Annotated in this window: 47 protein-coding genes (1 of these 47 cut by a window edge); 42 read left to right on the forward strand and 5 right to left on the reverse strand. The window is 60.1% G+C overall.

All coding sequences use genetic code 11. The features are described from left to right. Window positions 1–260: 260 nt before the first annotated feature. From RWL87_RS04350 to RWL87_RS04380, 7 genes are all read left to right on the forward strand, one after another. Window positions 261–1,550: a homoserine dehydrogenase gene (locus tag RWL87_RS04350; RefSeq protein ID WP_049337337.1), complete on the forward strand. Its 1,290-nt coding sequence runs from the start codon at window positions 261–263 to the stop codon at window positions 1,548–1,550. 157 nt (window positions 1,551–1,707) lie between these two features. Continuing rightward, window positions 1,708–2,808: a threonine synthase gene (thrC, locus tag RWL87_RS04355; RefSeq protein ID WP_070616551.1), complete on the forward strand. Its 1,101-nt coding sequence runs from the start codon at window positions 1,708–1,710 to the stop codon at window positions 2,806–2,808. Between the two features lie 121 nt (window positions 2,809–2,929). After that, window positions 2,930–3,898, forward strand: coding sequence for a homoserine kinase (gene thrB, locus RWL87_RS04360; protein ID WP_313969037.1), 969 nt, complete (start codon window positions 2,930–2,932; stop codon window positions 3,896–3,898). Window positions 3,899–4,411: 513 nt separating this feature from the next. Further along, window positions 4,412–6,610 carry a transcription termination factor Rho gene (gene rho, locus RWL87_RS04365; RefSeq protein WP_313969038.1) on the forward strand — a complete coding sequence of 733 codons (2,199 nt, stop codon included), beginning with the start codon at window positions 4,412–4,414 and terminating at the stop codon, window positions 6,608–6,610. Between the two features lie 142 nt (window positions 6,611–6,752). Beyond that, entirely contained in the window at window positions 6,753–7,835 is a 1,083-nt protein-coding gene (gene prfA, locus RWL87_RS04370) for a peptide chain release factor 1 (protein WP_049337341.1), read from the forward strand. Window positions 7,836–8,019: 184 nt separating this feature from the next. Further along, complete coding sequence (gene prmC, locus RWL87_RS04375) at window positions 8,020–8,928, forward strand: peptide chain release factor N(5)-glutamine methyltransferase (RefSeq protein WP_313969039.1); 909 nt, start codon at window positions 8,020–8,022, stop codon at window positions 8,926–8,928. Between the two features lie 169 nt (window positions 8,929–9,097). Continuing rightward, window positions 9,098–10,315: an L-threonylcarbamoyladenylate synthase gene (locus RWL87_RS04380; RefSeq protein WP_313969040.1), complete on the forward strand. Its 1,218-nt coding sequence runs from the start codon at window positions 9,098–9,100 to the stop codon at window positions 10,313–10,315. Between the two features lie 161 nt (window positions 10,316–10,476). On the opposite strand, the gene RWL87_RS04385 is transcribed toward RWL87_RS04380, so the two are convergent. Next, window positions 10,477–11,478 carry an NAD(P)-dependent oxidoreductase gene (locus tag RWL87_RS04385; RefSeq protein WP_070634426.1) on the reverse strand — a complete coding sequence of 334 codons (1,002 nt, stop codon included), beginning with the start codon at window positions 11,476–11,478 and terminating at the stop codon, window positions 10,477–10,479. Between the two features lie 429 nt (window positions 11,479–11,907). On the opposite strand from RWL87_RS04385, the gene RWL87_RS04390 reads away from it, so the two are divergent. From RWL87_RS04390 to RWL87_RS04450, 13 genes are all read left to right on the forward strand, one after another. Continuing rightward, window positions 11,908–13,869, forward strand: coding sequence for a glycosyltransferase (locus tag RWL87_RS04390; protein ID WP_313969041.1), 1,962 nt, complete (start codon window positions 11,908–11,910; stop codon window positions 13,867–13,869). Beyond that, window positions 13,869–15,827: a polysaccharide biosynthesis protein gene (locus tag RWL87_RS04395; RefSeq protein WP_313969042.1), complete on the forward strand. Its 1,959-nt coding sequence runs from the start codon at window positions 13,869–13,871 to the stop codon at window positions 15,825–15,827. The genes RWL87_RS04390 and RWL87_RS04395 overlap by 1 nt, the downstream gene beginning before the upstream one ends. Window positions 15,828–16,062: 235 nt before the next feature. Next, window positions 16,063–17,349, forward strand: a complete 1,287-nt coding sequence (locus RWL87_RS04400; RefSeq protein ID WP_313969043.1) for a glycosyltransferase family 4 protein — start codon at window positions 16,063–16,065, stop codon at window positions 17,347–17,349. Then, the gene (locus RWL87_RS04405; protein ID WP_313969044.1) at window positions 17,349–17,921 is read left to right on the forward strand and encodes a hypothetical protein; all 573 of its coding nucleotides are present in this window, start codon (window positions 17,349–17,351) and stop codon (window positions 17,919–17,921) included. The genes RWL87_RS04400 and RWL87_RS04405 overlap by 1 nt, the downstream gene beginning before the upstream one ends. A gap of 28 nt (window positions 17,922–17,949) precedes the next feature. Then, a complete protein-coding gene (locus RWL87_RS04410; protein WP_005506464.1) occupies window positions 17,950–18,210 on the forward strand; it encodes a hypothetical protein in 261 nt (86 codons plus the stop codon). Between the two features lie 112 nt (window positions 18,211–18,322). Further along, complete coding sequence (atpB, locus tag RWL87_RS04415; RefSeq protein WP_005507804.1) at window positions 18,323–19,114, forward strand: F0F1 ATP synthase subunit A; 792 nt, start codon at window positions 18,323–18,325, stop codon at window positions 19,112–19,114. Between the two features lie 143 nt (window positions 19,115–19,257). Then, window positions 19,258–19,461, forward strand: a complete 204-nt coding sequence (gene atpE / locus RWL87_RS04420) for an ATP synthase F0 subunit C (protein ID WP_005506461.1) — start codon at window positions 19,258–19,260, stop codon at window positions 19,459–19,461. Between the two features lie 51 nt (window positions 19,462–19,512). Beyond that, window positions 19,513–20,070: a F0F1 ATP synthase subunit B gene (locus tag RWL87_RS04425; protein ID WP_005506460.1), complete on the forward strand. Its 558-nt coding sequence runs from the start codon at window positions 19,513–19,515 to the stop codon at window positions 20,068–20,070. Continuing rightward, the gene (locus RWL87_RS04430) at window positions 20,070–20,882 is read left to right on the forward strand and encodes a F0F1 ATP synthase subunit delta (RefSeq protein ID WP_311655636.1); all 813 of its coding nucleotides are present in this window, start codon (window positions 20,070–20,072) and stop codon (window positions 20,880–20,882) included. Before RWL87_RS04425 ends, RWL87_RS04430 begins: the two co-directional genes overlap by 1 nt. Before the next feature lie 187 nt (window positions 20,883–21,069). Then, window positions 21,070–22,695, forward strand: coding sequence for a F0F1 ATP synthase subunit alpha (atpA, locus tag RWL87_RS04435; protein ID WP_313969045.1), 1,626 nt, complete (start codon window positions 21,070–21,072; stop codon window positions 22,693–22,695). 75 nt (window positions 22,696–22,770) lie between these two features. Then, a complete protein-coding gene (locus RWL87_RS04440) occupies window positions 22,771–23,712 on the forward strand; it encodes a F0F1 ATP synthase subunit gamma (protein WP_294633564.1) in 942 nt (313 codons plus the stop codon). Window positions 23,713–23,768: 56 nt separating this feature from the next. Continuing rightward, on the forward strand, window positions 23,769–25,232 hold the full coding sequence (atpD, locus tag RWL87_RS04445; protein WP_005507810.1) for a F0F1 ATP synthase subunit beta: 1,464 nt from the start codon (window positions 23,769–23,771) through the stop codon (window positions 25,230–25,232). A gap of 2 nt (window positions 25,233–25,234) precedes the next feature. Continuing rightward, window positions 25,235–25,492: an ATP synthase F0F1 subunit epsilon gene (locus tag RWL87_RS04450; protein ID WP_049354847.1), complete on the forward strand. Its 258-nt coding sequence runs from the start codon at window positions 25,235–25,237 to the stop codon at window positions 25,490–25,492. Window positions 25,493–25,738: 246 nt separating this feature from the next. Here RWL87_RS04450 and nucS read toward each other — a convergent pair whose 3' ends face one another. Next, on the reverse strand, window positions 25,739–26,452 hold the full coding sequence (gene nucS / locus RWL87_RS04455) for an endonuclease NucS (RefSeq protein ID WP_070634422.1): 714 nt from the start codon (window positions 26,450–26,452) through the stop codon (window positions 25,739–25,741). A 248-nt stretch (window positions 26,453–26,700) separates the two neighbouring features. Between nucS and RWL87_RS04460 the strand changes: the two genes are divergently transcribed. Then, entirely contained in the window at window positions 26,701–27,027 is a 327-nt protein-coding gene (locus tag RWL87_RS04460; RefSeq protein ID WP_080562540.1) for an ATP/GTP-binding protein, read from the forward strand. A gap of 87 nt (window positions 27,028–27,114) precedes the next feature. Beyond that, complete coding sequence (locus tag RWL87_RS04465) at window positions 27,115–27,933, forward strand: alpha/beta fold hydrolase (protein ID WP_313969046.1); 819 nt, start codon at window positions 27,115–27,117, stop codon at window positions 27,931–27,933. Between the two features lie 123 nt (window positions 27,934–28,056). On the opposite strand, the gene RWL87_RS04470 is transcribed toward RWL87_RS04465, so the two are convergent. After that, the gene (locus RWL87_RS04470) at window positions 28,057–29,343 is read right to left on the reverse strand and encodes an AI-2E family transporter (protein WP_313969047.1); all 1,287 of its coding nucleotides are present in this window, start codon (window positions 29,341–29,343) and stop codon (window positions 28,057–28,059) included. Between the two features lie 295 nt (window positions 29,344–29,638). On the opposite strand from RWL87_RS04470, the gene RWL87_RS04475 reads away from it, so the two are divergent. The 7 genes from RWL87_RS04475 (at window position 29,639) to RWL87_RS04505 (ending at window position 40,305) form a co-directional block, all read left to right on the forward strand. Further along, the gene (locus tag RWL87_RS04475) at window positions 29,639–30,652 is read left to right on the forward strand and encodes a tetratricopeptide repeat protein (RefSeq protein WP_313969048.1); all 1,014 of its coding nucleotides are present in this window, start codon (window positions 29,639–29,641) and stop codon (window positions 30,650–30,652) included. Between the two features lie 318 nt (window positions 30,653–30,970). Then, complete coding sequence (locus tag RWL87_RS04480) at window positions 30,971–31,987, forward strand: ATP-binding cassette domain-containing protein (protein ID WP_313969049.1); 1,017 nt, start codon at window positions 30,971–30,973, stop codon at window positions 31,985–31,987. After that, complete coding sequence (locus RWL87_RS04485; protein ID WP_313969050.1) at window positions 31,963–33,639, forward strand: transporter; 1,677 nt, start codon at window positions 31,963–31,965, stop codon at window positions 33,637–33,639. Before RWL87_RS04480 ends, RWL87_RS04485 begins: the two co-directional genes overlap by 25 nt. Before the next feature lie 281 nt (window positions 33,640–33,920). Further along, a complete protein-coding gene (locus tag RWL87_RS04490; protein ID WP_005506434.1) occupies window positions 33,921–34,220 on the forward strand; it encodes a DUF3039 domain-containing protein in 300 nt (99 codons plus the stop codon). A 302-nt stretch (window positions 34,221–34,522) separates the two neighbouring features. Further along, window positions 34,523–36,310, forward strand: coding sequence for a DEAD/DEAH box helicase (locus tag RWL87_RS04495; protein ID WP_313969051.1), 1,788 nt, complete (start codon window positions 34,523–34,525; stop codon window positions 36,308–36,310). Window positions 36,311–36,906: 596 nt separating this feature from the next. Continuing rightward, window positions 36,907–38,442, forward strand: coding sequence for a transcriptional initiation protein Tat (locus RWL87_RS04500; protein ID WP_070675098.1), 1,536 nt, complete (start codon window positions 36,907–36,909; stop codon window positions 38,440–38,442). Between the two features lie 492 nt (window positions 38,443–38,934). Then, window positions 38,935–40,305: a hypothetical protein gene (locus RWL87_RS04505; protein WP_313969052.1), complete on the forward strand. Its 1,371-nt coding sequence runs from the start codon at window positions 38,935–38,937 to the stop codon at window positions 40,303–40,305. Window positions 40,306–40,512: 207 nt separating this feature from the next. On the opposite strand, the gene RWL87_RS04510 is transcribed toward RWL87_RS04505, so the two are convergent. Together RWL87_RS04510 and RWL87_RS04515 are read right to left on the reverse strand one after the other, a co-directional pair. Then, window positions 40,513–41,139, reverse strand: a complete 627-nt coding sequence (locus tag RWL87_RS04510) for an isochorismatase family protein (RefSeq protein ID WP_070690107.1) — start codon at window positions 41,137–41,139, stop codon at window positions 40,513–40,515. An 88-nt stretch (window positions 41,140–41,227) separates the two neighbouring features. Continuing rightward, a complete protein-coding gene (locus RWL87_RS04515; RefSeq protein ID WP_070847437.1) occupies window positions 41,228–42,526 on the reverse strand; it encodes a nicotinate phosphoribosyltransferase in 1,299 nt (432 codons plus the stop codon). A 239-nt stretch (window positions 42,527–42,765) separates the two neighbouring features. Between RWL87_RS04515 and clpS the strand changes: the two genes are divergently transcribed. The 13 genes from clpS to RWL87_RS04580 form a co-directional block, all read left to right on the forward strand. Further along, a complete protein-coding gene (clpS, locus tag RWL87_RS04520) occupies window positions 42,766–43,086 on the forward strand; it encodes an ATP-dependent Clp protease adapter ClpS (protein WP_005507825.1) in 321 nt (106 codons plus the stop codon). Next, window positions 43,086–43,712 carry a DUF2017 domain-containing protein gene (locus RWL87_RS04525; RefSeq protein ID WP_303971709.1) on the forward strand — a complete coding sequence of 209 codons (627 nt, stop codon included), beginning with the start codon at window positions 43,086–43,088 and terminating at the stop codon, window positions 43,710–43,712. The genes clpS and RWL87_RS04525 overlap by 1 nt, the downstream gene beginning before the upstream one ends. Window positions 43,713–43,872: 160 nt before the next feature. Beyond that, entirely contained in the window at window positions 43,873–44,928 is a 1,056-nt protein-coding gene (gene murI / locus RWL87_RS04530; RefSeq protein ID WP_313969053.1) for a glutamate racemase, read from the forward strand. Next, window positions 44,919–45,812 carry an MBL fold metallo-hydrolase gene (locus RWL87_RS04535; protein WP_313969054.1) on the forward strand — a complete coding sequence of 298 codons (894 nt, stop codon included), beginning with the start codon at window positions 44,919–44,921 and terminating at the stop codon, window positions 45,810–45,812. Before murI ends, RWL87_RS04535 begins: the two co-directional genes overlap by 10 nt. 142 nt (window positions 45,813–45,954) lie before the next feature. Next, a complete protein-coding gene (rph, locus tag RWL87_RS04540) occupies window positions 45,955–46,686 on the forward strand; it encodes a ribonuclease PH (protein WP_070688874.1) in 732 nt (243 codons plus the stop codon). 38 nt (window positions 46,687–46,724) lie between these two features. After that, on the forward strand, window positions 46,725–47,381 hold the full coding sequence (locus tag RWL87_RS04545; protein ID WP_303974694.1) for a non-canonical purine NTP pyrophosphatase: 657 nt from the start codon (window positions 46,725–46,727) through the stop codon (window positions 47,379–47,381). A gap of 335 nt (window positions 47,382–47,716) precedes the next feature. Next, a complete protein-coding gene (locus RWL87_RS04550; RefSeq protein ID WP_298700745.1) occupies window positions 47,717–48,946 on the forward strand; it encodes a peptidase E in 1,230 nt (409 codons plus the stop codon). Between the two features lie 318 nt (window positions 48,947–49,264). Beyond that, entirely contained in the window at window positions 49,265–51,367 is a 2,103-nt protein-coding gene (locus RWL87_RS04555; RefSeq protein ID WP_313969055.1) for a DNA topoisomerase IV subunit B, read from the forward strand. 481 nt (window positions 51,368–51,848) lie between these two features. Further along, window positions 51,849–53,420 (forward strand): cytochrome ubiquinol oxidase subunit I, encoded by a 1,572-nt coding sequence (locus RWL87_RS04560; RefSeq protein ID WP_298700747.1) that lies wholly within the window; start codon window positions 51,849–51,851, stop codon window positions 53,418–53,420. Window positions 53,421–53,441: 21 nt separating this feature from the next. Next, window positions 53,442–54,512, forward strand: a complete 1,071-nt coding sequence (gene cydB / locus RWL87_RS04565; protein ID WP_313969056.1) for a cytochrome d ubiquinol oxidase subunit II — start codon at window positions 53,442–53,444, stop codon at window positions 54,510–54,512. Window positions 54,513–54,726: 214 nt separating this feature from the next. Then, window positions 54,727–55,656: a multidrug transporter gene (locus tag RWL87_RS04570; RefSeq protein WP_313969057.1), complete on the forward strand. Its 930-nt coding sequence runs from the start codon at window positions 54,727–54,729 to the stop codon at window positions 55,654–55,656. A 93-nt stretch (window positions 55,657–55,749) separates the two neighbouring features. Further along, window positions 55,750–56,877: a hypothetical protein gene (locus RWL87_RS04575; RefSeq protein WP_313969058.1), complete on the forward strand. Its 1,128-nt coding sequence runs from the start codon at window positions 55,750–55,752 to the stop codon at window positions 56,875–56,877. Then, window positions 56,874–57,671, forward strand: partial view of an ATP-binding cassette domain-containing protein gene (locus RWL87_RS04580; protein ID WP_313969059.1) — the 5' portion only. 1,413 nt of this gene lie beyond the right edge of the window; the window shows 798 of its 2,211 coding nt (coding positions 1–798); the start codon lies at window positions 56,874–56,876; its stop codon lies off the right edge, out of view. Before RWL87_RS04575 ends, RWL87_RS04580 begins: the two co-directional genes overlap by 4 nt.

Here is a 57,671-nt window from a genome sequence, read left to right on the forward strand (position 1 = left end):
CTCAGCCGTACACGCCGCGAGGCGGCGGTTGTAGGCGGGGCTTCACGGTTTTGCGTGTTCAAAAGTCTGCAGACAATAAGGTTCACCTCATCACTGTGAGGGATACCTCATCTCAGAGAGTAAAAGTCGCAGCTTGAGGCTGCTGAGCCGTCCCCGGCTCTTGATAAAGTGGTTGTTGAGTGCGTGCTCTGCACCGCATCCACGCCTAGCCCGAAGATATACCGGGGCGAACCCGGAACAGACCGTAGAAAGAGACTATCGTGGCTGAAAAGATCAAAGTAGCACTGCTTGGTGCCGGTAATGTCGGTTCCCAGGCTGCTCGCATCCTGGTCGAGGATAACGCCGTCCTTGAGAAGCGCATTGGCGCCCCCGTGGAGTTGATCGGTATTGCTGTGCGCGATACTAATGCATCCCGCCACTGGAATGCGGACCCCTCGCTGTACACTACCGACGCTGAATCCCTGATCGATGCGGCGGATGTGGTCATCGAGCTGACCGGCGGTATTGAGCCGGCGCGCACCCGCATTCTGCGTGCTCTGAAGGCGGGTAAGTCCGTGGTCTCCGGTAACAAGGCGCTGCTGGCTAAGCACGGTGTGGAGTTGCAGGCTGCCGCTGATGAGTCCGGCGCTCAGCTCTCTTACGAGGCTGCTGTTGCGGGTGCTATCCCGATTCTGCGCCCCCTGCGTGACTCCCTGGCAGGTGACCGTGTGACCCGCGTTCTGGGCATCATGAACGGCACCACCAACTATATCCTTGACCAGATGGACACCACCGGCGCATCCTTCGCGGACGCACTGGCTGAGGCTCAGAAGCTCGGCTACGCGGAGGCTGACCCGACCGCTGACGTTGAGGGCCACGATGCCGCGTCGAAGGCTGCGATTGTTGCTTCGCTGGCGTTCCACTCTGACTTCACCATCGATGATGTGCACACTGAAGGCATTACCTCCATCACCGCTGATGATGTTGCGGCTGCGGATGCTGATGGTTACGTCATCAAGCTGCTGGCTATCTGTGAGCGTGAGGGTGAGAACGGCGCGAACATTCGTGTGAACCCGACCCTGATTCCGCGTCAGCACCCGCTGGCTGGTGTGCACGGTGCGTTCAACGCTGTGTTCGTTGAGGCGGAGAACGCTGGCGAGCTGATGTTCTACGGTCCCGGTGCGGGTGGCGCTCCGACTGCTTCGGCTGTTCTGGGTGACTTTGTGTCTTTGGCTCGTCGCCTGGTGCTGGGCGGTCCCGGTGTTCCGGAGACTTCTCACGCTCAGTTGCACGCAACTAGCCTGGACAACGTGATTTCTCGCTACTCGGTGGGTGTTCTGGTGGAGGACCGTCTGGGCGTTCTGGCGAATATTACCCGTATCCTTGCCGAGCACGGTATTTCGGTGGATTCGCTGCGCCAGTCCACCCCGAAGGAGGGCGCGGCTCAGATTCGTATGGTGACTCACTCGGCGAAGGATTCTGATCTGCGCCGTGCGATTGCTGTGATTGATGCTCTGGACACTGTGCGTGAGGTGAACTCGGTCATCCGCGTGGAGTCCGAGAAGCACTAAGGCTCAAAAGCGTTATCTATGTGCGGCACGCGCCGCTCACTAAACCTGCGATGTCTGCTTGCGGGCGCATCGCTCACTAACTAACCCGCGTACCCGCTACCGCGCCGAACCTATGGGAGGTTCGGCGGGCGGGGCGCCAAGATTGAAGGAGAAGCCAATGGCACACGTGTGGCAGGGCGTTATCAATGAGTACCGTGACCGTCTGCCCTTCGCAGATGATGTGAAGGCTGTGACCCTGGGTGAGGGTGGTACCCCGCTGATTCACGCGCCGGCACTGTCTGCTGAGACCGGTAACACTGTGTACCTGAAGTTTGAGGGTATGAACCCGACCGGTTCGTTCAAGGACCGCGGTATGACCAGCGCGATGACCGCCGCTAAGCGTGACGGTGCGAAGGCTGTTGTGTGTGCTTCGACCGGTAACACTTCTGCGTCGGCTGCTGCGTACGCTCTGCAGGCTGGTATGCGCTGTGCAGTGCTGGTTCCGGACGGCAAGATTTCTATGGGTAAGCTGTCTCAGGCGATTGCTCACGGTGCTGACATCATTCAGATTGACGGCAACTTCGACAACTGCCTGGAGATTGCTCGCAAGCTTAGTGAGAACTACCCGGTGTTCCTGGTGAACTCGGTGAACCCCTACCGTATTGAGGGTCAGAAGACCGGTTCGTTCGAGGTTGTTGACACCCTGGGTGACGCTCCCGATTACCACCTGCTGCCGGTTGGCAACGCGGGTAACATCACTGCGTACTGGAAGGGCTACAAGGAGTACTCGGAGCCTTACACCAACCGTGACGGTAAGGTTCTGGAACCGGTTGCGACCAAGCGTCCGATTATGTGGGGCTTCCAGGCTGCTGGCGCTGCACCGATTGTTGCTGGCCACCCGATTGAGGCTCCTGAGACCATTGCGACCGCTATCCGTATCGGTAACCCCGCGTCGTGGGAGAAGGCTGAAGCTGCTCGTGACGAGTCCGGCGGCGTGATTGAGGCTGTCACCGATGAGGAGATTCTGGAGGCGCACCGCTGGCTGTCTGCCCGCGAGGGTGTCTTCGTGGAGCCGGCTTCGGCTGCTGGCGTTGCGGGTCTGCTGAAGAAGCACCGCGCCGGTGAAGCTCCCGAGGGTAAGACCATCGTCATCACCGTGACCGGTCACGGTCTGAAGGACCCGCAGTGGGCTCTTGAGGCTGTGAACGGCGTGAAGGTTGAGCCGACTAAGGCTCCCTTCGACGTGGTTGCTGTGGCAGATATTCTCGATTTGCACTAGCCTATTCATACTACGTTGTGCACTCCGTCCCGGTTTTCGGGGCGGGGTGCACCTGCATGACAGCCCTTTTTGTATCTTTCACCTATTCACTCATTACGTCACCGATCGCGAGGTTCTTCTCATGTCTTCCCTGCATATTTCTGATATTCCGGTGGGCGCGTCCGTTAAGGTTCGTGTGCCCGCTACGAGCGCTAACCTGGGTCCCGGCTATGACAGCATGGGTTTGGGTCTTGGCTTCTATGATGAGCTGGTTGTTGAGCGTATTGAGTCTGGCCTGGAGTTTGAGCTCAGCGGTGAGGGCAGCGCGGATGTTCCTCGCGATGAGAGCCACCTGGTTTTGCAGGCGATGAAGGCTGGTTTCGCGGCGGCTGGTTTGGCTGAGCTGCCTGCTGTGAAGCTGATTGCTGATAATAAGATTCCGCATTCTCGCGGTATGGGTTCTTCGGCGTCGGCTATTGTGGCGGGTGTGGCTGCGGCGAGCGGCCTGCTGCCGGAAGAGCACCGTCTGAGCCGTGAGCAGATGCTGCAGGTCGCCTCCGATATGGAGGGCCACCCGGATAACGTGGCTCCGGCGATTTACGGCAACCTGTCGGTGTCTTGGGGTGAGCTGGGTCATTGGAAGTCCCTGATTATTCCGGTGCATCCTGATGTTCACCCGGTGGTGGCTGTGCCCGATTATGAGGTGTCGACGAAGCTTGCTCGTTCGCTGATTCCCGCACAGATGCCCCACGTTGAGGCAGTAGCAAACTCGGCTCGTGCGGCGCTGCTGGTGCGCACTCTTTCTGATGCTCCCGAGCACCTGATGGATGCGACCGTGGATTACCTGCATCAGGGTTACCGCGTGACTGCGATGGAGCCGTCGGCTGCGCTGGTGGCGTACCTGCGCGGTCAGGGTTTTGCGGCGGTAATTTCTGGCGCCGGTCCGACCGTTTTGACCTTTGCGCACGGCGATGAGCAGGTGCGACAGGTTCAGGAGGCGATTGCCGAGTTTGAAGCGACCCACCCCTGCAGCGCTATCGCGGATCGCCGCCTGAACTGGCGGGTTCTTCCCCTTGAAATTGATACTGAAGGTGTTATAGTTACTCAGTAGGACGTTATTAGTTCGTCCTATGTTGAGGTTCGCCCGTCGTTCAATGTAGACCGTCGATACTATCCTTCGTAACGTACTTCCGTTTCCCCTTATGCCTCAGGTGCTTTTGGTATCTGGGTGGGAGCCGGTAGGGTTCGGGGGAGTGCCTTTGGAATCCACGTCTTTCTTTGTTTCTGACGCATAGGGGAAGACTTTTCTGGGGGTTCGGTTTCGCGGCGGGGGCCCTTTCAAAGTGACCAATCCATCCTCTTCATCTCGTGCAGATGGTTCTTATAGATGATGGTTTGGGCTTGCCCACATTTGTGATAGAGCGCCTTATCTTCCGTGTGTGCCCGCTGTGTCTGAATCAGCGGGTACGGTAAGAGACGCGAACCGCCTCCAGCGCGGTTCGAGGGAGTCGAAGGTGCAGACTGCTGTTTTCTTTCGGCAGTGTCTAAACCTTTGACCGCGCTATAGCGCCCGCCCGATCTTTATTCTGAAGATTTTCAGGGCTTATAACCAAAGGAATTGTAGTTGGCAAAGAATATTGTTGTCACCGATGAGTACGGTACGGCCGCTGCCGCACCGGAACTTGCAAACTTGAAGGTCGCGCAGCTGCGTGTCCTCGCCCAGCAGCTTGGTATCCGCGGCTACCTGAAGTTGAAGAAGGCTGAGCTGGTTCAGGCTCTTGAGGAGCATCAGCGTGGCGGCGCCGTAGCCGCTTCTACTGCGCCCAAGTCTGAAGCACCTAAGGCTGAATCCCCCAAGTCTGAAGCACCCGCTGAGGCTACCGCTGAATCTGCTGATGCCCCCGCTGCTGAGAAGGCTGAGGAGTCTAAGCCTCGCCGTACCCGCCGCACCCGCGCCCAGAAGGACGCCGAGGCTAAGGCTGAGAAGGCTGCTGAGAAGACCGAGAACGCTGAGGCTACTGAAGCCCCCGCTGAGGCTGCTGAGAAGAGCGAGAAGGCTGAGAAGCGTACCCGTTCTTCCCGCTATGAGACTCCCGCTCAGAAGCGTGCCCGCGCTCGCCGTGCCGCTGAGGGTGAGGACGCATCGGCTGAGAAGTCCGAGAAGACTGAGAATAACGAGAAGCCGGAGAAGCGTACCCGCCGCACCCGCACCCGTAAGGACGAGAAGCCCGCTGAGCTTCCCCCGCTGGATGTGCGCGCTGAGCTGGCTGCTGAGCGTATTGGTGAGCGTTCGGAGCAGGTTGACCTGCCCGGTAACTCGGCTGAGCTGAAGGCTGCTACCGCTGATGGCACCGCTAGCCTGGACAGCCTGAACGCTGCCCTGGACATGACTTTTGGCACCCCCGATGGTGAGAAGAGCTCGAAGCGTACTCGTACCCGTGAGCGTCGCCGCGACCAGGACGGCGAGCGTACTGAGCGCCGTTCCAAGCGTGACCGTCAGGCTGAGCGTGCAGAGCGCAATGCTGAGCGTAGCGAACGTGCCGAGCGTAAGGCTGCTGAGCGTGCAGAACGCGCAGAGCGTGCCGAGCGTACTGAGCGCCGTTCCAAGCGTGACCGTCAGGCCGAGCGTGCTGAGAAGCAGGCTCGCCGCCGCGAGGAGAACGAGCCTCGCCTGAGCGAAGACGATGTGCTGGCACCGATTTCGGGTGTGCTGGACATCCTCGATAACTACGCTTTCGTGCGTACCACCGGCTACCTGCCCGGCACCAATGACGTGTACGTTTCCCTGGCTCAGGTGAAGAAGTACAACCTGCGTAAGGGTGACCACGTGCTCGGTGCGATTCGCGTGCCGCGCGAGGGCGAGTCGAACAACCGCCAGCGTTTCAACGCACTGGTTCAGGTTGAGGCGATTAACGGTCAGAGCGTTGAGGAAGCAGCTAACCGCCGCGTGTTCTCCAAGCTGACTCCGCTGTACCCCAAGGAGCGTCTGCGCCTGGAGACCACCCCGAAGAAGCTGGGTACCCGCGTGGTTGACCTGGTGTCCCCGATCGGTAAGGGCCAGCGTGGTCTGATCGTGTCCCCGCCGAAGGCGGGTAAGACCCTCATGCTGCAGTCCATTGCGAACGCGATTACTGTGAATAACCCGGACGTGTACCTGATGATGGTCCTGGTGGATGAGCGTCCTGAAGAAGTGACCGATATGCAGCGCACCGTCAAGGGTGAGGTTATTGCCTCGACCTTCGACCGCCCCGCTGAGGATCACACCACTGTTGCTGAGCTGGCTATTGAGCGTGCAAAGCGTATGGTGGAGCTCGGCTACGATGTGGTCGTGCTGCTGGACTCCATGACCCGCCTGGGCCGCGCATACAACCTGGCTGCTCCCGCTTCCGGTCGTATCCTGTCCGGTGGTGTGGATTCTGCTGCACTGTACCCGCCGAAGAAGTTCTTCGGTGCTGCCCGCAACATTGAAGAGGGCGGCTCGCTGACCATTCTGGCTACCGCTCTGGTTGAGACCGGCTCGAAGATGGACGAAGTGATCTTCGAAGAGTTCAAGGGCACCGGTAACATGGAGCTGCGCCTGTCCCGTCAGCTGGCGGATAAGCGTATCTTCCCGGCGGTTGATATTAATGCTTCTGGCACTCGCCGCGAGGAGAACCTGCTCTCCCCGGATGAGATCAAGATTATGTGGGGTCTGCGCCGTGCCCTGGCGGGTATGGAGCCCGAGCAGGCTCTGGGCGTTCTGACCAACCAGCTGCGTAAGACTGAAAGCAACGTGGAGTTCCTTCTGACGGTTCAGAAGAACGGTCTGCGTCTGGTCGACTAAGGCTCGTATCTCACGCGCCCCACCTCCTGATTGCAGGTGGGGCGCGTGAGACGTTCGTTTTGTGCATCCCACCGTGAGGGGTGCGAGTTGTCTAGTGCCTGCCCGTGCGGCGTAAAGTGCGGGAGATGGAAGAGAGAACAGAATGTTTGAATCTATTCAGGTTCTGCTGGATGAGCACGCTGACCTGCAGAATCAGCTGGCGGACCCCGCCGTGCAGGCGAACCAGGGTAAGGCACGCCGTGTGGGCCGCCGATACGCGGAGCTGACCGGTATTGTGACTGCCTACAACAAGTACACTTCGCTGAAGGACGACCTTGAGGCTGCTCGCGAGATGGCTGATGAGGATCCGGACTTCGCGGCTGAGATTCCCGGTCTGGAGGAGGAGCTGGAGGTTGCTCAGGAGAAGCTGCGCCGCCTGCTGATTCCGCGTGACCCGGATGATGGCCGTAACGTCATTCTTGAGGTGAAGGCTGGTGCCGGTGGTGACGAGGCGGCTCTGTTCGCTGGTGACCTGCTGCGCATGTACATGCGTTACGCTGAGAACAAGGGTTGGAAGACTGAGATTATTTCGTCGACCAGCACCGATGTTGGCGGTTACAAGGATGCCCAGATTGCTATTAAGGGTTCCTCGAATGAGCCTGCTGAGGGCGTGTGGGCGCACCTGAAGTACGAGGGCGGCGTGCACCGTGTGCAGCGTGTTCCGGCGACTGAGTCTCAGGGTCGTATTCACACCTCCGCGGCTGGTGTTCTGGTGTTCCCCGAGGTGGACGAGCCCGAGGAAATCGAGATTAACCAGAACGACCTGAAGATTGACGTGTACCGTTCTTCGGGCCCCGGTGGTCAGTCGGTGAACACCACCGACTCGGCGGTGCGTATTACCCACCTTCCGACCGGTATTGTGGTGGCGATGCAGAATGAGAAGTCTCAGCTGCAGAACCGTGAAGCTGCGATGCGTGTGCTGCGTGCGCGACTGCTGGCTCACCAGCAGGAGCAGATTGACGCTGAGAACGCGGCACACCGTGCTTCGCAGGTGCGTACCATGGACCGTTCGGAGCGTATCCGTACCTACAACTTCCCGGAGAACCGCATTGCGGATCACCGTACCGGCTACAAGGCGTACAACCTGGACGCTGTGCTGAATGGTGACCTGGAGCCTGTGGTTCAGTCCGCTATTGAGATGGATGAGGCGCACCGCCTCGCTCAGGTGGGCCAGGAACAGAAGTAGTTCCGTGCAGAAGTAACCCTGTACAGAAGTAGTTCTGTGCAGACGTAGGTTCTGTATATAGACTCTTGCCGATTCGCTGAATCGACGTGAGATGTTGGTGAGGGGCTCGCCGCTACGGCGGTGGAGCCCCTTAGCCATATGCTGTGACAGGTTTTGAGCTGTTGAGAGAGCGTAAGGAGAGCTCATGAAGGTGAACGTGCACGACCCGCGCGGGGAAGAACTCGCGCAGGTACTCACGCGCGCCACTGCGGCACTGGCGCAGGTGCCCAGCCCCCGCGTCGACGCCGAGCTACTCGCAGCGCACCTGCTCTACGACGGCTCACGCTCGCGCCTACAGCACGCCGCGCTCATGGGGGAGCGGATCACCCCCGACCAGGTTGCAGAGTACGAGGCGCTGGTCGCCCGCCGCGCCCGCCGCGAACCGCTACAACACATCACCGGCTCCGCTCCCTTCTACCGCCTAGAACTGGCAGTCGGACCGGGCGTGTTCGTACCCCGCCCCGAGACGGAGCTACTCGTCGAAGAAGCCCTCAAAGTGCTGAGCACACGCGCTGATTCGGCGACCGGCGGGCTACGCATCGTCGACCTGTGCACCGGCTCCGGGGCTATCGCCGCGGCAGCCAAGAGCGAACTGCCGAACGCGCAGGTGTTCGCGGTGGAACTCTCCGAAGATGCCATCCCCTACACCCGCAAGAACCTGGAGCCGCTCGGCGTGCACCTGGTTCAGGGGGACGCCCTCACCGCCCTGTCCGAGCTCGCCGGAACCTTCGACGCGGTACTCTCCAACCCTCCGTACATTCCGTCGGCGAACGTGCCCGCCGACCCGGAGGCCGCCCTGCACGACCCGGAGATGGCGCTGTACGGCGGGGGAGCGGACGGCATGCAGATGCCCTCCGCTATCGCGACCCGCGCCTTCGAGCTTCTAGCCCCCGGCGGCCTGTTCGTCATGGAGCACGACGACACCCAGGAAGAAGCCGTTGCCGAACTCTTGGCACGTCTCGGCTTTGAGGGCTGCTACCCGGTGCGTGACCTGAATAATCGCCCGCGGCATAGCGTCGGTTATAAACCGCACCCACTAGAGCCTTTAAACTAGTAGATGCACCACCTCGCCCGTGCCGGGCTGCGTGAAGGCAACGCGTCCGCCTCCGCAGCAGGCTCAGAGCCGGCGAAATATGGTGAACGCTCGGAAGAACGCTTCCACATGGCGCGTTGTGGATGCCGGCGCCTCGCCGCATCCAGAAAAACATGAGAGAATAAGACCCGTGACTGCAAAGCTGTACCCCGTAACGACTGAAACTGAGACCCGCGAGGCCATCGAGGCTGCCCGCGAGGCGCTGAAGGCGCACGACACGATTGTGATGCCCACCGATACCGTCTACGGTATTGCCGCCGATGCTTTCTCGCATCAGGGCGTTGCCAAGCTGCTGGCAGATAAGGGTCGCGACCGCACCATGCCGCCGCCCGTGCTGATCTTTGACCTTGCTGCGCTCGCCGGCGTGGTGGACGATGTTCCGGACGACATTTACGACCTGGGTGGTCGTTTCTGGCCCGGCGCGCTGACTCTTATTCTTCACGCGTACCCGTCGCTGAGCTGGGATTTGGGTGAGACCCGCGGTACCGTTGCCGTGCGTGTTCCCGATGACGAGTTCGCTCTGAAGCTGCTGACCGAGCACGGTCCGCTGGCAGTCTCGAGCGCGAACAAGACTGGCCAGGAAGCCGCACTGGATGCGCAGACCGCCATGGAATCCCTGGGTGAGGATGTCGCCGTGGTGATTGACGGTGGCGCTCGTCCTAAGCCGATTGAGTCTGAGCCGAATGAGGACGGCGTGGTTGTGGTGACTGAGCGTGACCCGGCACCGTCCACGATTCTGGATTGCACCTCCTTCCCCTATGCGGTGGTTCGTGAGGGCGCGATTCCGGTGGAGGAACTGCGTGAGGTTGTTCCGTCGATTCTGACTCGTGCGGAGGCTGACGAGCAGGCGGCTCGTAAGGTTGAGGAAGCCGAGGCTGCTTCTTCCGCGTCGTCTGAGTCGGCTCCTTCTGAGCGTGCTCTGGACGATCAGGCTGATCTGGATGAGGCGTATGAGCAGTGGGACAGCACCCATACCGTGAGCGGTGAGCCTGCTCGTCGCGCTTCTGCACCGGCTGCTGGTTCTGTTGCGGCGTCCCTGCTGGGCGCTACGTCGGCTCTGTCTTCTGCGTTCAGCACTGGCGTGGATCAGGAGCGTGCGCGCGGTTATCGCGATAACACTCCGAAGCCGGTTCGTGCGGATGAGCCGCAGACCCTGCCTGTGCCTGCTGATACTGCTCGTGCTCTGGTCTTTGGCGAGTCGAAGATTGAGGTTGCTGCTAAGAGCGCACCCGCTCAGAGCGAGGCAAAGGCGGCAGAAGCTGAGGCTGAAGACGCTAAGACTGAAGCTACTACGACCGAGGCTGAGGCTAAGACCGAGCAGAAGGACGCCCCGGAGGACCACCTCTAAACCTCTGCGCGTGTAAGAGCTCGGAACATAAAATCTCGGAGCATAAAACGTGTAAGGGAACCCCCGATATATCGTTGAGATATATCGGGGGTTCCCTTTTGCTATGAGTCTTACAGATTGCGTGCCCCTAGGTTGTGCGTCTCTACAGGCACGTGCGCAATCTACTTCTTGTCGAAGCGGCGGTCCTTCTTCTTGCCCAGCGCGGTGTGGGCGTTGCGCAGTACTTCGCGTACGCGCGGGGTGGGCAGAAGGTTGTTGTCGCGCGCCCAGGAGTCATCAATGCCCTGGCCAAACCACATAACCTCGACCTTACGTACGGAGCCTGCGAACTTGTCGTTCATCAGCTCGGAGACGGTGTAGCCTGCCTTGACGGCTGCGCGGCAGAGCCATTCGGGCAGGTGCAGCGGCTTGCGGCGGCCCGCATCCAGAGTTGCGGAGGCGACGGTTGCGCCTTCCCAGGGCTGCAGGACGATGGTAGGCAGTTCGCCGGGGAAGGTGCCGAGCATGACCACGAATTCCGCGAGGGCGTGCACGCTAGAGACGGGCGACTTGCCGGTGCCTGCACCTGCAACGGATGCGAAGGGCGAGGACGCCATCTTGGCGAAGAGTTCGGTGGTGCGGCGTCCGCGGCCCTGCACGCTGGTTGCGCGCAGGATGCACAGTTCGGGTGCGCTGTCGGGGTGCTCTTCGAGGAAGTAGTCCTGCAGGTCGAGCAGTGCTTCTTCGCCGAGTGCCTTGGAGAAGGAATATGCGCTGAAGGGGTTGGTTTCTTCGGACGCATCGAGTACGAGGCGCGGGCCCTGTACGGCTGCGGAGGAGAGGTGGATGACGCGGCGCACGCCGGTGCGCTGTGCAGCAATTGCAATCACGGCGGGTAGCAGGGCGTTTGCGCCGACGAGCGGGGGCAGGTCCTGCATGTTGGGTGCTGCGAGACCCGCTGCGTTGACGACGACCTGTGCGCCCGCGAAGGCTTCTGCGAGGGAGTCGATGATGCCTTCAAGCTGGTCTGCTTCGTCGATGATGCTGTCTACGTCGAGGGCGCGGGTTGCGAGTCGAGGTGCCTCAATGGGGTCGACGCTGATACCTTCTGCGTTCAGTCGCGCGACGATGGAGGAACCAACGAAGCCGCTGGCGCCAATGACTTTCCACTTGGATTCAGACATCTCTTTTACCTCTCATGAGCCCGCCTACGTTGCGGGGAAAAATGGGGTCAGTTCAACTTTCCCATATTTGAACAGTTTATGGGGAATTTGTAGGGTTTTATTCGGTCTCTGGTCGTTTTTTCGTACGGGGTGCACAGTGCAAACACAGGCTATGAAGCTGATAGCTTGATGGATACCCAAAAGTGGGGGTGCGGGTACGTCCGCTATACGGATAAATCAACTGAATTCGGTTGATTATTTGTCATATTGGGCGTCTTTTGGGGTGGTGGTTCACTCTCTAGTGGAGACCGCAGGTAAAATATTTTCTTTGAGTGATATATCCACACGGTTGAATACCGCGGGCGCGAGAAACACCACAAGTGCCCAGTTTGGTATGGGTATATTGCGTACCGGCTGATTCAGGCGCATCGCGCCGCGGAGGGAGAACTTATGGCAGAAAAGTACAGCGACGTGACCGCTTTTGCCCAGCCTTCTTCCGAACAGTCTTCTCACGATTCTTCGAGCGAGTACCCCCGCACGGTTGCCGTGGTGGTGACCTACAACCGTGAGGACCTGCTGCCGAAGACCCTTGCTGGCATCGCCTCGGGTGAGCGCGTGCCTGCGGCGGTGGTGATTGTTGATAACGCCTCCACTGACGGCACTGCCGAGTATCTGCACACCCTGGACTATGAGCTGCCGGTGGATTGCATCCGCCTGGAGAGCAATATGGGCGGTGCTGGCGGTTTCGCGGTGGGTATTGACCGCGCCCTGGAACGCCACAACCCGGACCTGGTGTGGGTCATGGATGATGATACCGAGCCGACCGAGAACACCCTGTCGGAGGCGGTTGCCGCCTGGCTGAACTATTCGCCGGTGCCTTCGCGGCGTCCCGCGGTGGTGGCGTCTCGTGTGGTGTGGACGAACGGCGAGGACCACCCGATGAACACCCCGCGCACCATGTTTGCGGCGGGGGAGCAGCGTCATGCTCGTGCGCAGGCCGTGGGCGCCCGCCCGATTCGTAGCGCCTCGTTCGTGTCGATTCTGATGGATGCGCAGGCGATTCGCCGCAACGGTGGCCTGCCCATTGCTGAGTTCTTCATCTGGAATGACGATTTCGAGTTTTCGACCCGCCTGATTCATCACCGCGACGGCATCGCGGTGCCGTCCTCTGTGGCAAAGCATCACACGAAGACTTTCGGTACGACGAACGCCAACCCCGGCCCGCGTTTCTATAACGATGTACGCAATAAGCTGTGGGTCTTCACCCGCTCGCGTACCTTGAACCCGCTGGAGAAGCTGCTGTATGGTGGCTCGTCGGCGCGCCTGTGGATTTCTACTGTGCTGCGCACTGATGACCGCCGCACCTACCTGGGGTATTTCCTCAACGGTGTGCGTGACGGTTTGCGGGCACCCACCCCGAACCGCCAGGTGCTTGAGGGTGTTTACCCGCTGACTTTCCCCGGCCGCTACGGTGTGCCGGCTACTGCTAACGCCGTTGAGTCTGAGAAGGCGCGCGGTTGCGTGAGCTCTGCACCCGATTTCTCGGTGTTGATGAGCGTGTACGCGAAGGAAAACCCCGCCTACTTGGAGCAGGCGTTGGAGTCGAATCTGCTGAACCAGACGGTGCGTCCTTCCGAGCTGGTTTTGGTGAAGGACGGTCCGCTGACCCCCGAGCTGGATGCCGTGGTGGACCGCTGGGTTCAGCGTGCCGAGGATCTGGACTGCCCGCCGATTCAGGTGGTGGAGCTGGCTCAGAATGTTGGTTTGGCGGAGGCGCTGAATGCCGGTCTGCAGGCGTGCTCCTACGAGCTGGTGGCCCGCGCTGATTCTGATGACCTATCGGAGCCGACTCGTTTTGCCCGTCTGATTCCTGCCCTGGTTGAGGGCGGCTACACGGTACTGGGCTCTGCCATGCTTGAGGTGAACGAAAGCAATACGGCGGTGGAGTCGACCCGCGAGGCGATTGTTGACTCCGAGCGTCTGCTCAGCGCGATGGATTCGCGCAACCCGATTTACCACCCGTCGGTGGCGTTCGTGAAGAGTGCCGTGCAGCAGCTGGGCAGTTACGAGTTCGTGCCCGGCGCTGAGGATTGGTGGCTGTGGATGCGTCTGCGCGATGCCGGCTACCGTCTGGGCAATATCCCCGATGCACTGGTGCGTTATCGCGTGGGTGCGGGCGCGTACACGAAGCGTGGGGGAGTGGACGCCTGGTTGCAGGATCTGGCGATTCAGCGTCGCCTGTACACCGGTCACGGTATTTCTAAGCTTCAGTGGGCTCAGAACATGGCGGTGCGTAGCGTGTACCGTTTTGTGCCTGAGCAGGCGCGCCGTTCGGCGTTTCGTGCGTTGTCGTCGTTGACGGCTCGCGCTTCTTCTCGTTCTTCTGGTACCGCATCTGAAGGAGGCATGTAGTGGCTCAGTTGAAACCTCACGCTCATGTGGTGATGAAGAAGGCGGCTCAGCGTGGCACGCTGGTGACGGAGGGCGACTCCGGCACAATGCTGGTGAACCGCCTGTACGAGCGTAAGCCGTGGTGGCTGATTGCGCAGGCTCTGATTGATTCGAGCGCGTGGCTGCTGGCGGTTTTGTTCGCGTACATGCTCCGCTATAGTGTGCTGCTCAGCAACGGCTCGGTGTTCGATATTATTCACCCGGCGTCGTTGGCGATGACCGCTACTTTGGCTGTGGTGCTGCACCTGGTCATTGGTTTGGCGGGCGTGAAGATTTATAACGGCGTGTACTCTTATGGCTCGTTTGACGAGTCGTGGCGTGCCGGTGCGGCTGCTTTGAGCGCGGGCGCGGCGTTGACCATTTTCTCCTTTGTGGATGAGCTGCTGGGCCTGCCTCATATTCCGCATAGTGTGCCTGCGATTGCGGCGGCGTTTAGCCTGATTATGATGGCGGGCGCTCGCATGGCAAAGCGCGTCTACACTGAGCGCGGCGCGGTGCGTGAGCTGACCGGCGAGCCGGTGATTGTGTACGGTGCCGGTTTTATTGGCGGCATGGTCATGGATTCGATGCTGCATGATGAGGAGGCGAAGCTTCGCCCGGTTGCGGTCTTCGATGATGACCAGTTGAAGGCTGGTACGAAGTTCCACGGCATTTCGGTGATTACGACTTACCGTGAGCTGGAGCAGGCGATTCGTGAGTCGGGTACCCGTAAGATTCTGGTGACGATTTCGGATATGTCGGAGGATTATTTCGAGTCCTTCTGCAACCGCATGCGTAAGCTTAAGGTTGAGGTTCAGCGTATTAGCAGCGCGAATGCTCGCCTGATGGGTGAGCGTCTGATTACCGCGAGCGATAACGACCTGATGCGCGTGATTCGTGGCGAGATTAACTACGATATTGACCGCGATATTCTGCGTTCGTACCTGCACGGTAAGCGCGTGCTGGTGACCGGTGCGGGCGGTTCGATTGGTTCGGAGCTGTGCCGTCAGATTAGCGAGTTTGAGCCTGAGACCCTCATGATGCTTGATCATGATGAGACTCTGCTGATGGAGACGAAGGTTTCGATTACTCACGAGTCGAGCCTGGATGATGACCGCATCATTCTGGCTGATATTCGTGAGGGCGATAACCTGCTGGAGATTTTCCGTGAGCGTCGCCCCGAGGTGGTGTTCCACGCTGCAGCGCTGAAGCATGTGTCTGCGTTGGAGGCGTACCCGCAGGAGGCGTGGAAGACGAACTCCCTGGGCACTTTGAACGTGCTGCGCGCTGCGGAGGCGGTGGGCGTGAAGACCTTTGTGAACGTTTCGACCGATAAGGCTGCCGATCCGAAGACTGCGCTGGGTCAGTCCAAGCGTGTGGCGGAGCGCCTGACTGCGTACTTTGGTGAGAAGACCGGCAACACCTACGTGTCGGTTCGTTTCGGTAACGTGTTTGGCTCGCGCGGTTCGATTAAGCCGCTCTTTACGAAGCAGATTCTGTCGGGCGGTCCGATTACCCTGACGGATAAGCGTGCGACCCGTTATTTCATGCTGATTACCGATGCCTGCCTGCTGGTGATGCTTGCCGGTGCGATTGGTCGCCCGGGCGAGGTCATGGTGCTGGATATGGGTCAGCCGGTCAAGATTCTGGACGTTGCCAAGGCGATGCGCCAGGCGTATGAGCGGTATGACGTGGAGATCAAGGAGATTGGTCTTCGCAAGGGTGAGAAGCTGGATGAGACTCTCTTCGGCGGTACTGAGAAGCTGGTACCGAGCGAGGAGAACCGGTATATTTCCCGGTCGAGTGCCCCGGCACTTGACCCTGATGAGCTCGATTATGAGCGGTGGATTCAGAACTATCGGGAGCATAGCGGCTATGAGCGTCATGGCCTGGAGCGTGCCCCGGATCCGCGTACTCTGGCGGATGCACAGACGTTCTAATCTTTGCGGAAAGACACCGGATGCTGCACTTGCGTGGCGGGTGCGGTATCCGGTGTTTTTCTCTTTGTACGGCACTAGACTCTGTGTGCGGTACTGGATTCTGTGAAGGTTAGCCCCGCGTCGGTGAATAGTTTTATAGAATACGAAGTAAACACACACTACGCACACATCGTCCCTCAGCCGCGATTCTGGAGTTTGCGTCCAGGGGTAGCGGCGCCAATGCCTTGGAGCTGGTATGACCTCCTTTTCTGAGCTGTTGAGTATTTTTGCTCTTGCTTTTGTTTTGGGTGCCCTTTTGCCGTTTGCGGTGCGCCCAATTTTGCACCGCTACGACATGGTGGATGTTCCTAATGAGCGTTCTTCGCATACCGCGCCGACGTACCGCGGTATGGGTTTGGCGACTGCGGCCGCGACCTTTGTGACGTTTGTTGCTGCTACCCTGTTCGGCTGGACGTACCGTTCTGCTGAGTCGTTGCAGCTGGCGGTGACGATTGCTGCGGCGATTCTGTGCGCTCTTGCCCTGGGCTGGCTGGAGGATATTCGCGGTGTGAGCATTGTGCGTCGTGCGGGCCTGCAGCTGGTGATTGGTGTGCTTGTGAGCGTGAGCTTTGCGACGGTGCAGAGCACGAACATTCTGTTGCTGATTCTGGGTGCGATTTTTATTGCCGGCTACATTAATGTGGCGAACTTTATGGACGGCATTAACGGTATTTCTGGTGCTCACGGTCTGGTTGCCGGTTTGGCGTATGCGCTGACCGGTTGGATGGTGAACCTGCCGTGGCTTGCGTTGGCTGGTGTGGCGGTCGCCGGTGCTTTTGCGGCGTTCCTGCCGTGGAATGTGCGCCCGGGTAAGAACGTGTTTTTGGGCGATGCGGGATCTTATGTTTTGGGTGCGGCACTGGGCACGTTGGCTGTTGGTGCGTGGTTTGCGGATGTTCCGTTCCTGCTGGCTTTTGCTCCGCTGATGACCTACCTGGCGGATGCGGGTACGACTCTGTTCCGTCGTTTCATGGCGGGGGAGCAGTGGTACAAGCCGCACCGTACCCACACGTATCAGCGTCTGACGGATGTTGGTTTCAGCCACCTTGGCTCGACCGCGGTGGTGACGGGTACGACCATTCTGGTGTGGGTGCTTTTGGCGTTTGCCTCTGATTTGTTTGCTTCGGGTGCCGTGCTGGCGGCCGTTGGTGTGGTACTGGTGGCTCTTGCCGTGCTGGTGGTGTACCTGCGCATGCCGCAGCTGTTTGGTGGAGAGGCTCCTACTTCCACGATTGACCTGTCGAAGCGTTTTGCTCCGGCACCTAAGGAGAAGAAGACTGTTTCGGAACCTGCTACCGGCTCGTTGACCTCGGCGACTGGCGTTCCGGCGACTCCTGAGAACGTGGAGCCGACCTCGCTGCATCCGGAGCCGATCATGCCGGATTCGGTGAAGGATCGTGCGGGTCGTCCTTCTTCTGCTTCCTCTTCTTCGACGCAGGCTAGTTCGACTCAGTCGACTCAGAATCGTGGGGAGAAACACTAATGGTTTCTGAACACTCTGAACCTCCGGTTGAGGCTCCTGTAGAGCCTCTCTGGAGGCGTGTGGTCGACGTTCTGTGGTATCCGCCGGTGGAACGTAAGAAGCAGCAGAAGCGCCGCCGAGAGCGTGCTCAAGCAGGTTTGAAGGCCTCTTCCTTCGAGAGTCAAGAGCTTTCCTGGAAATTTTTGTTCTACAGGGTATCTGCATACTCTCTGCTGGCTTGGTTGGGCGGTATGATGAGTGCGTACCTGTTTGCGGGTCCTGTGGGCGCGCTAGGAATAACATTGGGCTTTCTGATAATCTATATATGCTTCACTCTGGGCGTATTAGTTATGTTGGTTGCTCCCATTTTCGACTGGGGTGTACCCAAATCGCTGGTGGTGAGCTACCTCGTGAAGATTGCTCTGCTCGGTCTGGTATTGATGTTTGTGCCGTTCCCCGAGAATCTGAGGCACGGTTGGACTCTCGCAGGCGCATGTACCGGCGTGATCCTGTGGATTGTTATTGAAACAGTCAGCATCGCACGACTGAGAATTTTGTACTTCGACACCGACTCGGAAGACCATGGTCGGTAACACGATTGGTGTTTGAAAGGAAAAACGTTTGGCCGAAGAGAAGAAATGGTGGGACGGAGATAAAAAGCTCCGCACTACCGGAGAATTGGTATCTGACGGAGGTCTCTCCGGCGCCGTCATGTCGATTCTCTATCTGATCATCGGTGTAGCAGTGTGGGGAGGCATCGGTTACCTCGGTGACCTGGTCTTCTCCACCACCTGGCTGGTGTGGGTTGGCGTCTTGATTGGCGCCGTCGGAGGTTTGACCCTCGTCTTTACCCACATGACCAGGCAGAATAAAGACCGCTAGGTCATTGAACGCGGACCGCCAGGTCACACATTCATCCATGTAGTTAGCATGTCAGTCGTTTATAGGCAGACATGGGCTCTTGATAGCCACTAGCAGCAAGAAAGGACTTGCTTTGATCGAGAACGGGTTGATCCTCGCGGAAGCCTATGTGCCGCCGACCCCTGAAGACATGCATCTGCCCCCCTTCTTCACCATTGGTGATTTCGCTTTCGGTAAGCAGAACGTACTGATTCTGCTGTCCGTGGTGATTATTGCGGTCTTCTTCCTCACCGCAGCACGCAAGCGTGCCATGGTTCCTGGCAAGACTCAGTTCATCGCTGAATCCGGCTACATGTTTGCTCGTAACTCCCTCGGCAAGGAAACCCTGGGCGTTCAGCACTACAAGCCTTTCGTGCCGATTCTGTTCGCCTCCTTCTTCTTCGTTCTGGTGAACAACCTCTTCGGTTCGATTCCGTTCGTTCAGCTGCCCTCCTTCTCCCACCCCGGTAGCGCCTACGCACTGGCTGGCGTCGCATACCTGACCTGGGTTGGTGTTGGTATCAAGCGCAAGGGTCTGGGCGGCTTCTTCAAGGACATCACCATGCCTTCGGGCCTGCCGGTCTGGATTTACCCCATCTTGATCCCGATCGAGTTCTTCTCGAACCTGCTGATTCGTCCCGCAACTCACGCACTGCGTCTCTTCGCGACCATGTTCGGTGGTCACCTGGCGCTGATGGTTGCATCCAGCATGGTGACCTACATGGTTGAGACTCTGGGCGGCATCGGCTACCTGGCTGCTATTGCTCCCGGTGCTCTGGGTATGTTCCTGTACTTCCTGGAATTCATGATTCAGTGCATCCAGGCTTATGTGTTCGCTCTGCTGCTGGCTGTGTACCTGCAGGGCTCGGTTTCCGAGGGACACTAAACTCTCTAGTTTTTTAGGTTTTCGCGTTCGTCATTGGGCGTGAATAAAGCAACCCACACGTTCACTGTGCGGGCTATTAACTCAAATCAAACTCTGTTCGGTCCGGGTATGTTCCCGGTCGAACACTGTTGAAAGGAAAAATAATGGTTGGTTCCATCACTGCGGTTGGCTACGGTCTGGCAGCTATTGGCGGCGGCATCGGCGTGGGTCTGATCTTCGCGGCATACATGACCAGCGTTGCTCGTCAGCCCGAGTCCCAGAAGACCCTGCAGCCCATGCTGTTCCTGGGCTTCGCACTGGTCGAGGCACTGGCAATTCTGGGCCTGGTTCTCGTCTTCATCAAGTAACCGGCTCTGCCACATCCTAAACGACCCATCCCATAGAACAGGATTCCCTCCATGATTTATCTGGCAAGCGACGGGGGAGCGGAGGCAACTTCGAACCCCCTGATTCCCGACGTCGGGGAAATTGTCATTACCCTCATCGGATTCCTGATCCTCTACTACATCGTTGCTAAGTACGTTGTCCCGGCGTTCGAGAAGATCTACCAGGACCGTAAGGAAGCAATCGAAGGTGGCCTTGCCAAGGCCGAGAAGGCACAGGCAGAGGCTGCAGCGGCTCGCGATGAGTACACCCAGCAGCTCGAAAGCGCTCGACTGGAGGCTCAGAAGATTCGTGAAGAGGCACGCGCAGAGGGCGAGGCAATTATTGCCGATGCTCGCGAGCGTGCAACCGCTGAGGCTCAGCGCATTAGCGATAATGCAGCAAAGGCTATCGAGGCAGAGCGTGCGGCAGCAGCAGTGTCCCTCCGTTCCGAGGTTGGCACTCTTGCTACGACCCTTGCCGGCAAGATTGTGGGCGAAGCCCTCAACGATGATGAGCGATCGGCCCGTGTGGTAGATCGTTTTCTTGCTGACCTTGAAACCGAGAAGCAGAACGCAGGTGCGGCTCGGTAATGGCAGGAGTATCTACTGAATCACTGAGCAAGGTGGAAGAGGTGCTGGAAGCTCACGCTTCCCTGCAGCCCCTGAACCTGGCGAGCGAGCTTTTCGCTGTGGTTGATGTTCTCGACCACAACGGCACCCTGCGCCGTGCTGTCACCGATTCTTCGCGTGATGCAGCAGCACGTCAGGGTATCGCTAACACCGTCTTCGGCGGCAAGATCTCTTCGCAGGCTATGGCTGTGATCACCAATGCGGTGGCTCAGCGCTGGTCTGATGATGCAGATCTGGCGAACGCCCTGGAGCGTGCAGCAGTGCTCGCCGTGACCGCATCGGCTCAGTCTCGCGGTGGCGTGGATGCCCTGGACGAGGTGCTCAACGAACTACTCACCTTTGTGCGTACCGTTGATTCCAACGCTCAGGCGCAGGAAGCGCTGTCCGACCATCAGGCAAGCAAAGAAGCAAAGAAGAAGCTCGCCGTGGCGCTCGGTGGCCCCGCCACCACCGCCGAAGGTGTGCTTCTGCTCGAACGAGTTGGCTCCAACCCCCGCGGCCGTCACGCTGCACGGGTAGCCGATGAGTTCGCAGAAATCATCGTCACGCGACAGAACCGTTACATTGCGCGAGTAACTAGCGCGATTGCGCTGTCGCAGGCACAGCTTGAACGTCTCGGTCGCGCGCTCAACGCCGTGTACGGCCGTGAGCTGAAGCTCGACGTTTCGGTGGACCCCGCCGTTCTGGGCGGTCTGCGTGTTCAGGTGGGCGACGAGGTGATCGACGGTACCGTCGAGACCCGCATGTCCGACCTGACTCGTTCCATCGGCTAGCGGCTCAAGCTAGCGACGCTGAACCGTTCGTCGCAACGGTGATTTAGAAGATACCTCGGGTAGCGGGTGCGTGGCTGATGCCTCCTTCGCAGAAGCGGCGGCATTGCCCGCCCGTTCAACCCGAATTGCAAGTTTCGGTTGGTTCCGTTGACGGAACGCAACCACAATGAGAGAGCAGGGACACAAGATGGCCGAACTGACCATCAATGCCGACGATGTCCGTAATGCGCTGAACGAGTTTGCAGCGTCTTACGAACCCGGCAATGCAGAACGTGTTGAGGTGGGTCGAGTTGTATCGGCCTCCGACGGTATCGCTCGTGTCGAGGGCCTTCCCTCGGTTATGGCGAATGAGCTGCTTCGTTTCGAAGACGGCACCCTCGGCCTCGCACAGAACCTGGATACCCGCAATATTGGTGTGATTGTCCTGGGTGACTTCACCGGTATTGAAGAGGGCCAGGTCGTACACCGCACCGGTGAGGTTCTCTCGGTGCCCGTTGGCGACGCGTACCTCGGTCGCGTTGTTGACCCCCTCGGTAACCCGATCGATGACCTGGGCCCCATCGAGGCCGAAGGTCGCCGCGCACTGGAGCTGCAGGCTCCCGGCGTGACCCAGCGTAAGTCGGTTCACGAGCCGCTGCAGACCGGCCTGAAGGCAATCGACTCGATGATTCCGATTGGTCGCGGTCAGCGTCAGCTGATCATTGGTGACCGCCAGACCGGTAAGACCGCTATCGCGATCGACACCATTCTGAACCAGAAGGACAACTGGGCTTCCGGCGACCCCGAGAAGCAGGTTCGATGCATCTACGTGGCTGTCGGCCAGAAGGCATCCACCATCGCAGCTGTCCGCCACACCCTTGAGACTCGCGGCGCGCTGGAGTACACCACCATCGTGGCATCTCCCGCATCCGACGCAGCAGGCTTCAAGTACCTGGCACCCTACACCGGTTCGGCTATCGGCCAGCACTGGATGTACGGTGGCAAGCACGTCCTCATCATCTTCGACGACCTGTCGAAGCAGGCAGAAGCATACCGCGCTGTGTCCCTGCTGCTGCGCCGCCCGCCGGGACGTGAAGCATACCCCGGTGACGTCTTCTACCTGCACTCCCGCCTGCTGGAGCGTTGCGCTAAGCTCTCCGACGACCTCGGCGCAGGTTCGATGACCGGCTTCCCGATCATTGAGACCAAGGCAAACGACGTTTCCGCCTTCATTCCGACCAACGTCATCTCCATCACTGACGGCCAGATCTTCCTGCAGTCCGACCTGTTCAACGCTAACCAGCGTCCGGCAGTCGACGTCGGTATCTCCGTCTCCCGTGTTGGTGGTGCCGCACAGACCAAGGCTATGAAGAAGGTCTCCGGTACCCTGAAGCTGGAGCTGGCACAGTACCGTGCAATGGAAGCGTTCGCAATGTTCGCATCCGACCTGGACGACGCTACCAAGGCACAGCTGACCCGCGGTTCTCGCCTGACCGAGCTGCTGCGTCAGCCGCAGTACACCCCGTACGCAGTTGAAGAGCAGGTTGTCTCCATTTGGGCTGGTACCTCCGGTCACCTCGACGACATTGAGATTTCCGATGTGCTGCGCTTCGAGGCAGGCTTCATCGAGTACCTGCGTCACAAGACCTCGGTACTGACCGATATCGCTTCCTCCGGCAAGCTTGAGGATGACACCGTTGCAGCTCTGAAGTCCGCAGTTGCTGACTTCAAGCAGGGTTTCAAGTCTGAGGGCAGCAGCCACCTCGTCGACGCAGGTCACGAGGAGCACAAGGCAGCTCGCGATAGCGACATCACTCAGGAAACCATCGGTTAGCGATTAGTCCTCGCCTTCTCCCCGCCTCAGCTATGAGGCTGGGGCGGGGCAGAAAGCAAGGAGAAAGGAAGCTCTATGGGAGCCCAGATTAGGGTTTACCGACAGAAGATTGCTTCGACGTCGTCTATGAAGAAAATCTTCAAGGCGATGGAGATGATCGCGACCTCCCGCATTAACAAGGCTCGTAACGCTGCTCAGGCAGCCGGCCCTTACGCGAACGCTCTGACCCGCGTGGTGACCGCGGTTGCGACTCAGCACGGCATTAAGCACCCGCTGATTCACAAGCCGCACGAGTTCGGAACCTACGAACACCGCCGCTCCGCAATCCTGGTTGTTACCAGTGACCGCGGTCTGGCAGGTTCGTACTCCTCCGCTATCCTGCGTCGTACCGAATCTCTGATTGAGAGGCTGCGCTCTAACGGCCAGGAGGTACAGCTGTACCTTGTTGGCCGTAAGGCAAAGGCTTACTTCGAGTTCCGTGAGCGCCCCTACGCCCGTGCGTGGGAGGGCCACACCGATGCACCTCGCGTCGAAACTGCCGTCGAGATTCGTGACGCGCTGCTCGAAGCCTACGAACTGCCCTTCGAAGAGGGCGGCGTGGACGAACTGCACATCGTGTACACCGAGTTCAAGTCGATGGTTGTTCAGGAACCCAAGATCCTGCGCCTGCTGCCCATCCATGTGGGCGATGCAAAGGAAATGGGCGAGGAAATCGTTCCCGATCAGGAACTGACCAAGGCTGAGTACGAGCAGGCGGCATCCTTCGAGTTCGAGCCCTCCGCTGAGGAAGTGCTCAACGAGCTGCTGCCGCGCTACGTTGCATCCCGTATCTTCTCCTGCCTCCTGCAGGCAGCGGCAAGTGAGCTGGCATCCCGCCAGCGCGCAATGAAGACCGCAGGTGACAACGCTGAGACGCTGATTACCAAGTACACCCGTTTGATGAACAACGCACGTCAGGCGGAAATTACTCAGGAGCTCTCCGAAATCGTGGGCGGCGCAGACGCCCTCGGCTCCTAGTACTTGTACGCCAACGAAGCCATCAACTGTCCAAACTTTCTAAGTAAGTGAGAAACATGACTGCCACCTACAACGAATCGGTCTCCGCACCGACTCAGGGCGCAACGGGTCGTATTGCCCGCGTCATCGGCCCCGTGGTCGACGTCGAGTTCCCCGCCGGTCAGGTCCCCGAGATTTACAACGCTCTGACCACCGAGCTGACCCTCGACGGTCGCACCCGCACCATCACCTTCGAGACCGCACAGCACCTGGGCGACTCGATCGTTCGCGCTATCTCCCTGCAGCAGACTGACGGCCTGGTCCGCGGTCAGGCTGTAGTCGACACCGGCGCACCGATCTCCGTCCCTGTTGGTGACGGCGTGAAGGGCCACATTTTCAACGTTCTCGGTGACGCACTCGACGTGCCGAACTCCGAGATCAAGGCTGACACCTACTGGCCGATCCACCGTGCCGCTCCCGGCTTCGCAGAGCTGGAAGGCTCCACCGAAATGCTGGAGACCGGTATTAAGTCCATCGACCTTCTGACCCCCTACATCAAGGGCGGTAAGATTGGTCTGTTCGGTGGTGCAGGCGTGGGTAAGACCGTGCTGATCCAGGAAATGATTACCCGTGTGGCTCGTAACTTCGGTGGTACCTCCGTGTTCACCGGTGTGGGCGAGCGTACCCGTGAGGGTAACGACCTGTGGGTCGAAATGGAAGAAGCAGGCGTTCTGAAGGACACCGCTCTTGTGTTCGGCCAGATGGATGAGCCCCCGGGAACCCGTCTGCGCGTGGCACTGACCGGTCTGACCATGGCGGAGTACTTCCGCGATGTTCAGAACCAGGACGTGCTGCTGTTCATCGACAACATCTTCCGTTTCACTCAGGCAGGTTCTGAGGTTTCCACCCTGCTGGGCCGCATGCCCTCCGCAGTGGGTTACCAGCCGAACCTGGCGGACGAAATGGGTCTGCTGCAGGAGCGTATCACCTCCACCCGCGGTCACTCCATCACCTCCATGCAGGCAATTTACGTGCCTGCGGATGACTACACCGACCCGGCGCCGGCAACCACCTTCGCGCACCTGGATGCGACCACCGAGCTCTCTCGTGAAATCGCATCGCGCGGTCTGTACCCGGCAATTGACCCGCTGTCCTCCACCTCCCGAATCCTGGACGCACAGTACATCGGTCAGGAGCACTACGACACCGCAATTCGCGTGAAGGCTATTCTGCAGGAAAACAAGGAACTGCAGGACATCATCGCGATTCTGGGTGTGGACGAGCTCTCCGAGGAGCAGAAGATCGTCGTGGCACGTGCACGTCGTATCGAGCAGTTCCTCTCCCAGAACACCTACACTGCAAAGCAGTTCACCGGTGTCGAGGGTTCGACCGTTCCGCTGAAGGACACCATCGAGTCCTTCCAGATGATCTGCAACGGCGATGTCGACCACATCCCCGAGCAGGCGTTCTACAACATTGGTGGTATGGACGACGTTATGCGCCGCTACGAGGAAATCAAGGCACAGACTGGAGCTAAGTAATCATGGCTCTGAAAGTTGAAGTTGTTTCCCGCGAACGCGTCGTGTGGACTGGCGAAGCGAACTACGTTCGTGCACGCTCCGTCAGCGGTGACCTCGGCATCCTGCCGGGTATGATCCCCACCTGCACGCTGCTGGCACAGGACGGCGAGCTGCTCATTGAACCTGTTGAGGGTGAGACCATTAAGACCATCCTCAACGCAGGTTTCTTGACCGTCTCGAACGATCACGTGACCATCGCTGCAAAGCACGCACAGATCTAAAGCCGGTTCTCCGTAAGGGGAATTGACCGCTGTGTACACCTCGCCGGTGTTCCACCCTGAAAGGGGAGGGGCACCGGCGTTTGGTGTATCTGGGGGTAGGCCGTGTGTGCAGAATGAGAGTGTGCGCCGAAAGAGCGCGGGCAGAAAGATAATGCGCACAGAAAAGGGGCGCCTCCCATGGTTGGGAGGCGCCCCTCAAGCTATGTGTAGCCGCTTAGCTAGAGCCGTTTAGAACAGGCCGGTCAGCTAGAACAGGCGGTCAGCCGAATCGTCCACGCCGCGCATCGCGTCGTAGTCCAGGCTCACGCAGCGGATACCACGGTCCTCAGCCAGGGTACGAGCCTGCGGCTTAATCGTCTGCGCCGCAAACACGCCGCGCACCGGTGCTAGCAACGGGTCACGGTTGAGCAGCTCCAGGTAACGGGTCAGCTGCTCCACACCGTCAATATCGCCCACACGTTTGAGCTCAACCGCCACGGAGACGCCGTGCGCATCCTTCGCCATGATGTCTACCGGACCGATAGCGGTCGGGTACTCGCGGCGTACCAGCGAATAGCCCTCACCGAGAGTGTAGATCTGCTCGGCGAGCAGACGCTGCAGGTCAGCCTCCACACCGTCCTTGATGAGGCCGGGATCAACACCCAAATCGGTGGCGTGCTCGTGCTCAATCTTGTAGATGCGAATCATCAGGCGGTCATCGCTCTTAGCCGCCTGAACGGTCCACAGCTGCTGAACATCGGACTCCAGGTCCTCACGGATGCTATGCGGAACGTCCTCACGCTCAGCCACCAGCAGGGAGCAGGGAGGGCTCATCCAGTTCAGAGGCTTGTAGGAACCGCCGTCGGAGTGAATGAGGACGGAGCCGTCATTCTTGACCATCAGCAGGCGGGTAGCGCGGGGCAGGTGGGCGCGGAGGCGGCCCTCATAATCTACGGAGCATTCAGCAATGACAATACGCATCCGTCCACTCTAGCAGGTACGAGTGTTTGGCTCTAGCAGGTGAGGGTATGAGCTAGGGAACCTTGAGCTTGGTACAGGTCGCGGTACGGGGGCACAGTAGGGAAGTACGGCACAGTAGGGAGGTGCGGCACAGAGCGGGGGAGTACCGCCTCAGCATGAGTACCACGCCAGTATGAGGAAGAGCGCAGAGCGAACAGCGGCAGGGTAGGTAGGTAGAGATAGTTGAGCGGCGCGGTAGAATAGGGCTCATGGCACGTAAGAATCATCCCGGCAGGCGAGCATCCGGCACCACCAGTGATAAGTGGCACCGTCAAGCACCCGCAGGGCGTGATATCAGCAGGATCCTCGATCCTGCACCCCGACTGGAACGTGACCGATACGGTGACTGGCTGGTGCAATACATTCCCGCCGTCAACGCCCAAAAAACCTACACCTGCCCCGAATGCTACCGCCCGATTCCGCCCAGAACAGCGCACCTGGTGGTGTGGCAAGAAAGCCACACGATGGGCCGTAGCCGTGCCATTGATGAGCGTAGACACTGGCATCAGCACTGCTGGCGAACCCGCCGCAAATAAGCTGAATACTGCACTTTAGGTGCAGCCCAAGACCCAAGACCCTAGACCCTAGTCCACATTCTCGAATCCAATTCTTGAAGGAACGCAATGAGCAACACCGCCGATATCACCCGCGAGCAGGAATTCGACCCCGCCCGCTACGTTTTCAGCACCGCCGCTGAGCCCACCCCCATTAAGGCACGTACCGTTCTGCCGGCACGCCGCGAGAACTTCACCGTCACCACCGCGGACGGCAAGCGCCTCGTCGGTGAACTCGCCCTGCCCGAAGGCGAAGTCAAGGCAACCCTGGTGACCTTCCACCCGCTGCCCACTCACGGCGGCTACATGGACTCGCACGTGTACAAGAAGGCGTCCTTCCGTCTGCCGGCGCTGTCGAACATTGCGGTACTGCGCTTTAACACTCGCGGCACCTCCTCGATTCGTGGCACCAGCGAAGGCGTCTTTGATGGCGGTTTTGCCGAGAAGAAGGACTTCGACGCAATCCTGAAGTTCGTACGCGAGCGCGCCCTGCCGAACCCCTGGCTGGTCGGCTGGTCCTTCGGCACCGAGCTGGTGCTCAAGTACGCGCCCGAATACGCGAACGAGTTCACCGGCGCTATTCTGCTCTCCCCGCCGTTGCACCGCGTGCACCCGGCTGAGCTGGATGAGTGGAACAAGATCTCGAACCCGCTGTACGCGCTGGTGCCCGAGCACGACGACTACCTGCAGCCTCCGGCGGCGCGTGAGCGTTTCGCGGCTGTGCCCCGCACCCAGGTGATCCCCTTTGAGGGGTGCAAGCACCTGTGGGTGGGCGAGAAGTCCGTGCAGCAGGTCCTGAACACTATTGTCAGCATCGTGACTGGCGCTCCCACCGAACTGCCCACCGAGTACAACGGCCCGGTGGCAGAAGAAATTACTGAGCTCTAAAGGCTCGGTATAAAACGTAAAGGCGGCGGCTTTGGATAGAACGTCCAAAGCCGCCGCCTTCGTATCTATACGAGATAGTTGCCCGCGGGAAGAAAAGCGAGCGCGTAGAGAATCTAGAGGTGACTACAGCTGATCCTGGCGAGGAATGAACACCTCGCGCACCAGAATCAGCATGGAAGCCGCCACCGGAATAGCAATCAGTGCGCCCAGCACGCCCCAGAGCGCGCCACCGGCAGCCACCGAAATAATCGCAACACCGGCAGGGACCGACACAGCGCGAGCCATAATACGCGGAGAAATCAGGTACGCCTCCACCTGCAAGTACAGGAAGTACGCCACCGCAAACCACAGCGCCAGGCTCCAGCCCTGGGTCAGCAGAATCAGTGAGGTCAAAATCAGCGCAATCACGCCACCAACCAGCGGAATGAACGCCAGAATCATGACGACCAAAGCCATCAACTGCGGGAAGCTGAAGCCCACAAACAGCATAATAAAGAACGCCACAAAAGCATTCAGAACAGCAACCAGAGCCTGACCCATCACGTAGTTACCCACCGACTCGGTAATCTTGTCGGTAATGTACTTGACGCGCACACGCTTAGACGCCGGCGCCAGGCGCACACCCCACGCCTTGATAGTGTCCATCGAGGTGAGGAAGTACAGGGACAGGAACAGCACAATAATCACGCCGGTCACGCTCTGCGCCAGGGTAGAACCCGCAGAAACCAGGCTCGACATGAAGCTATTGACCTGTGAAGAGGAGAACGTTGACTCCAAGAACTTAGGGACGTTCTCATTCACCCAGGTGCTGATGTTAAAACGCTGATCAAGCTCGTGGTACCAATCAGAATCAATTGTGTTCTGATAGATACCCGGCGCGTACTGCACAAACTTAGATGCCTGCTCGCTAATAATTGGGCCAATGGTCATGACCAGACCGGTCACAGCGCCAGCAAAACCAGCAAGCACAGCAATCACGCCGATACCGCGCTTAATGCCCCAAGACTCCAGGCGGCGCACAATCGGGTCTAGACCCAGAGCAATGAAAATAGCACCGGTCACCCAACCCACCAGGGCACCCACATTGTTGAAAATGTAGTAGGCGAAGAGCGCCAGACCCACGCCCACGGTCATGAGGAAACCAAACGCGACCGGGTTGTGCATCATGGAGGTCTTGCCATTGCCGACCACCTTCGGTGCGGGAGGCGCATCCTCAGAAGCGGCGGGGACCACCGGAATAGTATCCGTAGGAGGCATGGAAGCGCGGCGGCGGTTAGAACGCACCTGGCTAATGCTTTCGGTCAGCTCGCTGAAGGTCTCCGTTATCTGGTCGGTGAGGGATTCCTTCTTGCGTGGCTCGTCGGACGATGTTGTCTCTTCGTGAGCTGCTGAGGCTTTCTTCTCGCTCATGCTCTTCCTTTCCGGATCATTCCGGGTATTTTTTCTCTACTGTGTCATTCTACCGGCTGGTTTACTTTGTTACGGCGTCCACGGTGAATCCCAAGGACAGGGGAGCGCATGTGGGAGAGATATTTGCGGGGCGGTTTCAGGCAATAGCCCAAACGCTATCCCCGGCATGAGCTCAGAGCGTAGGCGACAGAGAACGTGCGCTCGCAACGGTGCGTTGTGGGGATAATAGAGGAAGGAACGCGTGAAGGATCTAGCCCGCACGCAACAATAGATACAGAACGTAAAGGAGCCCAGGATGAGTATTATTTTTGATCCGGCAGACCGCGGCGCATCCCAGAACGCGGCACAGGGTAATGTCGCGCAGGGTGGTGCAGCACAGAACGGGGCTGTGCAGAACGGGGTAGCGCAGGAGATTCCCGCCTCCGTACGCAACGCCATGGAACTGAACCCCAACGCGGCACAGTCTGCTGGCGAACAGGGTGGCGAGCAGACCCCCTCCGCTCCCACCTGGCGCTACGAGGTCAACACCCCCGAAGAGTTCCAGAAGCTCGTTCAGCTCTCCAGCCAGGGTGCTGTGATTTTTGCGCTCTACGCGCCGCACTCGCCCTCCTCCCTGCAGATGCTCGAAGGCGTGCAGAAGCTCGTCGACTCCGCCGCAGGTAGCATGATTTGCGCCGCCGTGGACGTCACCAAGCTCCCCGAAGCTGCCCAGGCATTCGGTGTGAGCGGCGTGCCCGCGGGCGTTGCCGTTCTGGCGGGCCGCCCGGCACCGATTTACACCGGCCCGGTCAGCGCAGAAGACCTCGGCGATGTGCTCTCCCAGGTTCTGCAGCTCGCGGCACAGTACCAGCTGCCCGGCGGATTCGACCCGGTTGTTCCCGACGACGAAAAGCCCCTGCCGCCTCTGCACGCCGAAGCCGTCGCCGCCCTCGATCGCGGCGACCTGGAGGGTGCCCGCGCCGCATACCGCAAGGCAATCACCGAGAACCCCGGCGATAAGGAAGCGAAGCTCGGCCTGGAACAGGTTGAACTGCTCGCCCGAGTGAAGGACCTGGACCTGGCAACCGAACGTGCGGCGGCCGCGGCAGACCCCATGAATATTGACGCCGCGTTCAACGTAGCCGACCTGGACCTGGTGGGCGGCCACGTGGAGGACGCGTACAACCGTCTGCTGCGCCTGTTCAGCGCGGTAGGCCCCGACGATAAGGCGCGTGTGCGCGAGCGCCTCGTGCAGCTCTTTGACGTGGTGGGTGCATCTGACCCGCGCACCCTCAAGGCGCGTGCGGCACTGACCATGGCGCTGTTCTAAAAACAGCTGTCACCCGGGAAACGTCATGAGCCGGTCTAGCTAGCTCTGGCTAATCTAGGCGGCTGAAACGTTGAATACGGACGGGCTATCGTCTACTCCTGCACTCGGGCTGCGGGGGAGGCGGTAGCCCGTTCTGCGTTCGCGGGTTTGAAGTGGTTTTGAGGCGGGGGAGAGCAGACGACTCAACCTGTCTGATAGCGCGGTTGGATGGCATCTATAGCACCCCGGAATGTCCATATTATGCGTTGTGAGTACGTAATATTGCAGGTTTTATCGCCAAACCTGTTAGACCTCAATGGGGAGTGATAGGGTGAAAATATGAACACTAGTCATTTTCCCCAGGACCCGAACCCGCAAGAACCAGGTTTGCCGCAGAACCCGGTACAAGAGACCAACCCGGTACTAGAGACCACAGTAGAGGCAAACCCCGCCGCGGCAGTACCTCAAGCTATAGTCCCCGAATCTGCAGCTCCGGAAGCTGTAAACCCTGAGCCTGCAGCTCCGGAAGCTGTAGTTCCCGCGTCGGTAGCACCGCAGCTACCCGTCACCCCGCAGGCCGCACCGACCGCTGGCGCTCGCCCCGCCATCGAAATCCGCGGCCTCACCAAGGCATTTGGTCAGAAGGTCGCCGTCGACCGCATCAACCTGGATATCCCCTCCGGATCCTTCTACGGACTGGTCGGCCGCAACGGCGCCGGTAAAACCACCACCATCTCCATGGTCACCGGCATGCTCATGCCCAGCGAAGGCACCGCATACGTGCGAGGCATCGACATGTGGGCCGACCCGCTCAAAGCCAAAGCGCACCTGGGTGTGCTGCCCGACGGCGTGCACCTCTTCGACAAGCTCACCGGTGAACAGCTCATCACCTACTCCGGCTACCTGCACGGGATCGATAAGGAAACCGTTGCCTCCCGCGTTAAGGATCTGCTCGCGGCCATGGACCTGACCGACGCTGCGGGCCGTGCCGTTGCCGACTACTCCGCCGGTATGACCAAGAAGATTGCGCTCGCCGCCGCTCTCGTTCACGCGCCCTCCGTGCTGATCCTGGACGAGCCCTTTGAGGCGGTCGACCCGGTTTCTGCCGCTAATATTCAGGATATTCTGCGTGGCTTCGTTGCCTCCGGCGGAACTGTCATTATCTCCTCGCACGTGATGGACCTTGTCCAGCGCCTGTGCGACCACGTAGCCGTCATGGACTCCGGCCGTATTCTCGCCGCCGGAACCGTCGACGAAGTACGCGCCGGCGTGAGCCTTGAAGAACGATTTGTGCAGCTGGTCGGTGGCCGCACCTCCTCGGAAGGATTGTCATGGTTGGGCACCTCGTCTCACTAAAGTGGCAGTATGTGCTCGCTTCCTTCCGCCGAAGCATCTGGGCGCTCATCGGCCTGATTTTTGCGGCGCTTTATGCGGGCGGTATGCTCTTCGGCCTCGGCTCCGCATACGTTATCGCTAACTCGGAGGTACCCGAATACGGTCAGCTCGGCGCCCTCCTTGTAGGCACCGTTGTGGCGCTCGCCTGGGCTATCGTCCCCATCTTCTTCAGCGGGCTGGACGGCACCCTGGATGAGAGCCGATTCGTGCTCTTCCCCATCAAGCCCTCCACCCTGCAGAAGGGCCAGTTCCTCGGCGGGTTCGTGGGTATCCCCGGCATTGCCAGCATCATTGCCGTGCTGCTGGGTGCGATCGCGTTTATATCGCAACCGCTCGCGCTGGTCGTGTACCTCATCTGCTGCGTGCTCGGCCTTGCGAACCTCATGGTGTGGGCTCGTCTCGCCAACCGCCTGGGCATGGCGCTGAATGATAACCCGCGCATCGCCAACACCCTGATGATCGTTGCCATGCTACTGATGATGAGCGCCGGTTTTATCTTCGGTGGAACGATAACCTACCTGACCAAGCACTGGGAAGAGGTGCTACCCTACCTGCCTTGGCTCAGCGTGACGCCCTTCGGGTCGGCATTTGCGGTGCCCTACTTTATGGCGACCGGCAATATGGGTACCGCCCTTGGTTGCCTGGCTCTGACCCTCGTCTACCTGGCTGGCGGATGGTGGCTGTGGGGTAAGAACCTGGCACGCTCCATGGCGAATGTGGGCGGTAGCGCGCACCACGCCAGCGCTGCCGAAGTCGCCGCAGGTGATTTGGGTCTGTTGGCACGGTTCCCCGCAACTCCTCGCGGTGCCGTAGCGGCACGAACCCTGCACTCATTTCTGAAAGACAACCGTCTGCAGCTGCTGACCGCAAGCACCGCAATGCTTTACCTGATACTGACGGTGGCTATGCCCCTGTTCCTGAGCTCTGTAGGCTCCTTCGAAAGTCGGGCCAGTTTTAACGGCGTCAACGCGGCTGAAGCTAACCAGATCATCAATAGCGGCGTGATGCAGCTCTTCGGATTCTGGATGTACTTCTGCACCGTCTTCACCGGCTACTACATGTGCTACCTCGTCTCCTACGACAACACCGCATTCAGCCTGCACGTGCTCTCCCCGCTACGCGGTATTGACGATCGTCTCGGCCGTCTTTGGGGTTACAGCATCCTGATGGTTCCGATCGTGGTGGTGATGGTGTTCGTCGCCTCAGCGGCAAATGGACACCTGGAGCTTTTCCCCATCGTGCTGATGCACCAGCTGGGCGTGTTCGCTGCGGCTGCAGGTATTGGATGCGTACTGGATACCTTCATTAGTCCTCCCGTGGCGCCTCCCGGGGCTAACCCGTTCAAGAACCCGAAGAACACTGACGGCTTCGCTAAGCAGCTGCTGCTGATGCTCTCTATAGTTTTGGTGATGCTCAGCGCGCTGCCCGGCGGTATCTCTGTTGTCGTGTACATTTTCCGCACGCAGGATGTGCTGACCCTCGTATACGGCGGCTTGATTCAGCTGCTGATTGGTGCCGCACTACTAGTGGGCGGCGTGGCGTGGGGCGGCCACCGCTACGACAAGGTCAGCTCCAAGATGCTGGAACGCGTGGCACGCTTCCAGGCGAACTAACAAGAGTCGAAGCTCCAGCACATCAGGAATAAAAGAGAAGGGTTCCGTGTTAGGTACTAAGCCTGGCGCGGAACCCCTTTTCTGTGCCACCCAAACTTCTAACGGAAAGAAGCTCACCGCAATACCTAAGAGTCTATGGTTGAGCTGTGGCCTGCCTCCATATTGACCGCCCGGGGGCTCAGCACCTCCCAACTGCTACTAAAATAGAGAAGGCGCCAATCACCCAACCGTGCAGCGGCGCCCCTCACCCTATGTATCCCACCTCATCATCAAGGAGAAACATGAGCTCGATCGAAGGCATCGAAGACCCCTTTGGCCCCGGAACCGCAGGCGGCACCGCCCTGCTCGAACGCGAAGAAACCCAGCTTTCTGAGCCCGGCGACCACGAGCGCTTCTCCCACTACGTACGCAAGGAAAAGATCCTCGAATCGGCGCTGACCGGTGAACCCGTGCGCGCCCTCTGCGGCAAAATGTGGGTACCCGGCCGCGACCCGCAGAAGTTCCCCGTCTGCCCCCAGTGCAAGGAAATCTACGAAGGCCTAGCACCCGGCAACGACGGCGACAACGGCTCCGGCGAATAATACGCGCCAGGCGACACGCCTGAATAAATACGAATAAATAACACGCCGCAGCAGCAAGACTCAACGGTCCAACACCGCTCATGAGACTTTGCTGACGAGCACCAAATTCTTGCACCACAGCCCGGCCCAACCCGCGGATGTGGTGCTAGAATTTAACCTCGCTGTGCCCGGACCGCCAGAGCGCTAAGAACACCAGCGCACCAGAAACAGCAGAGCGCCCACCACCTCCACACGGGGGAGAAGCGCCCCTGCGCTGAGTCGGCGGGAGGAATCAGTAGAGGTAGACGAGGAAGAAGGAGAGAATGAGCGCACCCGCAGAGGAACCCACACTATTCGACAGTATGGTGAAGCCGAAGCTCTCCCCGGCATACCCCGACCGCGCCCCCTGGGGTACTTCCGTCAGCCTGCGCGCCTGGCAGGCAGAAGCCATGCAGAAGTACTTCGAAACGAACCCCCGCGACTTCATGGCAGTTGCAACCCCCGGCGCGGGTAAAACCACCTTCGCGCTGACCCTCGCCAAGGAACTGTTTAACCGCGGCACGGTCCGCCAGCTCATTGTTGTGGCGCCGACCGACCACCTGAAGAAGCAGTGGGCAGACGCCGCCGCGAAGGTCGGTATTCCCATTGATCCGAACTTCAAGAACGCGGACGTGACCATCAGCCGCCACTACAAGGGCGTGGCGCTGACCTACGCGCAGGTGGCGAATAAGCCGCAGCTGCACGCCCGCAATACCGAGGCGTCGAAGACCCTCGTAATTTTTGACGAGATTCACCACGCCGGCGACTCCCTCTCCTGGGGCGACGGCCTGCGTGAAGCGTTTGACGATGCGACCCGCCGCGTGGCGCTGACCGGTACCCCGTTCCGTTCGGATACCTCCCCGATTCCGTTCGTCACCTACGAGGTCGACAACGACGGTATTCGCCGCTCCAAGGCTGACTACTCGTACGGCTACGGCCCGGCTCTGAAGGACCACGTGGTGCGACCGGTCATCTTCATGGCGTACTCGGGCCAGATGCGTTGGCGCACCTCCGCCGGTGAGGAAATGGCGGCAAACCTCGGCGAAGGCTTCACCAAGGACATTACCTCCCAGGCGTGGCGAACCGCCCTCGACCCCAATGGTGAGTGGATTCCGACTGTGCTCGCCGCCGCCGATAAGCGCCTGACCGAGGTGCGCCGCACCGTGCCCGACGCTGGCGCTCTCGTCATCGCTACCGACCACGCGGACGCCAAAGCCTACGCCGAACAGATTCAGAAAATCACCGGCGAATATCCCGCCGTGATCCTCTCTGACGACCGTGAAGCCTCCGCGAAAATCGACGAATTCCGTGAAGGCATGCAACGCTGGATGGTTGCGGTGCGCATGGTATCCGAAGGTGTGGACGTTCCCCGCCTCGCCGTGGGTGTGTACGCCACCAGCACCAGCACGCCGCTGTTCTTCGCCCAGGCGATTGGCCGTTTCGTGCGTGCCCGCAAGCGCGGCGAAACCGCCTCCGTGTTCCTGCCGTCGGTGCCGCAGCTGATGATGCTCGCCAACGACATGGAAGTAGAACGCGACCACGCCCTCGACCGCGGCGCACCCCAGGAAATCGACCCCATGGTTGAAGGCCTGGACGACCACCTGCTCGAAGAAGCAAACCGCGAGGAGCGCGCCTCCGAGCAGCTGGCACGCGGCAAGTTTGAGGCGCTCGGCTCCGAGGCGTCCTTCCACGGTGTGCTGTTCGACGGCGCCGAGTTCGCCTCCGGCAACCTTGCCGTGGGTAGTGAGGAGGAGCAGGACTTCCTGGGTATTCCGGGTCTGCTGGATGCCGAACAGGTGGGTACGCTGTTGCGAGCGCATCAGCGTGAGCATGCGGCGCGCCGCCCGGCAACTGCGGCGCCTTCGGTGGTGGATCACCGCCAGTTGAAGGAGCTACGCAATAAGCTGGCGAAGAATGTGGCGGCGTGGTCGATTCGTTCGGGTCAGCCGCACGGCGTGATTCACAATGAGCTGCGTAAGATTTGTGGCGGCCCGGCGGTCGCGCAGGCTTCTGCTGAGCAGATTCAGGCGCGTATCGATAAGCTGTCGGACTGGTTCGTGGGCCGACGCTAGAACGTGGATAGAACGTAAAGAAAAGCCCCGCGAGTTTTTGCGCTCGCGGGGCTTCTTACGTTTGTGGGGCTACTGTAGCTCTTTGAGTGATTTTTACCTGAAGGTTTTTTGAGGTGCTTAAAAGCACATGCGCGGAAAAATAAGGTGACTAGATAGTGGGAATAGGTGGTTCTTGAAAAACTTAATGTTGGTTTTTGCCCCCTAATTTGAGAAAAACATCGTCTGAAGGTTGCTTAAAGGAGATGTGTCAGAGGGATTTAGGGGAGAAATGTGTGTGAATAAAAGTTCAAGTACTGGTTGAATACTGCATGTCAAAGTGGGTTTATGGAAGATTGTGTGCGTTTTTCGCTTGAAAATTTAATACGGGGGGGGGGTATGCTTTCTCCAAGTGTTGGGTTTCCCTGTGCTTTTGAAGCTGACCTTTGTGTTTTTGATCTTCTGGGTGTGCAGGGGCTGACGCTTGTATAGAAACATCATGCATTCACTCTCTTCTGCACGCTATCTTCACTTTTGTGTGTGCGTCTGCCCTGCGTGGATTTATCGGCCGCGTTCTTGGTGGGAGTGAGTGCCCAAGATATCACTCTCGAAGGACATACATGTCTACTAACATTTCTCGCCGCAAGGTTGTTGCCGGCGCAGCGTGGGCTGCTCCGGTTGTCGCAGCATCCGCTGCGGTTCCCGCTTTCGCATCTTCTACTGAGTGTGCGTACGCATCCGCTCCCAAGTTCAACATCTCCGGCCAGCCTTCCGGTGCTAAGAACACTCAGAAGTTCACCGTTCCCGCTAAGGTTGACAAGATTCGCTTCGAGGTTGCCGGTGGTGCAGGTGGCGGTTCCTCGTCTATTGCTGGTGGTTCCGGCGCTCTCGTTGTGGGTGAAATCCCCGTCAAGGAAGGCCAGGTTATCGAGCTGGTTGCAGCTGCCGGTGGTGTAGCTTACCTGGAGCGCGTGGATGGTGCGGAGAACGCTCCTGATACTCCGGAAGAGAAGCGTTACAAGATTTGGGGCACCCGTCCGGCAACCGGTGGCCAGGGCTATGGTAATGGTGGTGACGTGAATGTTTACACCGTCCCCTCGGACGCACAGTCTCGCGTTGATGCTAAGTGGCCCGGCGGCTCCGATATGAAGCGTTACGTCCACGGTGGTTCCGGTGGTGGCTCCTCCGCTCTGGTCATCGATGGCACCGTGGTTGCCCTCGCTGGCGGCGGTGGCGGTGCGGGTATTCGTACTCAGCCGGCTACCAACAATGTTCTGAATGAAACCCGTGAGAAGAAGGATTCTGCAGGTAACGTTATCGGTACTGAGCCTAACCCCTACTTCAACTCCAAGGCGAAGGACACCAGTACTACCAGTCTGAGCGACACCTCGAACACCACCGTTCTGCCTGCAGGTGCAAGCGCATCCGCTGCTGTCGGTGACACTGCAGAGACCTCCGTCTCCTGGTACACCCACCTGAAGGACGCATCCGGTAAGCGTACCCCCACCTCCGCAATGGAAGTTGCTGGCGGTAAGGGTGGTGGCAACGGCACCGGTGGCACTGGTGGTGAGAAGCCTCGCCTGTACGCTCTGGCTAACGTCTTCGGTGTGATGGGCTTCGTGTCCACCAATAACCAGGAAATCTTCAGCTCCTCCACCGCTGGTGACACCGGTGGTAACGGCTTCGATGGTAAGGGTGCTGACGGCGTCTCCGCATATTCCTACCAGCTGGATAACCACCCCGATCTGCCGAAGGAGTCTATCCCCGTTACTAACCAGAAGGCTATCGATGCAGGCGTGGTTAAGGGCGATGAGAAGGGCGGCCTTGAGGTTGATTCTGCAAAGAAGAGCTTTAACGGTTACCAGGGCGTTGTCTCCGCAGGTGGTGGCGCAGGTTACGGTGGCGGTGGCTCCGGTGCTGCTCGTGCACTCTCCTCGATTCTGACCGGTGAAAAGTGGAACGGTAACACTGCTGCTAAGGGCGGTGTTCGCCAGAATGTTGGTGCACTGCTCCAGGCTGGTGCAGGTGGTGCAGGTGGCTCCTACGTTGCTCCCTCTGTTGCTGGAGGCTCTATCTCCTCCGCTAACAACGCTGCGAAGGAATCCGGCGTTCGTAACCCCGGTTACGTAAAGGTCACCCTCTGCGAGCGCTCCTAATAGTGTGCGTATCCGAGTCTCCCTCTTGGGTTGCTCGGTGGGTTAGACACTAACCCTTCCGGTTCTCCCGCTCCTGAAATCTCATCAGGAGTGGGAGAACCGGCCCCTAAGTTTTAGTCCCTCCAGGAGTGCATCCGTGCGTATCTGGCGTGAGGACTGTGTACTTCTCTGGCGAGTGGTCTCTTGGTGTATTTTGGCCACTCATGGAGAACGCCATTGAGTGATGTCTCGTTGAGTCTCAACGATGAAACCAATGGCTTTGAGGAAAAGGTTGGTAGTAATGCGCCAACCTGAAGGCCCGCAGGCACTTCGGTGTCTGCGGGCCTTCGCTATGCCCGGGAAAAGCCGGGTTGGGCGAGGTTATAGCGCGGCGAGTTGAGAATGTTTTTCGGTGTCTATACTCTAGAAAATGAATATTGCACTCAGTGCACAATGGTGTAAATTATTCACTCTACTCAACCCACACCCTCAACCCTCATGAAAGAAAACCTCATGCCTCACAACGCACACCTCACCCGCCGCACCATCCTCACCGGCGCCGCCTGGGCACTGCCCGTCATCGCAGCCTCCGCAGCCGTACCCGCCTACGCCGCCAACGGCGCGCAGACCGGCACCTCCCACACCATCAAGGGGCAGGCAAACGGCCGCAAGACCGTCAAAACCTTCACCGTCCCGGCGGGCGTACGCGAACTCAGCTTCACCCTCACCGGCGGCGCGGGTGGCACCGTCATGGCACGTAGCCAGGGCGGATGCGGCGCCAAGGTCACCGGCACCGTCAGCGTCACCCCCGGCGCAACCGTAGAAATCATCGCCGCGGCAGGCGGCATCGGAGTGCTCGAGCGCGTCACCCGCAACGGCGCAAGCTGGAACGAATCCAAGCCCGCAACCGGCGGCGAAGGCTACGGCAAGGGCGGATCCTCCGCCGCACAGGTCACCGTTCCCGCAGGTCCGAAGGCTATTATCGACGCGGCAAACCCCCGCACCTACGGCAACCCCACCGCTGGCGACGGCGCACCCCACACCCACTTCAAGCGCAGCATTTACGCCGCATCCGGTGGTGGCTCCTCCGCACTGCTGGTCAACGGCACCGTGGTTGCTATCGCAGCAGGTGGCGGCGGCGGACATGTGCGTAACTCCAGCTCCACCGCACCGCTGCCCGGCTCCAGCTACGCCATTAGCCCGGTCTGCGGCCTGGAATGGGTACGCGGCGGCTCCGGCGGCAATGCAGAAGCCTCCATGGGCTATGAAGGTGCCGCCGCAAGCGACGCCTACAGCGTCGAGGCGAACCTGCAGATCATCGCAACCCCCGGCACGGGTGGCTCCGGCGGTCGAGGTGGCATGGGCGCTATTCCCAATAGCCTGCCCACCGGCGACCACGGTCTGGTCGGCTTCGGTTCCCAGAACAAGCAGGTCATCCACAGCACCAGCACCGCGGGCGCAACCGGCGGTAGCGGCTTCAACGCGAACGGTGCGGACGGCGTGGGTGCGTACGCCTACCAGTACGACAAGAACGACCCCGCGAATCTGACCGGCACCGCAACTGCACGAACCACCAGCATCACCATCAGCAAGAACTTCTTCGGCTACCAGACCGTGGTGTCTGCTGGCGGCGGTGCGGGCTACGGTGGTGGCGGCTCCGGCGTGGCGAACGCGGTTTCGGCAATCATCATCTCGCAGCAGTGGTGCAACAACCCGAAGAACCCGCGCCGCGCGGTCGGCTACGTTCAGCAGGGCGGTGCCGGTGGTGCTGGCGGATCCTACTTGGCGCCGAGCGTGCGTAACGGCGCGATCGTTGGCACTAAGGAGGCACCGGCCGGCCCGAACGTGCGCGTGAACGGCATGGCGGAGGTCTGCTTTAAGTAAGCGGCTCAATCTGCTACATAACCGCAGAGGTTTCATGACCTCGGCTGGTTGCATGCACGATAAGTTATGGGCACGATAAGTTATGGGCACGCTAGAGGCGGGGAGCCTGGGATGTACTATCCCAGGCTCCCCGCCTCTGTGTATTTAACGTCTCCGTATATTCAACGCCCACCTGAAATGGCGAGTTACCTACAGAGCTAGTGGAGGTTAGAGAACCTCAACCACCTCAACGCCCTCATTTTCAAGTTCGGCAACCACGTCGTCGAGCTTGTCCTCGTGCACGGGCGCGGTCAAGTCAAGCAGCACGCGGGTCTCGTAGCCTGCATCGACCGCGTCACGAGCGGTTGCAAACACGCAATAATCGGTGGCGATACCAACAACGTCGACGAACTCGATGCCGCGCTCATCCAGCCACTCCGACAGGGGAGTCTGCGGGCCGTCCTCGGACGCATCCGCACCAGGCTCGTGTTCGCCGGTTGCGACCTCATCCTCGGGAGCGAGAAGACCCTCAAAACCCGAGTACGCTGCCTCGAAGCGGCCCTTACGGAAGTACGCCTCAATGTAGTCGGTGTCCAGGTTCTCGTGAATCTGCGCGCCTTCGCTCTTCGCCACGCAGTGCACCGGCCAGGAGTCAACGTAGTCGGGGGTCTCAGAGAAGTGCGAACCCGGCTCAATGTGCCAGTCCTGGGTGGCGACAATCGCGTCGTAGCGGTGGTGGTTGTTCTCCACGTATTCGCTAATCAGCGCGGCAACGTCCGCACCGCGCTCGGTGGCGAGGGCGCCGCCGGCGCAGAAATCGTTCTGCACGTCAACAATAATCAGTGCCTTAGACATGTCTGTCCTTTACAAGTAGGAATGAGTTTTCACTCTGATTCGCCAGGTGAAGATTCGCCAGGTGAAAACAGTATCTCAGAAGGGTGGTTTAGATGAATTCGGTCGGAATGATCGGCTCACCCTCCGAGAGGCGGTGGGCAGCTTCGGGAAGCTCAGCCAGGGATGCTACGTGGCGGGCGGTTGCGCGGCGCACACCTTCCTCGCCGGTGAAGCCGGGGAGCAGCTCGCCGTTGCGGACGAAGTCCACCATGAGCGGGCGGGTGCCCTCGAGCAGGTTCGGGTCCTCGTGGGTGCCCAGAACCTCGGCGGTCGCAATGCCCATGCTGTTGAGGCGGCGGGCCGCACGCTTGGCGCCACCGATGGACGCCTTGCCAGCCGACGCCTTAGCGACCGGCTGCATTTCACCGGCGGAGTTCTCACGCTCAACAACCTTGTACACCATGGAGGAGGTCGGCGCGCCGGAACCGGTGACCAGCTTGGTGCCCACGCCGTAGGAGTCCACGGGTGCTGCTGCCAGGGATGCGATGGCGTACTCGTCCAGGTCGCTGGTGACGGTGATCTTGGTGTGGGTGTTGCCGAGCGAGTCGAGCAGTTCACGCACACGTGCCGCGGTGGCAACCAGGTCGCCGGAGTCCAGGCGCACGCCGCCAAGCTCTTCGCCCGCGAGTTCCACGCCGAGGCGGACCGCCTCGTCCACGTTGTAGGTGTCGACGAGCAGGGTGGTGCGGGCGCCGAGGGAACGCAGCTGCGCCTCGAACGCTTCACGTTCGCTGTCGTGCAGCAGGGTGAACGCGTGGGCGCTGGTGCCGATGGTGTGCAGGCCGTAGCGCAGGCCAGCCTCCAGGTTGGAGGTGCCCGCGAAGCCGGCGATAACGGCGGCGCGTGCGGCGGAGACGGCGGCGCGTTCGTGGGCGCGGCGCGAACCCATTTCGAGGCAGGGGCGGTTGCCTGCGGCTGCGCTCATGCGGGAGGCGGCGCTCGCCACGGCGGAGTCAAAGTTCAGGATGGACAGCAGGTAGGTTTCGAGGACGCACGCTTCGGCGAAGGTGCCTTCGACCTGCAGGACGGGGGAGTGGGGGAAGAATGCTTCGCCTTCTGCGTAGCCGCGGATGTTGCCACTGAAGGTGAAGGATTCGAGGTAGGAGAGGGTCTCTTTGTTGACGATGTTGCGGGAGGAGAGGAAGGAGAGTTCTTCGTCGTTGAAGCGGAAGTTAGCGAGGCCTTCGAGGAATCGGCCGGTGCCTGCGAGGACGCCGTAGCGGCGGCCTGCGGGCAGGCGGCGGGTGAAGACTTCGAAGGTGCACTTACGGTTGGCTGCGCCGGAGGCGAGTGCCGCCTGGAGCATGGTCAGTTCGTAGTGGTCGGTGAGAAGGGAAGTAGTAGCCATGTGTTTATTGTAGTGGGGGATTAGGGTATTTTTCCTCTTGAGTCGGCGTGTCAATCACTACATAAAGTATTCTTGACTCTAAGTACTGTAGTATGACAAATTACCAGCACTCTGTGCGGGAGCAGTACAGGACGAACACCGCAGTAGCGCAGGACGAACACCAGAGCAATACAGAGGCAACACAGGGGCAACACATACCCGCTCGTATAATCAAAGGGAACCGGCCGCAAAGGAAACCAATGAACACTACCGCCGTGACCCTCTCCACCGGAACCCTCGAGGACACCGACCTCGACACCGCCCTGGAGAACATCCTCGCCACAGACACCCCCTGGAAAGTCATCGTCTGGAACGACCCCGTCAACCTCATGACCTACGTGTCCTACGTCTTCCGCAGTCACTTCGGCTACTCCCGCGCCCGCGCAGAAGAGCTCATGCTGCAGGTGCACAACAACGGCAAGGCAATCGTCTTCACCGGCTCGCGCGAAGACGCCGAAAAACACACCCAGGCAATGCACGCCTGGGGTCTGCTGGCAACCTTCGAGAAAGTAGAAAACTAATGGCGCGACCCTTCCGCCGCACCCCCGGAGGCTACACCGCATCCTTCGAACCCGCCGAACGCGACCTGATCCGCGAACTCGCCGAAGACGTACGCGCGCTACTACGCCCGGCAGATACCACCGCCGACGGCGGCACCGTCGACCCGCTGGAGGCGCTGGTCGGCATCACCGAAAACCCCACCATTCCCGCCGATAGCGCTGTGGCACGCCTGCTGCCCGCCGCAAGTAGCGACGACGAGGCCGCCACCGAATACCGCCGCTACACCGAACGCGACCTGCGCGAAACCAAACGCGCGAACCTCGCCATGCTTGCCTTCGACATTGAGTCGAGCGACCTGCGCCTGAACGAGGAGCACGCCCGCGCCTGGGCTGCCGCGCTCGGCGATATTCGACTGGTGCTTGCCGACCGCCTCTACATCGTGGACGAAGACACCGCCGAAGACATTGCGGCGTTCACCGACCCCTCCGAAATCGAAACCCAAGAAGAGTACATGGCAGTGGTGTACAACTTCGTCTCCTGGGTTCAGGACTCGCTCATGCTCGCCATGCTCGACGGCCTGGACGATGAAGAGACCGAAGAGCCCGGCGGGGCATTTGGCGGGGAAAATGGTGGGGCAAACGAGTAGGAATAGAACGAATTTTTCGAATTACCCCTCAAACTACTGTCATATACAACCACATAATGGTGGTTCTCGACTCATCTAACCGCCGAACGAACTAAAAGGGTAATCTTAGCGAGTTAGCATAGAACGTGGTACCCGACCGATAACGAAGTGTAGGTGACACATGAGTGACAGCATCGACGCAACAAATCCCTACCGTGCCCGCACCCCCTGGGGAAGCCCCGCGCCCGTAGGCCCCACCGCCGCAGCGCCCATTGGCGTCTTCGACTCCGGCGTCGGCGGACTCACCGTGGCACGCGCCATCATGGACCAGCTGCCTCACGAACGCATCATCTACGTCGGCGACACCGCGCACGGCCCCTACGGCCCCCTCAAAATCGCTGAGGTGCGCGCCAACGCACTGCGCATCATGGACGAACTCGTCGACTCCGGCGTGAAAATGCTCGTCATCGCCTGTAACACCGCCTCCGCAGCGGTGCTCCGCGACGCCCGCGAACGCTACACCCGCCAGTACGGCATCCCCGTCATCGAGGTGATCCAGCCCGCCGCCCGCCGTGCGCTCGCCGCAACCCGCAACCGCAAAATCGGCGTGATCGCGACCGAGGCGACTGTCACCTCCCGCGCCTACGAGGACACTTTCGCGATCACCCCGAACCTTGAGGTGCACTCGGTGGCGTGCCCGCGCTTCGTGGAGTTCGTGGAGAAGGGTATTACCTCCGGCCCCGAGCTGCTGGAGACCGCCCGCGAGTACCTGCAGCCGCTCAAGGACGCCGGCGTGGACACCCTCGTGCTCGGTTGCACCCACTACCCGTTGCTGACCGGCGTGATTTCCTACATCATGGGTGAGGATGTCACCCTCGTTTCCTCCGCGGATGAGACCGCGAAGGACGTGTACCGCGAACTGCTCAACCACGCCATTGAAAGCCCGGTCCCCGAGGAAAACCCGCACCACGAATTCCTCGCCACCGGCGAATCTGAGACGTTCTCGCAGCTGGCACGCCGATTCCTCGGCCCCGAGGTCACCAACGTTCGCCACACCAGCTCCGTGGCGGAACGCTACCCGACCGGCTCGCTTGCCGCCATCACCCCCGAGATGCTCGCGGCACACCGCAACATTAACCTCGGCGATGACGCGGCAGAATCCGACCAGGCTGCGGAGGCTACCGCAGGCACTGAATTTTCCGGCACCACCCCTAAGGACGACACCTCATGCGTCTAACCGTTATCGGTTGCACGGGTTCCTTTCCCGGCCCCGTCTCACCGGCTAGTTGCTACATGCTCACCGCCACGGACTTCGCGGGTCGAACCTGGCGCATCATTATGGACATGGGCAACGGCTCCCTCGGTATGCTTCAACGCCACATCGACCTGAGCGATATCGACGCGATTCTGATTTCGCACCTGCACCCGGACCACTGCATCGACCTGTCCGGTCTGCACGTGGCGGTCAAGTGGGATCCGCGCGGTTGGCCCAAGGGCCGTATTCCGCTGTACGGTCCCGCCGCGATTAACGAGTACCTTTCGGCGACTCACGGCCTGGACCCTGATCCGGGTATGAGCACCGAGTTTGAGTACCACACCTGGACCGAGGGTGAGCCTGTGCAGATTGGCCCGTTCCGCGTGGAGCCGTTCCGTGTGGTGCACCCCTCGAAGGACCCGTACGCGCTGCGTATTACTTGCAACGACCGCGAGGGTCACACGATTTTCGCGTACTCGGGTGATACCGACCTGTGCGAGGGTCTGGTTAAGGCTGCTCGCGGTGCCGACCTGTTCCTCTGCGAGGCAGCCTACCAGGAGGGCCGCGACGATGCCCTGCGTGGCATTCACCTGACCGGTAAGCGTGCCGGTGAGGCGGCGCAGGAGGCGGGCGTGCGTAACCTGTTGCTGACCCATCTGCCCGTGTGGAACGACCCGGATATTGCCCGTGCCGAGGCACGTAGCGCGTTCTCCGGCCCCGTGGGTGTTGCAGAGATGGCGGCAAGCTACCGCATCTACCCGCGCCCGACGCCAGCTCACCCGGTGACCTCCACCCTGAACGTGGTGGAGGTGCTCGACCCGCCGCTGAACACCGCGATTGCGCTCCCTAAGCCCGAACTAGATTAGGTGAAGCCCGAGCTGGACTAGGCCAAACCCGAGCTGGGCTAAAACAAGCTGGGCTAGTACAAACTGCGCTCAGCCCCGCCCACTTTTCGACATAGAATCAACAGACAGACACAGATCCCGCAGACAGATTCAAGGAGAACCCATGACTGCAACCCGCGACGACGGCCGCGCCCTCAACGAACTGCGCCCCATCACCATTACCCGCGGCTGGTCCCGCAACGCCGAGGGTTCCGCCCTCATCGAGTTCGGAAACACCCGCGTGCTGTGCACCGCATCCTTCACCGAGGGCGTGCCGCGCTGGCTCAAGGGCGAGGGCAAGGGCTGGGTGACCGCCGAGTACGCCATGCTGCCGCGCGCCACCAACACCCGTTCTTCGCGCGAGTCGCTGAAGGGCCGCGTGGGCGGCCGCACCCACGAGATTTCCCGTCTGATTGGCCGCTCCCTGCGCGCGGTCATCAACATGGAGGAGCTGGGCGAGAACACCATCGTGCTCGACTGTGACGTGCTGCAGGCTGACGGCGGTACCCGCACCGCCTCGATTACCGGCGCGTACGTGGCGCTGGCTGATGCTATTTCTTGGGCGAAGGAGCAGAAGATTCTGCCCGCTAAGGCGAACCCGCTGATCGATTCGGTGTCCGCAATTTCGGTGGGCATTATTGACGGCACCCCCATGCTGGACCTGCCCTACACCGAGGACGTGCGCGCCGAGACCGACATGAACGTGGTCGTCACCGGTAGCGGCAAGTTCGTTGAGGTTCAGGGCACCGCCGAGGGCGCGCCTTTCGACCGCGACGAGCTCAACAGCCTGCTCGACCTGGCGCTGGAAGGCACCGCTGAGCTGGCTCAGATTCAGCGTGAAGCACTGGCACACTAACCCGTCCCAGTAACTAGTTCCATCGACAAGGAGAAACTATGGCACACGCAAAGATTGTTCTGGCAAGCCACAATAAGGGCAAGCTCAAGGAACTGCGCGAAATTCTGCGCGGACGCATTGACGGCCTGGACGTTGACACCCAGGTGGTTGACGCCTCCAGCGTGAACGCCCCCGACGTTCCCGAGACCGGCGTGACCTTCGCTGAGAACTCCCTGCTGAAGGCGCGCGCTGTTGCCGAGGCAACCGGCCTGGTCGCTATTGCTGACGATTCCGGCCTGTCGGTGGATGTGCTCAACGGCGCTCCCGGTATTTTCTCGGCGCGCTGGGCGGGTAGCCACGGCGATGACTCCGCGAACCTGAACCTGCTGCTGGCTCAGCTGAGCGATATTCCTGCCGAGCACCGCAGCGCGAAGTTCTGCTGCGCGGCCTCGGTTGCCTCCCCGAACGGTTTTGAGGCGGTCGAGTACGGCGAGCTGCCCGGTGAGCTGCTGACCGCACCGGCGGGGGAGGGTGGCTTTGGTTACGACCCGATTCTGCGCCCCGTGGAGCTGAACGGTGAGAACGCTCTGTACGAGGGGCAGTACGCTGGCAAGTCTTGCGCTGAGATTCCCGCCGAGATTAAGAACTCGATTAGCCACCGTGCGCGTGCTTTTGAGGCGCTGATTCCTCAGATTGCGGCGGCGCTGGCCTCCTAAAACCGCTGTCTAAAACCTCTGTCTAAAACCGTCGCTGAGGCGCCAGAGCATACTCGCTGCGCCGGTCTGATGGGTGAAAACGCGGGGTTGGGGCACGAATTCTTCGTGCATCCCCCTAAAATCCCCCACAGGGATACCAATTAAAGGCACAATAGTGTGAGAAGCTTTACCTCAAGGTTAGTGACACCAAAGAACTCGTCTGCTGAAGGTACCTTCGGCAGGCGAGTTTTGCTATTGAAGAGCATTTCAACAGTGCATCTGTCAACAGGGCACCTACCCGATGCCCGCCCGTCACCGACCCCGGTAGAAAAACCTGCAGCGAAAGAGACACACCGATGCTCATCCTTCTTCTGCTGATGGCACTCGCCCTTGCCGCCGGGTGCTGGGCGTACTCCTACGTGTGGCGTGGTTTGAACCGCCGCGTCATTGCCGCCGTGAAGGTGGTCGACCCGATGATTACGCTCGGCCCGTACGTCATGGCGGCGTGGGTGGCGTTCATGGCTCTGATTGCCACGAATATCTGGGCGACCGGAACCTTGCACACTGTGCTGACCATTATTTTCTGGGTGGTTGCCGCAGGCTGCCTCGGCTGGGCTGGTTTCTGGCTGCTCATGCACTGCCTGGGCGGGCAGACCCCGGGCAAACGCCCGATGTGGTGGCGTGAGGCGGTCGCCGCGAAGTTCGCCTGGCGTAACCTCTCGCGCATGCCCGCCTACCTGGGTGCCCGCACCAGCATCCTTCCGGTGGAGAACCCGCACCTGACCAAGCCGTACTCGGGCTCGTGGACTCGCCCGCTCGGTGCGACCATGCCGGGCTACAGCTCCAACGGTGAGTTTATTGAGGGCTTTGACGAGTTCGGCCGCAAGATGCCGCGCCTCTACCCGGTGGGCCCCGAACCGACCATCTTTGAGATGGCGCGCTGGGGTAAGTCGGTGAGCTCCGATCAGCTGCTGACGACCTTCCTGCCGACTGCGCCGTTTGAGCGTCTGCGTCTGCCCGGCACCATTACGGGCCCCTTCACCTTTGCGGGGGAGGTGCCGCACGGTGCGGTGACGAAGTGGCCTCGCCGCAGCGGCGCGAACCGCGCCTTCGGCTCCTACGCGCGTCTGGGTGAAATCACCGAACGTAAGGTGGAGCTGCTGGTCGACCACCGCATCATTGCGGCGCTGCAGACCACCCGCGAAAGCTACGAACGCCGACACAGCTGGATGCTCGCCTTCACCGACATCGCCGACGGCGACTTCACGATGGATGCCGACGAGAACGGCAACCTGCGCATCACCTTCGGCATGATTACCGAAGGCTACGAGACCCCGTGGGTCTTCACCAGCACCCTGAAAGACAGCACCCACCTGCGCCGCAAGGTACGCCACGCCATGAGGGAACGCCGCGTGCTCAAGCAGAGCAGCGGCGAGCTGATGGACTGGTACTTTGTGCCGAAGCTCAGCGAGTTCCCGCACGGCCCGGTCACGAATGAGCTTCCCGAAGAGTTCTACTTCAAGTCCAATATCATGGTCACGAACCGTCACGAGAGCTCCTCGCGAGCCTCGGGTGATGCGCACTAGGGTGATGCGCGCTAGGGGAGTGCCTCAGCTGTGAGGTGCTCAGACTGGATACCTCAAAAGCCCACCCTAAAAATTCAGATACCCATGCACCGGCTGCTACTCCATAGGGGAGTGGCAGCTGGTGCTTTTCTGCTGTTGCATCCTCTCGGCAGAGCCGAATGACGGTACAGACAGAAGCGGGCAACAAGCCACGATAGAATAGAAACTTAGAGCACCATGAGCGCAAGCCGGGGCGTTTCTTTCTCCCCTCCGCGAGCTTGCCGCGCTAAACACACAGTCATCACTTGCACACAGTCATCACTTGCCGAAAGGATTCCCGTGGCGTCTTCGAACTACACCGCCCGTCACCTCTCCGTGCTGGAAGGTCTGGAAGCTGTACGCAAACGCCCGGGCATGTACATTGGCTCCACCGACTCCCGCGGCCTGATGCACTGCCTCTGGGAGATTATCGACAACTCGGTGGATGAGGCGCTCGCCGGTTTCGGTCAGTCCATCCAGGTGATTCTGTACCGTGACGGTTCGGTTGAGGTGCGCGACGACGGCCGCGGTATCCCGACCGATATTGAGCCGCGCACCGGTCTGTCCGGTGTGGAGGTTGTGTTTACCAAGCTGCACGCCGGCGGCAAGTTCGGCGGCGGCTCCTATAACGCATCCGGTGGTCTGCACGGTGTGGGCGCTTCCGTGGTGAACGCTCTGTCCTCCCGCCTGGACGTGCAGGTGGATCGCGGTTCTAAGACCTACCAGATGTCTTTCCGCCACGGCATTCCCGGCTTCTTCGAGTCCGGTCGCACCCCCAAGCCCGATGATCCGTTCACTCCCGCAACCGAGGGCACTGACGCCCTGCAGATTGTGGGCAAGGCGAAGCGTGGCGTGACCGGCACCCGTGTGCGTTACTGGGCTGACCCGCAGATTTTCACCCCCGACGCTAAGTTCAGCTACGAGGACTTGGCTGCTCGTGCGCGTCAGACCGCGTTCCTTATTCCGGGTCTGCGTATTTGCATCCGCGATGAGCGCCGCCTGCCCGGCACCCCCGGCGAGCTGGAGCCCCACGAGGAAGTTTTCCAGTACGACGGCGGCATTAGCGAGTTCGTCGAGTTCCTGGCGCACGATGAGCGTATTACCGACACCTGGCGTTTTAGCGGTAGCGGCTCTTTCACCGAGACCGTGCCCGTGCTCGGTGAGGACGGCCGCTCGCAGCTGACCGATGTGGAGCGCGATTGCGAAGTGGACGTTGCGCTGCGCTGGGGCATTGGCTACGAGACGACGGTCCGTAGCTTCGTGAACATTATTGCCACCCCCAAGGGCGGCACCCACACGACCGGTTTTGAGCAGGGCCTGCTGCGCGTGATGCGCAAGCACCTTGCCGATAACGCCCGCAAGTACAAGGTGGGTAACGACAAGATTGAGAAGGACGACGTGCTCGCTGGCTTGACCGCCGTGCTAACCGTGCGTCTTGCTGAGCCGCAGTTTGAGGGTCAGACCAAGGAGATTCTGGGTACTCCCGCGGTTCGTCAGATTGTGTCGAAGGTCGTGGGTGATGCGCTGAAGGCTCGCCTGGAGTCGACCGCCCGCGCGGAGAAGGCTCAGGCGACTGCCCTGTGCGAGAAGGTCGTCTCTGAGATGAAGACCCGCGTTTCGGCGCGCATCCATAAGGAAACTCAGCGCCGTAAGACCGCGCTGGAGTCTTCGTCCATGCCCACCAAGCTGGTGGATTGCCGTTCGACCAATGTTGAGCACTCCGAACTGTTCATTGTGGAGGGTGACTCGGCGCTGGGTACCGCGCGTCTGGCGCGTTCTTCTTCGTATCAGGCTCTGCTGCCGATTCGCGGTAAGATCCTGAACACTCAGCGCGCTTCGGTGACCGATGTGCTCGCGAACGCCGAGTGCGCGGCGCTGATTCAGGTCATTGGTGCCGGCTCGGGTCGTACCTTTGATCTGGAGTCCGCCCGCTACGGCAAGGTCATCATGATGACCGATGCGGACGTGGACGGCGCCCACATTCGTACCCTGCTGCTGACCCTGTTCTACCGTTACATGCGTCCGCTGATTGAGTCGGGTCGCGTGTACGCTGCGGTTCCGCCGCTGCATCGCGTGGAGGTGGTGCGCCGCGGCAAGCCGAACGAGATGGTGTACACCTACTCGGAGAAGCAGCTGCACGAGCTTCTGGATTCTTTGCAGGAGCAGGGTGTGTCTTACAAGGAACCCATTCAGCGTTATAAGGGTCTGGGCGAGATGGACGCCGATCAGTTGGCTGAGACCACGATGGATCCGCGTCACCGCATGTTGCGCCGTATTCGCATTGAGGATGCGGAGGCTGCTGAACGTGCTTTCTCCCTGTTGATGGGTTCTGAGGTGGCTCCGCGTAAGGAATTCATCATTGCCGGTGCGCATCAGTTGGATACCGAGAACATCGATATGTAACCTGCGGGGGAGTGTGTGACTGGCGTGTCACAATCCAGGAATTTTGTGTGAGAATAGTCACGTTGATTCTCTGAAATCCGCGTAAATTCAGTATAAATCATGCAAATTTAAGCCTTAAGTACTACTTGAGGCACCTGTCATATTCCGGGAATGTGTCATCAAAAATCTGCATAAACTACATAAAACTGCAAAGTTTTACCGCGGTTCTGAAAGTGCCTCTCAGACCCACACAGCCCCTCCGTGTTCCAACCCTCAAACCACCCCCGCCCCGGGGGATAACGTTCGAGGTACCTTTAGCGAAACGTCAAACAATAAACGTCCATACTATGCACAGCATACTCACAGCTCCTCGGGAAAACCCTGTACCTTAGAAGCATGAGAGACAGTGTGTCAGTAACTCTCGTATGCCCTCCATCGATGGCGGACTACCCGAAATCTGGCACAAACACACATTAAGTACACACATAGTAAGGACCTATCAATGGATCCCCTTGATTTTGGTAGGTGGCAGTTCGGTATTACCACCGTCTACCACTTCTTCATGGTTCCGCTGACTCTGGGTCTGGGCCTTGTTGTGACCTACCTGTACATTCGCTACGTTCGTACCAAGAAGGACGAATACAAGCGCATGACGAAGTTCTGGGGCAAGCTGTACCTCATTAACTTCGCAATGGGTGTGGCCACCGGTCTGGTTCAGGAATTCCAGTTCGGCATGGCGTGGAGTGAATACTCCCGCTTCGTCGGCGACGTCTTCGGCGCTCCGCTGGCAATGGAAGGCCTCTTCGCCTTCTTCGTTGAGTCGACCTTCCTGGGTCTGTGGATCTTCGGTTGGGACCGCCTCAAGCCTGCTGTACACGCATTCTCGTTGTTCATGGCAGTTCTCGGCTCCTGGATTTCTGCATTCTTCATTCTGGTTGCAAACTCCTGGATGCAGCACCCCGTTGGCGCAGAAATGATTGACGGTCGTCCCCGAATGACCGACATCGGCGCTGTGCTGCTGAACCCCCTCGCATGGGTAACCTTCTCGCACGTCATCACTTCGGCTATCCAGGTTGCTGGTGGCTTCCTGGTTGGTATCGCATGGTACAAGCTGTGGCGCCGCCGCAAGGACGGCATCGACAAGGTCGTTGACGGCAAGGTTGTTGTTGGTGAGTCCGACAAGGGCGCACGCGACAAGACTGACTTCCAGGTCTGGTTCAAGTCCCTGCGCTTGGGCGCTGTTGTGGGCCTCGTTGCCTTCGCAGGTATCGGCGCGTCCGGTCACATTCAGGCACAGATGATGATCCACGAGCAGCCCCTGAAGATGGCTGCTGCAGAAGCTGCGTGCCACGACGGCACCTCCTTCTCCGTTCTGACCGTCGGCGAGCTCGGCGCTCAGAGCTGTGACAAGATCACCCCCGTCATCGAGGTTCCCGGCGTGCTGTCCTTCCTGGCACACGACAACTTCGACACCCCGGTGAAGGGCATCCAGACCCTGCTGCCCGAGTACGAAGCTAAGTTCGGTACCAACCTGCCCAACAACCCGCTCTACGGTGAGCGCGCAGGTCAGAAGATCGATTACCTGCCCTCCCTCGAGGTCTCCTACTGGGGCTTCCGCGGCATGATGGGCCTCGGCGGCATCGTTCTGCCCTTCTACATCTACGCACTGTGGGTAACCCGTAAGAAGGGCGTGGGCACCGTCCCCGAGTCCAAGCTGCTCAAGAACGTTGCTGTCTGGTCCATCCTGGCTCCCTTCTTTGGTATCTCCCTCGGCTGGATCTTCACCGAAATGGGCCGCCAGCCCTTCGTTGTGGCTCCGAACCTTCAGGGTGATCCCTCGATTCACCTGTTCACTGCAGCAGCTATCTCCCCGGGTGTTTCCGGTGAAGAAATCCTCTTCTCCCTGCTCACCCTGGGCCTGCTCTACGGTGTGCTGATGGTGGTTGAGGTTTACCTGCTCATCAAGTACGTCAAGGCCGGCGTCGTGGCAGCAATGCCCGAGCTGGTTCAGTCGCACCACGAGGACGAGTCCAACGACAAGTCCAAGCGCGATGTGCTGGAGTTCGCCTACTAGGCGGGTAAGGATTGATTCACCATGAACTTTGATTTCAATATCTTTGCCGGTCAGCCTGGCCTGCCCACCCTCTGGTTTGTAGCCATTGGCGTCTTCCTCATCATGTACATGATTCTCGACGGTTTCGATCTGGGTGTCGGTATGCTGATGGGTTCCAAGTTCAGCAAGAACGAGAAGGAACGTCGTCTGCTGCTGAACATCATCGGCCCCGTCTGGGACGGCAACGAGGTGTGGCTTGTGTCCGGCGGTGCTGCTATCTTCGCAGCATTCCCCATCTGGTACGCAGCCCTCTTCTCGGCTCTGTACATCCCCCTGACCCTCGCGCTGGTCTTCCTGATTCTGCGCGTGGTCGCCATTGAATACCGCGGTAAGAAGAACGACGAGAAGTGGATCCGTAACTGGAACATCGCTCTGTCTGTTTCTTCCTTCTTCATCGCACTGCTCGTCGGTGCTCTGCTGGGTCTGACCTCCATGGGCCTGCCCATCAACGAGAACGGCGACCGCGTCGGCGGCGCCTTCGCATGGGTCTCCCTGCCGGTTCTGCTCGGCGGTCTGGGCTTCGTTGGCTTCTCCCTGGTTCAGGGTCTTGCCTTCATCGCTCTGAAGACCGACGGTGACATCCGCCACCGTGCCCGCAACACCTTGGTACGCTGGGCTCCCGTCCTGCTGTTGCCGATCGTTGCATGGGTTCTGGCACTGGACTTCACCACCGGTAACGGCGTCTCCTGGCTGTGCACCATCCTGGCTGTGGTTGCTGTTCTGTTTGCTTGGATCTCCGCAAAGGGTGGCCGTGAGGGTCGCGCTTTCGCTGGTCTGTCCGTGTTCCTCGCATTCGGCGCGCTGGCAATCTTCACCGCAATGTACCCGAACGTTCTGCCCTCCACCCTGGACCCGGCATACTCGCTCACCATTGCGAACGCATCCAGCTCCGAGTACACCCTGGGCGTTATGACCTTCGTGACCTGCCTTGGTCTGCCGGTCGTGTTCGTCTACCAGGCATGGACCTACTGGGTCTTCCGTAAGCGTCTGCACGTGGATCACATCCCCGAAGCACACGACGCTACCGAACTGGCTGAACTGCCGACCAAGTAGCCTGTAGCTGATTGAAGAATCCCCCGGATTTCTCTTCTGAGAGGTTCGGGGGATTTTTCTATGCCCCCAGAGGATATTCCCGCAGAGGATGCAACTCCCGACAGGCGAGTGGGCGCGCAAAAATTTTTGCTGCACCCCCCCGAAATTCGGGCGTGACAGGGAGCGGAACGTGTAATGTGGTGAGCAACTCACTCTCACGATAAGGAGTTTGACGATGAAGTCCCCCAACTGCCGCATCGGAACTACCCCTCGCACCGGCACGCGCCGCCGCCTGCTCGCCACGGGTGCCCTGCTGGCCATCGGCGTGCTCCCGCTGAGCGCATGCTCGCTCTTCAACCCGCCGCTGGAACGCGACGAAAGCGTCCACGCCATCTTCGACGCGGAGCAGGACATCGTAAAGATGCCCCTGGACGATTACCTCTACTACGAGCGCACCAACTACGAGCACACGGCCTTTCAGATTGCCATGAAGCAGTGCTACGCCGAACACGGACAGAACTACACTATCCAAGCTCCCTATTCTGAAAGCGCACCCCGCGGTGATTTGGGACGAAAGTACGGCCCCTGGAACGTCGAGTACACCCAGAAGTACGGTCTTCAGAAGCGAGACCCCAACGCAGCCGCCCCTATCTCCTTTAACTCGGGGGAGAGCATGAGCCCCGAGGAGAGGCTCAACATCGAATGCTACCCCAAGGCCCGTGAGACCCTGGATGCCGCGGTGCCCGAGGGTAAGAGGCCCGAGAATGAAGGGCAGTCCACATCCAGTCGTATCTCCACCGAGGCAGGTAACGCCGTGTACGGCAGCGCGCTACACCGCGAGCTCGAGGAGAAGTGGAAGCAGTGCGTCTCTGACCGCGGTCTCACCCCGCGCTCGGCAGGCTCCGTCGCCGAGGAAACCCCGCTGGCTGAGCAGCTGAGCAAGAACGACGGATTCAACAAGCCCGCCTCCGAAGAAGAGATTCGCATCGCCACCATCCAGGCCGAATGTAACCAGCAGGTCGGCATGAGCAAGCAGCTCTACGACCTGGAAGCTCAGTACCAGATGCCGCTCATCCGCAAGTACCAGGCGCAGCTTGAGCAGGAACGCAAGGCAGAACGTGAGCGTGACGAGAAGTTCAAGCAGTACGTTCTGGAGCACCAGTAAACCGGGGCGCTAAAAGACAGCGCACCGAACGATAGTGCAATGAAAGACAGCGCAGAAATAGACAGCGCAAAAACAGTTTAGAAAGACACCACCATGACGACTCACTCACAGAACCAGAACAGCGGGCATCGCTTCAGCGAACGCATCGCCCGACCCCGCGTGCTCCTGCTGCTGGCAATCCTCGCCATCGGCTCGCTCATGCTGTCCTTCTACCTGGGTACCCGCTACGCCGCCACGGGCCCCGACCCGGCCGTGCAAGCGAAAACCGTGATCCCGGTCTGGGCGAAGGTTGAAGAACGCACCGTCAGTGAGGGACTCGCTATCGCCGGAACCACCAAGGCTGGAGAGACCGCGCCGATTAGTGCGCGCACCAACGGTGAGCCGGTGCTCGTCTACCAGAACCAGAAGCCCGGTAACGTGCTCAAGGCGGGTGACTTCATCGGCATCATTGGTGCCGACCCCGTCTTCGTGCTGGAGGGGCCGCTGCCGCTGTACCGCGACCTAAACCTGGGCGATAACGGCGACGACGTGCTCGCCTTCCAGAAGGCACTGAACTCTGCCGGGTACTCCACCGAGCAGAGCGGCACCGTCACCGAAGACACCCTCGAAGCCGTCACGCGCCTGCACCGCGCGCACCTGACCGGCGTGCCCAGCGAGGGAGTCACCAGCATTGCCCGCAGTAACTACGCGATTCTGCCCGGCGGTAGCCACACCGTCACCGCCGTTGCCGCGGTCGGCCAGCTCATTAACGACGGCAACCCCATCGCGAGTGTAGAAACCAGCGAACCCTACGTGGAATCCAGCGTTGAGCTCTCCGTTGCCAATAAGCTCAAGGCCGGCGACCGCGTTAGCCTGCGCACCTCCACCGGCAGCGTGGAAGGCACCATCACCAGCATTGGTGAGCTGCAGAACGACCCCTCCAAGGGTGCGGCAAAGAGCGTGCGATTCAGCGCCGACGACCCGAGCAAGCTCACGCCGGGTCAGAGCGCATCCATCACCAGTAAGGGCAATACCTCAACCACCCTCGCCGTGCCGACCACCGCGGTACGCCAGGACTCCCAGGGCACCTACGTGCTTGTTGAGAAGGACGGAAGCTCCACCGCGACCGGCAAGGACGCGCCCGCCACCGAACGAGTCAACGTTGAGGTTCTGCGCACCGCCGGCGGATACGCCGCAATCAACGCTAACCTCAGCGCGGGACAGAAGGTGCTAGTCTCATGAGCCGCCGAAAGATAACCCCCGAGCGAGCCCCCGACGGCATGACAGCCCCGCACGGTAGGGGAGAAGCCGCGGTACTCAATGCCGCCCCTGGCACTGCACCCGCTATCGAAATGCGCGGCATTACCCGCGTCTTCGAGGGCAGCGAACGGCCCGTTCTCGATCACCTCGACCTGGTGGTCGAACGCGGCGAATTCCTCGCCATTATTGGTCCGTCGGGCTCCGGTAAATCCACCCTGCTCAATGCCATTGGTCTGCTCGACACGCCCACCAGCGGAACCTACAGCCTCTTCGGCAAAAACACGGAAGGACTCAGCGACCGAGAACGCGACGAAATGCGCCGAGACCACCTCGGCTTCATCTTCCAATCCTCGAACATGCTGCTGGACGAAACCAGCACCACCAACGCCTCCATGGGCCTGCGCGTGCAGGGCGTACCCTACAGCGAGCGCCTGCAACGCACCGAAGAAACCCTAGAATTTCTGGGGTTGAGCGACCGCGCCAGCATCCGCACCCGCTACCTCTCCGGCGGCGAGAAGCAGCGTTGCGCCATTGCCCGTGCCCTCGCCACGCGCCCGCCGCTGATTCTTGCCGACGAGCCCACCGGCAACCTGGACAGCCACAATAGCGCCAAGGTCATTGAGATTCTGCAGCGCATTAACGCCACCGGCTGTACCGTGCTGGTGATTACCCACGACCCGGAGGTTGCCGCCGCCGCCCGCCGCGTGATCCGCATTGAGGATGGGCGGCTGCACGAGCAGAGCCGCGCCGAGACTGCTGAGGTTGTGCCGGTGGCC

Source organism: uncultured Rothia sp., from assembly GCF_963555405.1.
Lineage (GTDB): Bacteria > Actinomycetota > Actinomycetes > Actinomycetales > Micrococcaceae > Rothia.

What these genes read in the sequence shown, in the direction of transcription:
- thrC (WP_070616551.1), top strand. Translation starts at nt 1,708, where the DNA reads ATGGCACACGTGTGGCAGGGCGTTATCAATGAGTACCGTGACCGTCTG.
- thrB (WP_313969037.1), top strand. Translation starts at nt 2,930, where the DNA reads ATGTCTTCCCTGCATATTTCTGATATTCCGGTGGGCGCGTCCGTTAAG.
- prfA (WP_049337341.1), top strand. Translation starts at nt 6,753, where the DNA reads ATGTTTGAATCTATTCAGGTTCTGCTGGATGAGCACGCTGACCTGCAG.
- prmC (WP_313969039.1), top strand. Translation starts at nt 8,020, where the DNA reads ATGAAGGTGAACGTGCACGACCCGCGCGGGGAAGAACTCGCGCAGGTA.
- RWL87_RS04385 (WP_070634426.1), bottom strand. Translation starts at nt 11,478, where the DNA reads ATGTCTGAATCCAAGTGGAAAGTCATTGGCGCCAGCGGCTTCGTTGGT.
- RWL87_RS04390 (WP_313969041.1), top strand. Translation starts at nt 11,908, where the DNA reads ATGGCAGAAAAGTACAGCGACGTGACCGCTTTTGCCCAGCCTTCTTCC.
- RWL87_RS04400 (WP_313969043.1), top strand. Translation starts at nt 16,063, where the DNA reads ATGACCTCCTTTTCTGAGCTGTTGAGTATTTTTGCTCTTGCTTTTGTT.
- RWL87_RS04405 (WP_313969044.1), top strand. Translation starts at nt 17,349, where the DNA reads ATGGTTTCTGAACACTCTGAACCTCCGGTTGAGGCTCCTGTAGAGCCT.
- atpE (WP_005506461.1), top strand. Translation starts at nt 19,258, where the DNA reads ATGGTTGGTTCCATCACTGCGGTTGGCTACGGTCTGGCAGCTATTGGC.
- RWL87_RS04425 (WP_005506460.1), top strand. Translation starts at nt 19,513, where the DNA reads ATGATTTATCTGGCAAGCGACGGGGGAGCGGAGGCAACTTCGAACCCC.
- RWL87_RS04430 (WP_311655636.1), top strand. Translation starts at nt 20,070, where the DNA reads ATGGCAGGAGTATCTACTGAATCACTGAGCAAGGTGGAAGAGGTGCTG.
- atpA (WP_313969045.1), top strand. Translation starts at nt 21,070, where the DNA reads ATGGCCGAACTGACCATCAATGCCGACGATGTCCGTAATGCGCTGAAC.
- RWL87_RS04440 (WP_294633564.1), top strand. Translation starts at nt 22,771, where the DNA reads ATGGGAGCCCAGATTAGGGTTTACCGACAGAAGATTGCTTCGACGTCG.
- atpD (WP_005507810.1), top strand. Translation starts at nt 23,769, where the DNA reads ATGACTGCCACCTACAACGAATCGGTCTCCGCACCGACTCAGGGCGCA.
- RWL87_RS04450 (WP_049354847.1), top strand. Translation starts at nt 25,235, where the DNA reads ATGGCTCTGAAAGTTGAAGTTGTTTCCCGCGAACGCGTCGTGTGGACT.
- nucS (WP_070634422.1), bottom strand. Translation starts at nt 26,452, where the DNA reads ATGCGTATTGTCATTGCTGAATGCTCCGTAGATTATGAGGGCCGCCTC.
- RWL87_RS04460 (WP_080562540.1), top strand. Translation starts at nt 26,701, where the DNA reads ATGGCACGTAAGAATCATCCCGGCAGGCGAGCATCCGGCACCACCAGT.
- RWL87_RS04465 (WP_313969046.1), top strand. Translation starts at nt 27,115, where the DNA reads ATGAGCAACACCGCCGATATCACCCGCGAGCAGGAATTCGACCCCGCC.
- RWL87_RS04470 (WP_313969047.1), bottom strand. Translation starts at nt 29,343, where the DNA reads ATGAGCGAGAAGAAAGCCTCAGCAGCTCACGAAGAGACAACATCGTCC.
- RWL87_RS04475 (WP_313969048.1), top strand. Translation starts at nt 29,639, where the DNA reads ATGAGTATTATTTTTGATCCGGCAGACCGCGGCGCATCCCAGAACGCG.
- RWL87_RS04480 (WP_313969049.1), top strand. Translation starts at nt 30,971, where the DNA reads ATGAACACTAGTCATTTTCCCCAGGACCCGAACCCGCAAGAACCAGGT.
- RWL87_RS04485 (WP_313969050.1), top strand. Translation starts at nt 31,963, where the DNA reads ATGGTTGGGCACCTCGTCTCACTAAAGTGGCAGTATGTGCTCGCTTCC.
- RWL87_RS04490 (WP_005506434.1), top strand. Translation starts at nt 33,921, where the DNA reads ATGAGCTCGATCGAAGGCATCGAAGACCCCTTTGGCCCCGGAACCGCA.
- RWL87_RS04495 (WP_313969051.1), top strand. Translation starts at nt 34,523, where the DNA reads ATGAGCGCACCCGCAGAGGAACCCACACTATTCGACAGTATGGTGAAG.
- RWL87_RS04500 (WP_070675098.1), top strand. Translation starts at nt 36,907, where the DNA reads ATGTCTACTAACATTTCTCGCCGCAAGGTTGTTGCCGGCGCAGCGTGG.
- RWL87_RS04505 (WP_313969052.1), top strand. Translation starts at nt 38,935, where the DNA reads ATGCCTCACAACGCACACCTCACCCGCCGCACCATCCTCACCGGCGCC.
- RWL87_RS04510 (WP_070690107.1), bottom strand. Translation starts at nt 41,139, where the DNA reads ATGTCTAAGGCACTGATTATTGTTGACGTGCAGAACGATTTCTGCGCC.
- RWL87_RS04515 (WP_070847437.1), bottom strand. Translation starts at nt 42,526, where the DNA reads ATGGCTACTACTTCCCTTCTCACCGACCACTACGAACTGACCATGCTC.
- clpS (WP_005507825.1), top strand. Translation starts at nt 42,766, where the DNA reads ATGAACACTACCGCCGTGACCCTCTCCACCGGAACCCTCGAGGACACC.
- RWL87_RS04525 (WP_303971709.1), top strand. Translation starts at nt 43,086, where the DNA reads ATGGCGCGACCCTTCCGCCGCACCCCCGGAGGCTACACCGCATCCTTC.
- murI (WP_313969053.1), top strand. Translation starts at nt 43,873, where the DNA reads ATGAGTGACAGCATCGACGCAACAAATCCCTACCGTGCCCGCACCCCC.
- RWL87_RS04535 (WP_313969054.1), top strand. Translation starts at nt 44,919, where the DNA reads ATGCGTCTAACCGTTATCGGTTGCACGGGTTCCTTTCCCGGCCCCGTC.
- rph (WP_070688874.1), top strand. Translation starts at nt 45,955, where the DNA reads ATGACTGCAACCCGCGACGACGGCCGCGCCCTCAACGAACTGCGCCCC.
- RWL87_RS04545 (WP_303974694.1), top strand. Translation starts at nt 46,725, where the DNA reads ATGGCACACGCAAAGATTGTTCTGGCAAGCCACAATAAGGGCAAGCTC.
- RWL87_RS04550 (WP_298700745.1), top strand. Translation starts at nt 47,717, where the DNA reads ATGCTCATCCTTCTTCTGCTGATGGCACTCGCCCTTGCCGCCGGGTGC.
- RWL87_RS04560 (WP_298700747.1), top strand. Translation starts at nt 51,849, where the DNA reads ATGGATCCCCTTGATTTTGGTAGGTGGCAGTTCGGTATTACCACCGTC.
- cydB (WP_313969056.1), top strand. Translation starts at nt 53,442, where the DNA reads ATGAACTTTGATTTCAATATCTTTGCCGGTCAGCCTGGCCTGCCCACC.
- RWL87_RS04570 (WP_313969057.1), top strand. Translation starts at nt 54,727, where the DNA reads ATGAAGTCCCCCAACTGCCGCATCGGAACTACCCCTCGCACCGGCACG.
- RWL87_RS04575 (WP_313969058.1), top strand. Translation starts at nt 55,750, where the DNA reads ATGACGACTCACTCACAGAACCAGAACAGCGGGCATCGCTTCAGCGAA.